Source organism: Phyllobacterium lublinensis (genome assembly GCF_020164435.1).
Classification (GTDB): domain Bacteria; phylum Pseudomonadota; class Alphaproteobacteria; order Rhizobiales; family Rhizobiaceae; genus Phyllobacterium; species Phyllobacterium lublinensis.
On sequence record NZ_JAIUDQ010000002.1, the window covers coordinates 230687 to 288357 of the forward strand.

General features: G+C 58.5%; 47 protein-coding genes (2 of these 47 running past the window's edge). 20 read left to right on the forward strand and 27 right to left on the reverse strand.

The window, feature by feature from the left end; translation table 11 throughout:
* From K9U38_RS04100 to hutI, 17 genes are all read right to left on the reverse strand, one after another.
* Positions 1-8288 carry the 5' portion of a glycoside hydrolase family 94 protein gene (locus K9U38_RS04100; protein WP_224493068.1) on the reverse strand. Its footprint begins 340 nt before the window's first position, so the window shows 8288 of its 8628 coding nt (coding positions 1-8288); its start codon is at positions 8286-8288; its stop codon lies off the left edge, out of view.
* A 292-nt stretch (positions 8289-8580) separates the two neighbouring features.
* The gene (locus K9U38_RS04105) at positions 8581-9618 is read right to left on the reverse strand and encodes a sulfate/molybdate ABC transporter ATP-binding protein (protein WP_224493069.1); all 1038 of its coding nucleotides are present in this window, start codon (positions 9616-9618) and stop codon (positions 8581-8583) included.
* Between the two features lie 15 nt (positions 9619-9633).
* Positions 9634-10515: a sulfate ABC transporter permease subunit CysW gene (cysW, locus tag K9U38_RS04110; protein ID WP_224493070.1), complete on the reverse strand. Its 882-nt coding sequence runs from the start codon at positions 10513-10515 to the stop codon at positions 9634-9636.
* Positions 10505-11365 (reverse strand): sulfate ABC transporter permease subunit CysT, encoded by an 861-nt coding sequence (cysT, locus tag K9U38_RS04115; RefSeq protein WP_224493071.1) that lies wholly within the window; start codon positions 11363-11365, stop codon positions 10505-10507. The genes cysW and cysT overlap by 11 nt, the downstream gene beginning before the upstream one ends.
* 4 nt (positions 11366-11369) lie before the next feature.
* On the reverse strand, positions 11370-12401 hold the full coding sequence (locus K9U38_RS04120) for a sulfate ABC transporter substrate-binding protein (protein WP_224493072.1): 1032 nt from the start codon (positions 12399-12401) through the stop codon (positions 11370-11372).
* Between the two features lie 266 nt (positions 12402-12667).
* Entirely contained in the window at positions 12668-12847 is a 180-nt protein-coding gene (locus K9U38_RS04125; RefSeq protein WP_224493073.1) for a hypothetical protein, read from the reverse strand.
* 14 nt (positions 12848-12861) lie between these two features.
* On the reverse strand, positions 12862-13389 hold the full coding sequence (locus K9U38_RS04130) for a hypothetical protein (RefSeq protein WP_224493074.1): 528 nt from the start codon (positions 13387-13389) through the stop codon (positions 12862-12864).
* The gene (locus K9U38_RS04135; protein WP_224493199.1) at positions 13349-13531 is read right to left on the reverse strand and encodes a hypothetical protein; all 183 of its coding nucleotides are present in this window, start codon (positions 13529-13531) and stop codon (positions 13349-13351) included. The genes K9U38_RS04130 and K9U38_RS04135 overlap by 41 nt, the downstream gene beginning before the upstream one ends.
* Positions 13532-13771: 240 nt before the next feature.
* Positions 13772-14359, reverse strand: coding sequence for an SCO family protein (locus K9U38_RS04140; protein ID WP_224493075.1), 588 nt, complete (start codon positions 14357-14359; stop codon positions 13772-13774).
* Positions 14359-14886: a copper chaperone PCu(A)C gene (locus K9U38_RS04145; protein WP_224493076.1), complete on the reverse strand. Its 528-nt coding sequence runs from the start codon at positions 14884-14886 to the stop codon at positions 14359-14361. The genes K9U38_RS04140 and K9U38_RS04145 overlap by 1 nt, the downstream gene beginning before the upstream one ends.
* A gap of 23 nt (positions 14887-14909) precedes the next feature.
* Positions 14910-16271, reverse strand: a complete 1362-nt coding sequence (locus K9U38_RS04150) for a PepSY-associated TM helix domain-containing protein (RefSeq protein ID WP_224493077.1) — start codon at positions 16269-16271, stop codon at positions 14910-14912.
* A gap of 80 nt (positions 16272-16351) precedes the next feature.
* The gene (locus K9U38_RS04155) at positions 16352-16735 is read right to left on the reverse strand and encodes a hypothetical protein (protein ID WP_224493078.1); all 384 of its coding nucleotides are present in this window, start codon (positions 16733-16735) and stop codon (positions 16352-16354) included.
* 79 nt (positions 16736-16814) lie between these two features.
* Positions 16815-17360 (reverse strand): HutD/Ves family protein, encoded by a 546-nt coding sequence (locus tag K9U38_RS04160; RefSeq protein ID WP_224493079.1) that lies wholly within the window; start codon positions 17358-17360, stop codon positions 16815-16817.
* On the reverse strand, positions 17360-19030 hold the full coding sequence (gene hutU, locus K9U38_RS04165; protein ID WP_224493080.1) for a urocanate hydratase: 1671 nt from the start codon (positions 19028-19030) through the stop codon (positions 17360-17362). The genes K9U38_RS04160 and hutU overlap by 1 nt, the downstream gene beginning before the upstream one ends.
* Positions 19030-19833 carry an N-formylglutamate deformylase gene (gene hutG, locus K9U38_RS04170; protein WP_224493081.1) on the reverse strand — a complete coding sequence of 268 codons (804 nt, stop codon included), beginning with the start codon at positions 19831-19833 and terminating at the stop codon, positions 19030-19032. The genes hutU and hutG overlap by 1 nt, the downstream gene beginning before the upstream one ends.
* Entirely contained in the window at positions 19830-21371 is a 1542-nt protein-coding gene (hutH, locus tag K9U38_RS04175) for a histidine ammonia-lyase (protein WP_224493082.1), read from the reverse strand. The genes hutG and hutH overlap by 4 nt, the downstream gene beginning before the upstream one ends.
* A 3-nt stretch (positions 21372-21374) precedes the next feature.
* Positions 21375-22568, reverse strand: a complete 1194-nt coding sequence (gene hutI / locus K9U38_RS04180; protein ID WP_224493083.1) for an imidazolonepropionase — start codon at positions 22566-22568, stop codon at positions 21375-21377.
* Between the two features lie 84 nt (positions 22569-22652).
* Here hutI and K9U38_RS04185 point away from each other — a divergent pair, with 84 nt between their 5' ends.
* From K9U38_RS04185 to K9U38_RS04200, 4 genes are all read left to right on the forward strand, one after another.
* Positions 22653-24035 carry a formimidoylglutamate deiminase gene (locus K9U38_RS04185; protein WP_224493084.1) on the forward strand — a complete coding sequence of 461 codons (1383 nt, stop codon included), beginning with the start codon at positions 22653-22655 and terminating at the stop codon, positions 24033-24035.
* Complete coding sequence (hutC, locus tag K9U38_RS04190; RefSeq protein WP_224493085.1) at positions 24032-24733, forward strand: histidine utilization transcriptional repressor HutC; 702 nt, start codon at positions 24032-24034, stop codon at positions 24731-24733. The genes K9U38_RS04185 and hutC overlap by 4 nt, the downstream gene beginning before the upstream one ends.
* Before the next feature lie 326 nt (positions 24734-25059).
* Entirely contained in the window at positions 25060-26289 is a 1230-nt protein-coding gene (locus K9U38_RS04195) for an Mrp/NBP35 family ATP-binding protein (RefSeq protein WP_224493086.1), read from the forward strand.
* Positions 26290-26414: 125 nt separating this feature from the next.
* Positions 26415-26906, forward strand: coding sequence for a hypothetical protein (locus K9U38_RS04200; protein ID WP_224493087.1), 492 nt, complete (start codon positions 26415-26417; stop codon positions 26904-26906).
* Positions 26907-26920: 14 nt separating this feature from the next.
* Here K9U38_RS04200 and K9U38_RS04205 read toward each other — a convergent pair whose 3' ends face one another.
* Positions 26921-27562 carry an alpha/beta hydrolase family protein gene (locus K9U38_RS04205; RefSeq protein WP_224493088.1) on the reverse strand — a complete coding sequence of 214 codons (642 nt, stop codon included), beginning with the start codon at positions 27560-27562 and terminating at the stop codon, positions 26921-26923.
* Positions 27563-28218: 656 nt separating this feature from the next.
* On the opposite strand from K9U38_RS04205, the gene K9U38_RS04210 reads away from it, so the two are divergent.
* A complete protein-coding gene (locus tag K9U38_RS04210; protein WP_224493089.1) occupies positions 28219-30174 on the forward strand; it encodes an elongation factor G in 1956 nt (651 codons plus the stop codon).
* A gap of 117 nt (positions 30175-30291) precedes the next feature.
* On the opposite strand, the gene K9U38_RS04215 is transcribed toward K9U38_RS04210, so the two are convergent.
* On the reverse strand, positions 30292-30534 hold the full coding sequence (locus tag K9U38_RS04215) for a hypothetical protein (RefSeq protein ID WP_224493090.1): 243 nt from the start codon (positions 30532-30534) through the stop codon (positions 30292-30294).
* A 63-nt stretch (positions 30535-30597) separates the two neighbouring features.
* On the reverse strand, positions 30598-32226 hold the full coding sequence (locus K9U38_RS04220; RefSeq protein WP_224493091.1) for an alpha-D-glucose phosphate-specific phosphoglucomutase: 1629 nt from the start codon (positions 32224-32226) through the stop codon (positions 30598-30600).
* Between the two features lie 155 nt (positions 32227-32381).
* On the opposite strand from K9U38_RS04220, the gene K9U38_RS04225 reads away from it, so the two are divergent.
* Complete coding sequence (locus K9U38_RS04225) at positions 32382-32636, forward strand: type II toxin-antitoxin system Phd/YefM family antitoxin (protein ID WP_224493092.1); 255 nt, start codon at positions 32382-32384, stop codon at positions 32634-32636.
* A complete protein-coding gene (locus K9U38_RS04230; protein ID WP_224493093.1) occupies positions 32636-33049 on the forward strand; it encodes a type II toxin-antitoxin system VapC family toxin in 414 nt (137 codons plus the stop codon). Before K9U38_RS04225 ends, K9U38_RS04230 begins: the two co-directional genes overlap by 1 nt.
* A 42-nt stretch (positions 33050-33091) precedes the next feature.
* Here the strand turns inward: K9U38_RS04230 and K9U38_RS04235 are convergent, their stop codons facing one another.
* Positions 33092-33709: a L,D-transpeptidase gene (locus K9U38_RS04235; RefSeq protein ID WP_224493094.1), complete on the reverse strand. Its 618-nt coding sequence runs from the start codon at positions 33707-33709 to the stop codon at positions 33092-33094.
* A gap of 177 nt (positions 33710-33886) precedes the next feature.
* Between K9U38_RS04235 and K9U38_RS04240 the strand changes: the two genes are divergently transcribed.
* A complete protein-coding gene (locus K9U38_RS04240; protein ID WP_224493095.1) occupies positions 33887-34381 on the forward strand; it encodes an MmcB family DNA repair protein in 495 nt (164 codons plus the stop codon).
* Positions 34382-34467: 86 nt separating this feature from the next.
* Here K9U38_RS04240 and K9U38_RS04245 read toward each other — a convergent pair whose 3' ends face one another.
* The 3 genes from K9U38_RS04245 to hrpB form a co-directional block, all read right to left on the reverse strand.
* Positions 34468-35031 carry an ActR/PrrA/RegA family redox response regulator transcription factor gene (locus K9U38_RS04245; protein ID WP_224493096.1) on the reverse strand — a complete coding sequence of 188 codons (564 nt, stop codon included), beginning with the start codon at positions 35029-35031 and terminating at the stop codon, positions 34468-34470.
* Between the two features lie 70 nt (positions 35032-35101).
* A complete protein-coding gene (locus K9U38_RS04250) occupies positions 35102-36400 on the reverse strand; it encodes an ActS/PrrB/RegB family redox-sensitive histidine kinase (RefSeq protein ID WP_224493097.1) in 1299 nt (432 codons plus the stop codon).
* Between the two features lie 232 nt (positions 36401-36632).
* Complete coding sequence (hrpB, locus tag K9U38_RS04255; RefSeq protein WP_224493098.1) at positions 36633-39080, reverse strand: ATP-dependent helicase HrpB; 2448 nt, start codon at positions 39078-39080, stop codon at positions 36633-36635.
* A gap of 195 nt (positions 39081-39275) precedes the next feature.
* Between hrpB and K9U38_RS04260 the strand changes: the two genes are divergently transcribed.
* From K9U38_RS04260 to fghA, 5 genes are all read left to right on the forward strand, one after another.
* Entirely contained in the window at positions 39276-41375 is a 2100-nt protein-coding gene (locus K9U38_RS04260) for an NPCBM/NEW2 domain-containing protein (RefSeq protein ID WP_224493099.1), read from the forward strand.
* Between the two features lie 241 nt (positions 41376-41616).
* On the forward strand, positions 41617-42729 hold the full coding sequence (locus tag K9U38_RS04265) for an S-(hydroxymethyl)glutathione dehydrogenase/class III alcohol dehydrogenase (protein ID WP_224493100.1): 1113 nt from the start codon (positions 41617-41619) through the stop codon (positions 42727-42729).
* On the forward strand, positions 42729-43202 hold the full coding sequence (locus K9U38_RS04270) for a GNAT family N-acetyltransferase (protein ID WP_224493101.1): 474 nt from the start codon (positions 42729-42731) through the stop codon (positions 43200-43202). Before K9U38_RS04265 ends, K9U38_RS04270 begins: the two co-directional genes overlap by 1 nt.
* Positions 43203-43208: 6 nt before the next feature.
* Positions 43209-43859 carry a DUF1345 domain-containing protein gene (locus K9U38_RS04275; protein ID WP_224493102.1) on the forward strand — a complete coding sequence of 217 codons (651 nt, stop codon included), beginning with the start codon at positions 43209-43211 and terminating at the stop codon, positions 43857-43859.
* A 26-nt stretch (positions 43860-43885) separates the two neighbouring features.
* Complete coding sequence (gene fghA / locus K9U38_RS04280) at positions 43886-44719, forward strand: S-formylglutathione hydrolase (RefSeq protein WP_224493103.1); 834 nt, start codon at positions 43886-43888, stop codon at positions 44717-44719.
* Positions 44720-44806: 87 nt separating this feature from the next.
* Here the strand turns inward: fghA and K9U38_RS04285 are convergent, their stop codons facing one another.
* The 3 genes from K9U38_RS04285 to K9U38_RS04295 all read right to left on the reverse strand — a co-directional run bounded on the left by K9U38_RS04285 (position 44807) and on the right by K9U38_RS04295 (position 47497).
* Positions 44807-45559, reverse strand: coding sequence for an RES family NAD+ phosphorylase (locus tag K9U38_RS04285; RefSeq protein ID WP_224493104.1), 753 nt, complete (start codon positions 45557-45559; stop codon positions 44807-44809).
* On the reverse strand, positions 45519-45902 hold the full coding sequence (locus K9U38_RS04290; protein WP_224493105.1) for an MbcA/ParS/Xre antitoxin family protein: 384 nt from the start codon (positions 45900-45902) through the stop codon (positions 45519-45521). The genes K9U38_RS04285 and K9U38_RS04290 overlap by 41 nt, the downstream gene beginning before the upstream one ends.
* A gap of 212 nt (positions 45903-46114) precedes the next feature.
* Positions 46115-47497, reverse strand: coding sequence for a cytochrome P450 (locus K9U38_RS04295; protein ID WP_224493106.1), 1383 nt, complete (start codon positions 47495-47497; stop codon positions 46115-46117).
* 467 nt (positions 47498-47964) lie between these two features.
* Between K9U38_RS04295 and K9U38_RS04300 the strand changes: the two genes are divergently transcribed.
* From K9U38_RS04300 to nikC, 7 genes are all read left to right on the forward strand, one after another.
* The gene (locus K9U38_RS04300) at positions 47965-49509 is read left to right on the forward strand and encodes a S10 family serine carboxypeptidase-like protein (RefSeq protein WP_224493107.1); all 1545 of its coding nucleotides are present in this window, start codon (positions 47965-47967) and stop codon (positions 49507-49509) included.
* On the forward strand, positions 49506-49955 hold the full coding sequence (locus tag K9U38_RS04305) for a hypothetical protein (protein ID WP_224493108.1): 450 nt from the start codon (positions 49506-49508) through the stop codon (positions 49953-49955). The genes K9U38_RS04300 and K9U38_RS04305 overlap by 4 nt, the downstream gene beginning before the upstream one ends.
* 267 nt (positions 49956-50222) lie before the next feature.
* Positions 50223-52664 (forward strand): DNA topoisomerase (ATP-hydrolyzing) subunit B, encoded by a 2442-nt coding sequence (gene gyrB, locus K9U38_RS04310; RefSeq protein WP_224493109.1) that lies wholly within the window; start codon positions 50223-50225, stop codon positions 52662-52664.
* A 312-nt stretch (positions 52665-52976) separates the two neighbouring features.
* Complete coding sequence (locus K9U38_RS04315) at positions 52977-54032, forward strand: dipeptidase (protein ID WP_224493110.1); 1056 nt, start codon at positions 52977-52979, stop codon at positions 54030-54032.
* Between the two features lie 27 nt (positions 54033-54059).
* Complete coding sequence (locus K9U38_RS04320; RefSeq protein ID WP_224493111.1) at positions 54060-55664, forward strand: ABC transporter substrate-binding protein; 1605 nt, start codon at positions 54060-54062, stop codon at positions 55662-55664.
* A 27-nt stretch (positions 55665-55691) separates the two neighbouring features.
* Complete coding sequence (locus K9U38_RS04325) at positions 55692-56759, forward strand: ABC transporter permease (protein ID WP_224493112.1); 1068 nt, start codon at positions 55692-55694, stop codon at positions 56757-56759.
* Positions 56756-57671, forward strand: partial view of a nickel transporter permease gene (gene nikC, locus K9U38_RS04330; RefSeq protein ID WP_224493113.1) — the 5' portion only. It continues 17 nt past the right edge of the window; only the first 916 of its 933 coding nucleotides appear in the window; it begins with the start codon at positions 56756-56758; its stop codon lies beyond the right edge, outside the window. The genes K9U38_RS04325 and nikC overlap by 4 nt, the downstream gene beginning before the upstream one ends.

Here is a 57671-nt window from a genome sequence, read left to right on the forward strand (position 1 = left end):
CGGCCGCGCATTGGATCGACCGAATAAACGTCAGCGGCCACGACATAGGGTTCCACGCGGTAGGACTCTGCCTTTTCAGCATCCAGGGAGTGGTTCACCGGATTGAGCTTCCGGAACCAGCGATAGGCTTCATCGGCATCGCCAAGTCTGGCCATGGCGAGCACGGCCCAGGTCGCAGCGTGGGTATATTGCCCGCCATTTTCACGCACGCCAACAGGATAGCTCTTGATATAGCCTGGATCGTGACGCGACTTGTTGAACGGCGGCGTGAACAATTTGAGGATATCGACCTCGTCGTCGACGAGATGCATCGCCACCGAATGCATGGCCTGCTTTGCCCTGTGAGGATCGCCATAGCCAGACAATACGCTCCAGGACTGAGCGATCGAATCGATCTTGCACTCTTCGCTTTTCTTGGAGCCCAGTGGCGAGCCATCGTCAAAATAGCCGCGGCGGTACCATTCGCCATCCCAGCCGTCTTTTTCCAGCGCCGCCTTGAGGCGTTCAATGTGAGCTTCCCAGCGCTGGATCCGGTCGGTATCCTTGAAGCGTTTTGCGATGGGCAGTACGTCGCGCAACGTGCTGATCAGGAACCAGCCGAGCCAGACACTTTCACCCTTGCCCTCTTCACCGACGCGGTTCATGCCGTCGTTCCAGTCACCCGTCAGCATCAGCGGCAGACCGTGTGAGCCAGTGCGTGCGATGGCAAGATCGAGCGCGCGTGCGGCATGCTCGTAGACGCTGACCTTCTCTGCGGAAATTGTCGGCTGGTAGAAGGCATCGTGTTCGCCATCTTCAAGCGCACGCCCTTCGATGAATGCCACTTGCTCGTCAAGGATGCTCATGTCACCGGTAACGGATGTATAATGGGCAATGGCATATCCGAGCCACACCACATCATCGGAAATCTTCGTCCGCACACCTGCCCCCGTGGTCGGCAGCCACCAATGCTGAACATCGCCTTCCTTGAACTGGCGCGCGGAGACATTCAGAATCTGTTTTCGCGCAAGCGAGGGGTCAAGGATCAGCATCGACAATGTGTCCTGCAACTGGTCCCGGAAGCCGAACGCGCCACTCGCCTGATAGAATGCGGAGCGCGCCCAGATGCGGCAGGCAAGGCTTTGGTAGGGCAGCCAACGATTGACCATGACGTCGAATGCGTCGTCGGGGGTAGTAACCTGCAAACCATCCAGGAAGTTGGCCCAGACCGCCTTTGAGGCCGACAGGGTTTCGTCGAACGGGCGCACGCTCTGTTCGGCGATGATGCGGCGCGCCTCATCGGCATTGCCGGCGTCGCCCATGTAGAACAGGACTTCCCTGGTTTCTCCGGCAGGGATGTCGATGTCAATCGCCAAAGCAGCGCATGGATCTCCACCGGCCTCAACAAGGTTCGACAAGGACTTGGCCTGAAGCACTGCCGAAGGCCGATCGACCGTGCCGAGCGTACCAAAGAATTCGCTGCGATCGGCTGTAACCGATTGCGGCTTCAGGCTGCTCGCAAAGAACGCAACATTCGTACGCCTGTCGATACCATAGGGGTTCCGGGCAAAGAGCGCGCCGGTTTCCGCATCGGACGATGGCACTATGAATGGGGCGGTCTTGGCGCGGACATTGCCGAGCAACCACTCCACGAAGCCGTAGACACGCAAGCGCTTGGCCGCGCTGCCGTGGTTGGCGATCCTGAGGCTGGATACGCGCACGGGCAGTTTGGGATCGATCGTGTGGGTCAATTCGAGGCCGACATTGCCATGCCGCGACCCGAAGATGGAGTACCCCTGGCCATGCCGTGTCTCGTATTGCACGGAAGGATCGCGCAACACGGAAGCGGTGGGAGCGAACGCGATATTCTTGTCGAGATCGACCACGTAGAGCGCTTCGCCGGACCGGTTAATGACCGGGTCGTTTGACCATTGCGTCAGCTGGTAGTCACGACTGTTTCCGGACCAGGTGAAGCCAGCACCTTCAGCCGAAACATGGAAGCCAAAGCCCGAATTCGAAATGACGTTGATCCAGGGTTGCGGCGTATGAGTGTACCCGGAAAGACGGGTGACATATTCGCCGGTCTTCATGTCAAAGCCACCGAAGCCGTTCCAGAAGGCTAAATCGTCACCGTAAACCTTCGCGTGACGCTTGCTCATAAGCTGTGTCGGCGCGGGTGCCATACCGCGCAGGTCCTCAACCTCGGGTTCAGCGGCTGCCATTGTCTTGCCCCTCGTTTCCGTAACAGGAACAAGATCCAGGCTAAGGTCTTCCATGCGTTTCAGCTGCTCGGCCAAAGAGCCGTTTTGCGCGTGCATCACGATGCGGGCGGAGGCCAGCAGCGTGTTATAGCTGGCATCACTCATCTGATCCCGGCGAACAGTGAAGATATGAACGCGCGGCCCGAGTTGGGCACCACGAGCCCGGCTGTTTTCGCAGATCGCCTCGAGCCCACGCTGGAAGTCCTGGGCGTAGGAGAACGAGCGCTCGTTGATGACCACGACATCGACCACCAAGCCCTTCGCGCGCCAGTATTCATGTGCTCTCAGGAGATTGCGCAACGTCTCCATGTCGGCTTCGTCATCGATGCGCAGGGCGAGGATTGGGAAGTCGCCCGAGATGGACATGGGCCAAAGCTCGGATTGACTGCCAAGGCCGCTTGCGATGCTTTCGGATGGCATCCGCACAATCTTGTCAGGATAGATCAGGCATGTTGCTACACGCTGGAAGACTTGGGCTTCGTCGGGATTGATCCCGATATGGTGGAGCCGCACCTGCGAACTCGTCCAGGACAACGAGAATTCCCGGGCGAAGCAATCGGGGTGACGGAAGCGTGCGACGACCTCTTCCAGCTCGTGACGGTTCGGCCGTACAAGCGTCCAGAACACCAGTGTGACCTTCTTGTGTGCCGGTACGCGAACGCGGCAGCGTAGCGAAGCGATTGGATCGAGCACGAATCCCTGACTGCCGCTTAGCGAGGCACCTTCGTCGAATGCGGCCGGGTTGCGCAACGAGCGACCACGGCCAATGAACGCGCGCCTGTCGGTTTCGGCCTGGACTTCGCGCATTGCGCCCGAGCTGTCGCTGACCATATGCGCAACATGTATGTCGGGTTCACCGCTGCCGCGTTTGCGGCGCGTGGCGTAAATGGCGTCGCCACGCTGGTCGATCTCGGTCTCGACGAACATCTTGGCAAACGCCGGATGGGCAGTGTCGGTATCATCATTGGTCAACACCAGTTCGGCGTAGGACGTAACCTCGATGATACGATCCTTCGTTCCGGTATTCGTGATGACGATGCGTCGGCCCTCGCCATCGGAATCCGAAGCGACGATGGTTTCGACGGTTGAATGCAGTGTGCCGGTTTCCTTGATGAACTCCGCCTTGTAGTCGGTGAAGATCGTCGTGCTCTTTTCTCCGGGCACCCGTACCGGGTCGCCGGTTGCAGACCACCACTCGCCACTCTCCATGTCCCGGAGGAACAGGAACGTTCCATAGCCGCTTTCCAGAATGTCTGGTTGGAAGCGCGTGATCGCAAGCCCGTTCCAGCGGCTGTAGCCGCCGCCATTGGCGGTGACCATGACGGAATAATGGCCATTCGACATGACCTGCGTCGCACGGGGAGCACTGAGCGGATTCTGGATGATGTGGATCGATGGCGTCTCTTCGCTGCTTTCCACGGCCTTGCGCATCGGATTCTCGGCCTTGGCCTGAAGAACCGGGATCTCGCGCGGGGCCTTCTCCTGGAGCAGCAGTTCGGCAGCTTCGATGACTGGATCCGCATGGAACCGGTCACGCATGCGACCCTCAAACACCACGTTGTTGACCGCAACGATCGACATGCCGTGATGGTGCGCCATGTAATTACGCACTATCGCGTATTCTTCATCTTCCCGGACGCGGGACTTGGTGAAATCAACAGCGTCGTAGAAGCCAAACTTGCCCAGCGCGCCCATGTCACGCAGGCGTCTCAGATTCTTCACGGCCGCGGCCGGCTGATACTGGCTCGCCATGATGCTCGCATAGGGTGCGACAACGTAGTTCTTCGACAGCCCTCGCTTGAGACCAAGTGTAGGGACGCCGAAATTGGTGTACTGATAGTTCATTTCCGGGTCGCGCGCATTGTAAGCGGCCTCGGAAATTCCCCACGGCAGCCCCTTGGATTCACCATATTCGATCTGACGCTGCACAATCAGTTTGTTGGTTTGATCCAGCATGCTGCCGAGCGGTTCGATCATGACCAACGGTGGCATCAGATATTCAAACATCGAACCGGACCAGGAGATCAGCGCGCCGCGCCAGCCAACGGGAACCAGCAGGCGGCCAAGGCGGAACCAGTGATCGACAGGAATATCGCCCTTGGCGATGGCGAAGAGGCTCGCGAGCCGTGCTTCGGAGGCCAGAAGGTCGTAGCAGCTTGCGTCGAGTTCATTGGATTCCACGCGGAAGCCGATTGACAGCAGTCGCCGTTCCTTGCGCTCCAGGAAGGTGAAATCCGTATCGAATGCCAACTGCCGGGCTCGTGTTGCAAGCGTCACCAGTCGCTCGCGCAAGACGTCCGTGCCTTCATGGGAACCAATGGCATCGTCGGTGTGCGCCTGGCATGTTTTGACAAGCAGGAGTGCCCACTCATTGGCCGTTGCACTGAGTGGACTTTCTAGTTCGCTATGTAGTTCCTCGGTCAGGCGCTGAATGTCACCGGCGAAGAGAGAGAGATTGATCGTGCGCAACGAAGCCGTTTCCGGCTCTTCCTTGATCGTTGTTATCGCCCGGCGGAAATTGGAAACGCGCTCGTCGAGCCGGCGGCGCAACGGCCTGAGTACCCGACGGTCGTCAGGAATATCATTGATCGCTTCCTCGAGGATATCGCTGACATCGAGTACGCCGTCGAGATCGCTCTGAAGGTAGACGGATGGGGCTTCGGCCCATTTTTCGAGCGCAGAGGACAGAGCGACGAGATGGCCCGCAAGATTACCGCTGTCCACCGCCGAAACATAGAGCGGCAGCAGGGGACGCAAAGTGGTCGTCTCATACCAGTTGTAGAGATGGCCCCGATATTTCTCCATCTTTTCAAGGGTTTCGAGCGTCTGATCGATGCGGGTCAGCGTTTCGTTAAAGCCGATCCAGCCGAAATCCCGGGCCGCAACGGTCGAAAGCAGGTACATGCCGATATTGGTGGGCGATGTGCGCGTGGCGATGACGGGATGAGGGTCCTCCTGGAAATTGTCAGGCGGAATGAAATTCTGCTCCTTGGTCACGAACGTATCGTAATAGTGCCATGTACGGCGGGCAAACCGGCGGAGTTCGCTTTTGTCGGACGATCGAACGTTCAGGTCGTCGAGAGGTTTGGCCGAGCGGCTGACCAGCCATGCAATCATTGGCGACAGGAACCAGATCAGGGCGAAGGGCACGGCAATAAACCATGCGCGGCTCTGGACGGCGAGCGGCAAACCGATCGCAATCACGGCAACGACGACGGCTGGCCACATCAGTTGTACGTAATAGCTGAGAGTATCGGGGGAACTCGTTTTGGCCTGGGCCGCAGCGCGCCATTCGAGAAGATGCTTGCGTGATATGAACAGGCGATAAAGTGTGCGCGCGATTGCGTCGGCCATCAGGCAGGCCATATTGGCAACGAACGTGACACGCAGCGCAATATCCGCGGCCCCGGAAAACACATCAGTCAGGATTGCCTGAACATGCCCCTTGAGCGAAAGGTTCATGTCGGTCGGGACGAGATTGGTAAACAGGATCATCGTGGGAACGATGAACATGCTGAAGATCAGGAAGCATTGCCACAACGCAGCCAGTCCAGGCGGCAGCAATGTCCAACCGGCTATCGCCGCGATGATCCAGAATATCGGCGCGAGCGAACGGCGAAGATTGTCGACCATCTTCCAGCGGGTGACGGCAGTCACACCGGGCTTGGTGCTGAACAGGTAGGGGAGAAGTTGCCAGTCACCGCGGGTCCAGCGGTGGTGACGGGAAATATCGACATTGTAACCGGTCGGATAGTCCTCAACCACCTCTACGTCGCTGACGAGCGCACTGCGTGCGTAGCCGCCTTCGAGCAGGTCATGGCTGAGCACCGAATTTTCGCCGATCTTGCCTTCAAGCGCAGCTTCGAAGAAGTCGATGTCGTAAAGGCCCTTGCCCGTGAACGTTCCTTCGCCCAGGACGTCCTGGTAAACATCGGACACGGCAAAGACATAGGGGTCGATACCGCGATTGACGGAGAAGACTCGTTGCAGGAACGAGGCGTCATCACCGGTTGTCAGCGACGGAGTTACACGGGGCTGAAGCACAGCGTACCCGCTGACCACGCGGCCCGACTTTGCCCTGTAGATGGGACGATTGAGGGGGTGGACAAGCTTGCCGGCCAGGCGATTTACCGAGTCAGGTGTCAGGCGGGTGTCAGAATCGAGCGTCATTACGAATTTGATGTCGGTCGGAACTTCCTCGTTCGAGGGGAAGTATGTCGTGTCCTTGTCGCCGCGCAGGAGCAGATTGAGCTCGTGGAGCTTGCCGCGCTTGCGCTCCCATCCCATCCAGCAATTCTCCTGCGCATTGTACAGACGCTTGCGATGCAGGAGGAAGAAGCGCGGATTGTTCTGAGTATAATGGTTGTTGAGCGCGGTGATCTTCTCGCGGGCGTAATCGAAGATGTCGAGATCGTTATCGGTCTGTTCGACCTTGCTGTCGGCCCAGTCCGTGAGCAGTGCGAAATAGACTTCCCCGCGAGGATTTGTCAGGTAATGCACTTCGAGATTGCGGATATGCTCATCCACGGAATCGCGCGATGTGATCAGCGTCGGGACAGCGACGAGGGTCTTGGCCTCCTGAGGCAGCCCGTTCTTGTACTCGAAGCCGATCAGCCGCGTTGGCGGCATGAACATGGGTATGATCCAGTTGACGAAGCCATTGGCCGTTTCCATGGCCGGAAAGACAGCCAGAAGCGTAAAGACGAGTGTCAGGTCGGCCGGAAGGCCGGACCGGCGAAGCCAGTAATGGATTAGCAGCAGGATGACGATTGAGAAGAAAGATGCCGGCACCCAAAGCCCGGCCAGGCCGAGTTTCCGATAGAACCGGACCCAGCGTTCAAGGATTGTCGGACTATAGCTGCAGGTGGCCTCGAGATCCAGGCGGCCTTCTCCGGCAAGGTAGTAGCCGACATCGCGTTTCCGCTGCTCCGTCACGCCGCCTTCTTCGCCGGTTTCCTCTGCGCTTTTCTGTGCAAGGCCAAGGGCGGCCTCGGTGATATCCTGTTCGCTTTTACCGGAGCGGCGCGCGATTTTTTCGATGGCAACGCGGTATGCGTTACGCGAATGGAAATCGAGGGCGTCGAAGTTTGAATGCTCACGCAGGACGGCGTCCACGCCGCTGACCGTCTCGAACCAGGTGATCCAGTCGACGTCGTCGATGGATTTCAGGCTGCGGATCAGATTGCCCATCGTCACGCCGCCAGTGGATTGGCGTGTGTGTTCCTGGATGATGGCATCTTCGGCATCACTGCCGTTCTTCTCGAGCTCCTCTTCGAGCCAGGCCACTGCGGCGCCAGAATGGGTTGCGCCGCCGCGCAGGCGATAGAGGAGGTGCGTGGCAAAGGTGCTGTCACGTGCCGCTGTTGCATATTGCGCCAGAAGCTGCGGCAGACCGTCCTTGTCGGCGTTCAGCGTGATCTCGTCGGCGACACTGTTGGCGTAGGCGCGCATGCGGCGGGCCCGTTCGACGCGCAATGAAAGACGGCGTGCGTTTTCGATTAGGATAAAACGGACGGCAGATGGCAACGCCCACAATTCGCCGATATGGAGGGGTTCGACGGTTTGGAAGCCCTCGACGATGGCACTGAGGCTGTTGAGCGAAAACTGGCTGTCGGTATGCGCAACATACAGCCATGCCAGCGCCATGACCCGCGGTATTTCCGGCCTGCTGGTCAGCGACGGCAATTGCCGGAAAAACTTCTTTGGAAGGTCGCGCTCGACCTGCTGGATGTTCTGGTCGACGAGATAATAATTGTCGAGCAACCACTGGGCAGCCGGCGTAATGGTTTCTCCCTTGCGTGCTGCGGCATCGGAAGAACGATAGGAATGCAGGATGAGCCGCGCGTTCTCGACCGTGCGCTGCTCGAAGACCATGGGCTCATAGTCGGGCAGGCGAACATCCTCGCCTTTGGCCACTCGCGCTCCCAGATCCCTCAGGTCATCAATGGATTTGTAATGGGCCCTGATTGGATTGGGCTGGACAGAAAGGATCTGGCCAACAGTTTTCTTCTGGGATGCGAATGCTTGAAAAAAACTCAGTACGGGCATTTACCTACGTTTCGGTTGAGAAGAAAAATCTTCGATTTCAGCACAGGGTTTAAGCGCGGGTCGAGCGCCCGCCAACAAGTGTACGATCTAATCCGGTCACGGCAATTAAGCTATCATCACTTTTATCGTTAGTGATCAGTTTTGATGAAAATGAGTCAGATTTCTATTAGGCTTTATATGTAGTTTTGCATAGACGCGCGAACACTACGGACGGCCAGCAAGGTCCCCCGTCAAAGCAAAAAAAGACCGGAATTTGAAATTCCGGTCTTCAACATGGATGCACGCCCTGCAATCAGCTTCGTGGAAACACGCGCCAATGCTGCGGGCGGAAAGCGATCCCGCTCATTTCCTTTGCCGGATGATCGGCGGAAATACCGATCTCGATGCGTTCGGCGTTACCACCCAACTCGAGCTCAACGCGCCTGGTAGCGCCGACCCGGCGGCTCGCCACGACCGTCCCCGTAATGCACGCGTCAGAGTCTTTGACGAGGGCGACATCGTGAGGTCTGAAGTAGAGCCACGCATTGCCATCAGGCAGGTCGCTCTTCAGGCCGATCCTCCGGTCGGCAAGCCACAATTCGCCATTCTCGACGCGAACGTCGATCTTGCTTGATTCGCCAATGAAGCTGTAGACAAACGGCGAGTTCGGCTTGTCATAAACCTCGTCGGGAGTACCGATTTGTTCGATCCTGCCCTGGCTCATCACGACGACACGGTCGGCGAGTTCCAGTGCCTCGTCCTGGTCATGGGTCACAAAGACGGTCGTATGTTTGGTCTTGTCGTGAATTTCGCGCAACCATCGCCGCAATTCCTTGCGCACTTTTGCATCGAGGGCACCAAAAGGCTCATCCAGCAGCAGGATGCGCGGCTCGATTGCCATTGCGCGTGCCAGTGCGACGCGCTGCCTTTGGCCACCCGAAAGTTGGGCTGGATAGCGTTTTTCCAGACCTGAAAGTTGAACAAAATCAAGAAGTTCAGAGGAGCGCCGGCGGATTTCGTCACTGCTCGGACGGCTGGAATTAGGCCGAACTTTCAGGCCAAAACCGACATTGTCGATCACAGTCATATGCCTGAACAGCGCGTAGTGCTGGAAGACAAAACCAACATTGCGTTCCTGTACTGACTTCAGTGACGCGTCCTCATCCCCGAAGAAAACCTTGCCTTCGGTCGGCGACTCAAGGCCGGCGATCAATCTCAAAAGCGTCGTCTTTCCCGAGCCCGATGGCCCCAGCAGAGCGATCAATTCCCCCGAATTGATTTCGAGCGACACGTCGTGCAACGCCGGAAAGCGATCGAATTCCTTGCGTACACCACTTACGCGAACGTCCATATTTTCTTATCCTTCTCAGTGTCCGCCAGCTGCGCGAAGCTCGGCCCCGTATCTCAGCTCCAGAAGCGTCTTGAGAACGAGCGTCACAAGAGCCAGCAGGGCCAAAAGCGAAGCCACCGCGAAAGCAGCGACAAAATTATACTCATTGTAGAGAATCTCGACATGCAGCGGCATCGTGTTTGTCAGGCCACGAATATGCCCCGAAACGACGGAAACGGCGCCAAATTCCCCCATGGCCCGGGCGTTGCACAAAAGCACGCCATAGAGCAAGCCCCATTTAATATTGGGAAGAGTGACATGCCAGAATGTCTGCCAGCCATTTGCCCCAAGGGACAGTGCGGCTTCCTCGTCTGTCGTACCCTGGTGCTGCATCAGCGGGATCAGTTCACGAGCCACGAAAGGGAAGGTCACAAACATTGTCGCAAGGACGATGCCGGGCACTGCGAACAGCACCTCGATCCCATGAGATTTCAGCCAGGGTCCAAGCACGCTGTGCGAGCTGAACAGCAATACGTAGACAAGGCCGGAAATCACGGGAGAAACCGAAAAGGGCAGGTCGATCAGCGTGGTCAGGAAGGCCTTGCCCTTGAATTCAAACTTGGCGATCGTCCATGCCGCCACGACGCCAAAGATGAGGTTGAGCGGAACGGCAGTGGCTGCCACGAGCAGTGTCAGCCGGATGGCTGCCTTCGCATCGGGTTCGACCAAGGCAGCAAAGAACTCTGCCGGTCCCTTGCGGAAAGCCTCCACGAAGACGGAGACAAGCGGCATGAAGAGAAACAATCCAAGAAATACCAGTGTGATGGCGATCAAGACATAGCGCGCGGTGCGGCTTTCCGTTGTTGCGGGGTTCCAGACGTTCCCTATCGGTTCGGATTGTGACAGGTCATGTGCCATAGCCATACCTCCTGCGGCTCCACGCCTGAATGAGATTGATAATGAAGAGCATGGCGAAGGAGAGCAGAAGCATGATGGCTGCAATCGCTGTAGCGCCGGCGTAGTCGAATTCCTCAAGCCGGATGACGATCAACAGGGGCGCAATCTCTGAAACGTATGGCAGATTGCCTGCGATGAAGATGACAGAGCCATACTCGCCGACCGCTCGCGCGAACGCCAGGGCGAAACCGGTCAGGATGGCTGGCTGCAACCCAGGCAGCAATACGCGGGTAATCGTCTGGAATCGATTGGCGCCCAAAGTTGCCGCTGCTTCCTCGACCTCCTTGCGGATCTCCTCCATCACCGGCTGAACAGTCCGGACAACGAATGGGAGGCCGACAAAGATCAGGGCAATCGTGATGCCGATGGGCGTGAACGCGACCTTGATACCCAATGGTTCCAGAAACTGACCGATCCAGCCATTTTTGGCATAAAGCGACGTCAGAGCGATGCCGGCAACTGCCGTCGGGAGCGCAAACGGCAGATCGACGATGGCGTCGATAATCCGCCGGCCCGGAAAACGATAGCGTACGAGCACCCAGGCGACGATCACGCCGAACACAACATTGATGAGAGCGGCCACCAATGCAGTACCGAAGCTGATCTTCAGGGCATTCACCGTGCGTGGATCAGATGCGATCTGCCAAAATCCGGTGAAACCCAGCGATGCCGAGCGCCATACGAGGCCTGTTAAAGGGATAAGTACAATCAATGCAAGGTAGGCAAGAGTGAAGCCGAGCGTCAGTCCAAAACCTGGAATGACACTCGGCCTCTTAAACCGCCAACCCGCTTTCGCCAGGTTGGAAATCATGCTGTTACTGTTTCGGCTTATAAATCTGATCAAACGTTCCGCCATCTCCGAAGTGGTAGGGCTGTGCTTTCGCCCACCCTCCAAAGATTGGATCATCGATCGTCACCAGTTTCAACTCCGGTATTTTTTTCAGCACATCGGCAGGCACCAATTCGGGTTCAGCCGGGCGATAAAAATGCTTGGCAGCCAAGGTTTGACCTTCTTCAGAATAAAGATACTGGAGATAGGCTTCGGCAGCCTTACGGGTGCCCTTCGCATCTACATTCGCGTCGACCACCGCAACGGGTGGCTCGGCCAGAATTGACTGCGGCGGGACGACAATATCGAACTTGTCTTCACCAAATTCTGCCAGTGAAAGATAGGCCTCGTTTTCCCACGCCAGCAGAACATCGCCAAGTTCGCGCTGGGCAAAGGTTGTCGTAGATCCGCGCGCACCGGTGTCCAGGACCGGAACATGCTGGAAGAGGGTAGCGATGTAATCCTTGATCTTGGCTTCATCGCCGCCGTACTGGCCATAGGCCCATGCCCAAGCTGCCAGATAATTCCAGCGGGCGCCACCAGACGTCTTGGGATTGGGGGTGATGACTTCTACGCCATCCTTGACCAGGTCACCCCAGTCCTTGATCCCCTTGGGATTACCCTTGCGCACCAGAAACACGATCGTCGATGTATAGGGAGCGGAATTGTGCGGGTATTTTGTGCGCCAGTCAGGATTAATTTTGTTGCCCGCTTTCACGATGGCCGAAATGTCGCTTTCGAGCGCAAGCGTTACCACATCGGCGTCCAGCCCGTCGATGACCGCACGGGCCTGCTTGCCCGAACCGCCATGGGATGTCTGGATCGTTACCGTCTCACCGGTGTCCGCCTTCCACTTCGCGGCGAAGGCGGCGTTGAAATCCTTGTAGAACTCGCGTGTCGGGTCATAGGATACGTTCAAAAGTGTCGTGTCCGCTCGTGCTGCAGACATCGGCTGGAAGGCGACAGTTGCCGTTAGCAAAGCCGCCGCCAGAGATAGGGAAAATCGAAAGTGTTTCATGCCTGCCTCCGTGTGATCAGAACTGAAGCGTAGCAGAGGCCCATCAAAGAGGGGCGTTAGAAAGAATTCCTTTTATACGGAAATATTAGAAAATTCTACCAGATGATCATAGTCTACTGAAACAGTCGTCTAATCACACGGGGCATAGGATTTCAAGCTGGCTTCAAGGGGCAGCCGAGACCGCATAAACGGCTGCGCAAGGGGGCGCGTGGATGGGCCGGGCGATACCAAACCCGCGGCCAAATCGGCCGGATGCAGCAGGCAGATTATTCGCGCAACAGAAGCTTTATTGATGCTGCATCAGCCAGTTTCAAATAGCTGGCAGTGGACGTCAGGACCGCATTTGCAGTCTTATGCGGCGTAATCGGCATCACAAAGACTGCAGCCGTCAAAAGTGCAGTTGCTGCAACGGAAAGGCGGCGTTCCAGGCGCGAATTGATGATCATGCTCTGTTCCCTTCTTAATGATATTTGGCCCGAAGCGGGCGAGCGATAATGTCGTCGATCACGGATTTGGGGATTGGCAGAAGCACCTGTTCCATCTCCACCAGCGTTTCCGCAAAGGCGATCGCAGCATTCTCCACATCCTCATAAAAAGAGGGGCATGCCATGGCATTGAGGCATGTTCGTGCCGCAACCATGTCGCAATTCTGTAGGCCGGCGATCAGTCCCAATGTCAGGCATTCTTCCCGGCAAACATGGTGGGATCCGAACGGGAAGGTTTTCAGTGGGCAGAGTGCACAATGCCGCAGAGTGCGAATGAAAAACGACAGTTCGGAAAGGGCGCGATTGCCGTTACGGGTGCCCAGAAGCTCACTGTAAAGGCCAAAAGCCATTTCCCAAGCGACGACAGAACCGGTCTCAAAGCCGGCAGTCCAGCGCCGATATCCCTCGAGTACCAGTTTCTCCGGTGTGCGATTGAAGTAGCAGCCGTTGCCATTGCCTGTTTCAGATGCGTGTGGATACATCGCCACTCCCATCCTGTTCATTGTTGCTGATAAAGGCGAACGGTCCGCTCCGGAACGAATGGTCACGAAGCTGCGTCAGCCTGTTCCGGCCGGAAGTAGCGGACGTTGGCTGCGGATGCAGCACCGAAACCACGCGCAAGCGTGGGAGAAAAAGACCTATCATAGGGTCCTCCAATCGAAAGGGTTCAAGGCCCAGACATCAAAGGGATGTGCTCGTACTTCCGCATAAAGCCGGGGGAAAATTGCAATGTCAAATACTAAATCTTTAAAAGCTGTAAAAATATCAATAGGTTAGAATAATTCTAGAAAACATGAGTTTTTTAGTATACAATTCTCCAAAATGACGCCGATTGCGGCATTCGAACCCTGGCTTTTGCCGGGGGTGAAGTGGGTTTCCCTGAAGTCAGCCTGCAACAAGCAGTCTTAGCTTCTTCAGCGCAATATCCGGACTTTCCTTGTAGTCGATCGTGCTCTTGAGCCTGGCATTTCGATCCAGCAGCATGACCGAAGCCGTATGGTCCATGGTATAATCGCCATTTTCCGTCGGCACCTTCTTGGCGTATATCCTCCATCCCTTGATAAGTTTTTCCATCTCCACAGGGTTTCCTGTAATGCCGGTAATACGGTCGGTGAATGCCGACGTGTAGCCCTTCATGACCTCCGGCGTGTCGCGTTCCGGATCGACCGATATGAAGAACACCCGCAGGTCCTTTCCCTCATCGCCAAGGTCGTTGAGCCAGCCGGCCATTTCGAACAATGTCGTCGGGCAGACTTCCGGGCAGTGGGTGAAGCCAAAGAACAATGCGGTCGGGTGCCCCTTGAATGCGGCTTCCGTGATGGTTGCGCCATTCTGATCGACCAGCGTGAACGGCGCACCAAGCTGGACCGCAGCTTTGTCGCCAAAGCGGGTATTGGCGTAGGTGAATACGAGGAAGAGCGACAGAGCGGCGATAACCGCCCAGACGGCGATGCGAAGGACGCGGTAATTCATCAGTGATGTTCCATGCTGGTTGCGTTTGCTCGCCCAACCATGAATTGGACCTCGACCTTGCCGGCTTTGGCGAATTCAAGTGTCACCGGGATGCTCTCGCCCTGCTTGAGCGGCTTGGCAATGTCCATGAGCATGATATGCGTTCCGCCGGGGGCGAGTTGGGCGTTACCACCTGCCGGAATTTCGAGCCCGTCTTTCAACTGGCGCATCTGCATCACATTGCCGTCCATCTTCATCTCATGCACCTCGACACGGGCGGCAGCGGGGCTTGAACCGCCGATCAGACGGTCCGGTTCGTTCGATTGATTGGCAATGGTAATGTAGCCACCGCCAACCTTGGCTCCGGGCAGCGTGGCGCGTGTAAACGCACCGCTCAACACAAGGTCACCCAGCTTGACGGATTGGGCCATGCCTTCACTTATGGCGGCGTCCCCCTTGCCCATGGCGGAGTGATCGTGGGCATGTGCGACAAGCGATGCGGGAATGGTCAGCAGTGCGAGCGCAGCAACCAAGGTAAAAAATCTCATTGGAAATCTCCAGTTCCGATTGTTCAAGAGAAGACACGCTTCAGGGGCGACGGGATACGCAGGATCAACTGGTCGATGACGAGCATCGTGAGTATCGCAAATCCGGTCAGCGGAAAGAGGACGCCGAAGCCGAGAATGACGAGGGTGAGAATGGCGAATACGCTCCTCTGCGACGGCATGGGCGGTACACCAAACCGGCCCGATGGACGCCGTTTCCACCACATGACAATAGCCGAGACCGACGTCAACATGATGGCGACGCACGTCATCAGCATGACGATCTGGTTGGCAAGGCCCAGGTACTCGCCTTGATGCACGCCGATACCGAGCTCTATTGCCTTGGCGCCAGTGCCGTAATCGGCAAACTTGATGTCCACAAGCGGCTTGCCGGTGTACTGGTCGAAATGGATCGTCCGTTGCTTGGCGATGTCTTCCGGGAATACGGCAGCCGTGTAGACACCATCCATCCCTGACGGCAACGACACTTCGAAACCTGGAACCATGCCAGCCGCAGCCGCTGAAGCAACGATCTGGTCAATTCCAGCCGGTGCAGACCCATTTGATACCGATATTGGCAAGGGGGCGTTTTCGACAGTCCAGCCCGCATTCGTCAGTACCTCGCCGGTCGGAATCTTGGAAACTGGAACATCGTCCCAGAGCTGCGACGGGTAGCCAAGGCCGGCATTTGTCAATGTCGTGTTGACTTGGCTCCCCCAATAGCCTGACCAGGGCATGCCGGTTATGGCAAGAAAGAAGATCAGCGCTCCGGCGACTGCTCCTGTCACCGCATGGACATCGCGCCAGAACACACGCTTGTCCGGCGTACCGCGCACACTCATGACGCCACCGGTCTGCTTTCGTGGCCACCAAAGATAAAAGCCGGTGACGACCAGGATCAGTGCGAGCCCGCCCACGGCTTCAACGATACGATTGAAGGCAGATCCGAAAAAGTCGAGGCTGTGGATCTTTTTGACGACCCAATTAAACTCTTCCTTCTCACCCACCTTGCTGAGCACCGAGCCGCCGTACGGATCGACGTAAACCAGGACGTTGCCGTGACCTGTGCCGACCGTGACACGCACCGATTGCACTGGCGTGGCAGATGCACGATAGCGAATGGCTTTCGATCCAGGCTCTGCAGCCTCGGCATTGGCAACCAGCAGTGACGGCGCCATCGCCTCGCCGCGTGCTTGCACGACATTTCGGTAAGCGAACACGGTATTGTCGATTTCGTCCTTGAAAAGATAAAGGCTGCCCGTGACCGCAAGGTTGAGCATGAAAGGAATGACCAGGAGGCCAGCGAAAAAATGCCAGCGCCAAATGGCGCGGTAAAGCGAAAGACTAATGTCGTTGGGCTTCTCGGAAGCCACGCTTGAGACGGTCATATTTATTCCAATCGTCTGACAGCAAAGGAATCGGACTGCAGGCGCAGTTGCGCGGCACGCCGTAAAAGGCGCGATTTGTGTCAGGCGAGAGGTGGCGCTTGGGGCAGGGCTGATGGCGGATAGAGGCTGCGAGTAACGAAAATGGTTTCGCGTTGAACGGCGAGCGACTGCGCCGGATTAACCGTTGGCCCGGATGAGACGGGCGGGACCGGCAGAATGAACGATGCAGAGAGACGGCAAGCCTCGCAACCCGTGCCATGCCAGGCAGTCTTGTGCTGCTCTTGGTCGCCGCTGCCGGGGAGGCAGAGTACGGGAACAGTTCCGTCAGGCAATGTATAGGCCGCAAGATCGATTTGATCGGCAGATCCAGCCGTGACGGGATTATGAGCGAAGGCAACGAATACGAGTGCCACTGCGCAGAGCATGCGCATGGCCAATCGCCAATCGTTCCAGATCTTTCGCATCCAAACCCCAATATTCCGACAGAGCATTCAAATACATGGACCGCGTGCCGAAATCCATGCGGCAAAGCGACAAAGCCTGTCAGATTACTTTTATCTCGATGAGCCAGGCATCTTGTGGCCCGCTCCCGAAAGCCAACCGTTCGAAACGCGAAAGGTGAATAACGTCATCAACGGCAAGCACTTCTCCGGTCGCAGTCTCTGCTTTCGAGCGAAAGAGCACGAACGTTTCATCGGCATTGGCCACGATGTCCCCTTGATCAACGCGGTTGATCTCAGCGCTGAAAATGCCTCGCCTTGTCATCACGTTCAGATCGGTAACTGCGCAGAACACCTCGGCACGTGTTGGTGTATCTCCGGGGAAGGTGATGGCCTCGTAGGTTGGCCCCATCAACACCGCGCGGTCATCGCCGATTGTCAACAGCATCTCGCCGTCAAGTACGGCCAGCACCCGATCGATATCGGCAAAGGCAGAAAACAGGCCGGAATCCTGCACTCTTGCCATGCTGATGCGCCAGTCAAAATTGCTGACTGTCGCATCAGGGGGCGAGATCGCAACCTCCGTCGTAACCCCGCCACCATTCTTCCATGGCATCTGCCGGTGGCTGCCGGCGCGCAGGATGCGCATCAGCCGAGAATACCTGGCAGGTTGAGGCCCTTCTCCCTGGCGCATTCAATGGCGATTTCGTATCCGGCGTCGGCATGACGCATGACCCCGGTGGCCGGGTCATTCCAGAGCACGCGCCCAACCCTCTCGGCGGCATCTTCGGTGCCATCGCAGCAGATGACCATGCCCGAATGCTGCGAATAGCCCATCCCTACGCCGCCACCATGATGCAGCGATACCCAGGTTGCCCCTGAAGCAGTATTGAGCAAGGCATTAAGGAGCGGCCAATCGGACACGGCATCCGATCCGTCCTTCATTGCCTCCGTCTCGCGATTGGGCGAGGCGACCGATCCAGAGTCGAGATGATCGCGGCCAATCACGATCGGCGCTTTCAACTCGCCATTCTTCACCATCTCATTGAAGGCGAGGCCGAGCCGATGACGGTCGCCGAGCCCCACCCAGCAGATACGGGCTGGCAATCCCTGGAACGCGATACGTTCACGCGCCATATCGAGCCAGTTGTGCAGATGAGTGTTGCCGGGCGTCAGCTCTTTCACCTTGGCGTCTGTCTTGTAAATGTCTTCCGGATCGCCGGAAAGTGCTGCCCAGCGGAAGGGCCCAATGCCGCGGCAGAACAGCGGGCGGATATAGGCGGGAACGAAACCGGGGAAGGCAAAGGCGTTCTCGAGGCCCTCGTCCTTGGCGACCTGGCGTATGTTGTTGCCATAATCGAGCGTCGGGATGCCGCGATCCCAGAATGCGATCATGGCTTCCACGTGTTCGCGCATTGAGGCGCGCGCCGCTTTCTCCACGGCCTTGGGATCGCTCTCGCGCTTTTCGCGCCATTCCGCCATGGTCCAGCCTTTTGGCAGATAACCATTGATCGGATCATGTGCGGATGTCTGGTCAGTGACGATGTCTGGCCGTACGCCGCGGCGCACCAGTTCCGGCAGCACTTCGGCGGCATTGCCAAGCAGGCCGACCGATTTGGCTTCGCCGGCCTGGGTCCAGCGATTGATCATGTCCAGCGCTTCATCCAGCGTCCCGGCCTTGGCGTCGACATAACGTGTGCGCAGGCGGAAGTCGATGGAGTCAGGATTGCATTCAACCGCAAGGCAGCAGGCGCCGGCCATGACGGCGGCCAGCGGCTGGGCACCACCCATGCCGCCAAGACCGCCCGTCAGGATCCATTTACCCTTGAGGTTCCCACCATAATGCTGGCGGCCAGCCTCGACAAAGGTCTCGTAGGTGCCCTGCACGATTCCCTGCGTGCCGATGTAGATCCAGGAGCCGGCAGTCATCTGGCCGTACATGGCCAGACCTTTCTTGTCGAGTTCGTTGAAATGGTCCCAGGTCGCCCAGTGCGGCACGAGATTCGAATTGGCGATCAGGACACGCGGTGCGTTTGCGTGCGTCTTGAAGACACCGACCGGTTTGCCGGACTGGACGAGCAGGGTCTCGTCCTCATTCAGTGTCTTGAGAGTCGAAACGATCTTGTCGAAATCATCCCATGTGCGTGCGGCGCGGCCAATACCGCCATAGACCACAAGTTCATTGGGATTTTCGGCGACATCGGGGTCGAGATTGTTCATCAGCATCCGCAGCGGTGCTTCGGTCATCCAGGATTTGGTGTTGAGCTGATTGCCGCGCGGAGCGCGAATTTCCCGGATGTTGTGCCTTGGATTGTTCATTACCTGCTCCCCAGTTTGATGGCGGTCTGTTCGATGATTTCGAGAATGTCCTTGAGATGCCTGCGCAACTTTTCCGCCTTGCCTTCGTCGAGTGCGAAAGGCGGTGCCTCCGTGGCCAGATGCGATGACTGTGTCAATTCCATCTGGATCGCATGGATGCCGGATGATGGCTTTCCGTAGTGACGCGTCGTCCAGCCGCCCTTGAAGCGGCCATTGATCACCGCGTCGTAGCCGCGCGCCGCGAAAACGATGCGACCAACTGCAGAGGCGATTTCCGGTGAACAACTGGCACCCTCATTGGTCCCGATGTTGAAATCCGGCAGCTTGTCTTCGAACAGGAAAGGGATGCGCGAACGGATGGAGTGACAATCGTAGAGAACGACAAGCCCGTGTTCCTTCCTTACCCTCTTGATCTCCTCATAGAGCGTGTCGTGGTAGGGACGATGGAACTGCTCAAGGCGAAGCTTTGTGTCGGCAGGCGTTGGTTTCTCGCCATCGCGCCAGATCGGCTTGCCGTCGAAATCCGTCTCAGGGATGAGTCCAGTGGTGTTTTGTCCTGGATAGAGGCTGACACCTTGCGGATCGCGGTTGGCGTCGATCACGTAGCGATGAAAAGTCGCCCGCACGGTTGTGACATTCGGCAACAACCCGTCGTAAAGCTGATCGATATGCCAGTCCGTGTCCGCAAGGCGCTGGCCGTTTTCATCAAGCCGGTTCCAGACATCGGCAGGAACGTCGGTTCCCGTATGCGGAAAACCGAGGATGATCGGGGATGACCCCTGTTTGACTTCGACCACAGTCATAGGCGCGTTTCCAGCATGGGAAGAATGCCAGCGGAGATCGCCGCGTTGAGTGCACCTGATGCGATGAGGTCTGCGATGGCCTTCAGGTCCGGTGCCATGTAACGGTCGTCATCAAGCGTCGGCACTGTCTCACGAATAACGCCATGCGCACTGGTGAGTTCCGGACTGGTTTGAAGAGGCGCTCGCAGGTCGATGCCCTGTGCAGCGGTCAGGGCCTCGATGCCGATGATCGAGAAGAGGTTGTCGGTCATCTGCAGCAGGCGGCGCGCGCCATGGCAGGCCATTGACACGTGATCTTCCTGATTGGCGGATGTGGGTGTTGAATCGACAGAGGCCGGGTGCGACATCTGCTTGTTTTCGGACATCAGCGCCGCAGAGGTGACTTCTGCAATCATGAGGCCTGAGTTGAGCCCCGGTTTTCTCGCAAGGAACGCCGGCAGGCCATAGCTCAGAGCCGGGTCAACCAGCAATGCAATGCGACGTTGCGCGATCGAGCCAATCTCACAGATCGCGAGGGCAATCTGGTCCGCCGCAAAGGCCACAGGCTCGGCGTGGAAATTGCCACCGGAGACGACCGAACCATCGCCGAGCACCAGCGGATTGTCTGTCACCGCATTGGCCTCGATCTCCAGTGTCCGGGCAGCCATGCGCAAAAGGTCCAGGCAGGCACCATCCACCTGCGGTTGGCACCGGATGCAGTAGGGATCCTGCACGCGCTCATCGCCTTCAATATGACTCATGCGGATAGGGGAATTTTCGAGTAGCTGACGCAGCGCCGAGCCCGTGTCAATCTGGCCGCGATGGCCGCGCAGGCTATGAATATCGGGATGGAATGGTGCTGATGATCCCATTGCCGCATCGGTGGACATTGCGCCAGTGACAAGCGCTGCCTGGCCCGCGCGATGGGCCCGGAACAGACCTGCCAGGGCCAGTGCGGTTGAGACCTGGGTTCCGTTGATGAGCGCAAGGCCTTCCTTTGCGGCAAGCACGACGGGCAGCAATCCAGCTTCGCGAAGGCCCGCCGCGGCTGGCATCTGCTTGTCATTGAAGACGACGTCGCCTTCGCCGATCATGGCGGCCGCCATATGTGCGAGCGGTGCCAGGTCACCCGAGGCACCCACGGAACCTTTTTCGGGAATGATCGGGATGACACCCTTCTCGAGCATGGCCTCCAGCAGGTCGATCAAGTCAAGGCGTACGCCGGAAGCCCCGCGCCCGAGCGAGATCAGCTTCAGCGCCATGATCAGGCGCACGATGTTTTCGGGCAAAGGTTGGCCGACCCCGCAACAATGCGACAGGATGAGATTACGCTGCAAGGTGCCCACATCCGCGGCATTGATCTTGATTGAAGCAAGCTTGCCGAAACCGGTATTGATGCCATAGACCGGTACGTTACCGCCGGCGATTTCCGCAATGCGCCTTGCAGCCGATTTGATGCCTGCCCGAAAGGACGGATCAAGCTTCACGGCTGTACCTTGCCAATAGATTGTTTCCAAAGTGGAAATTGGCACGGAGCCGGGATTGAGAACAACGGTCATGGGCTATGCTTTCAAGATGAGCTGATGGAGCGGATTGAAGCCGATTCGATAGCAGAGCTCCGCTGGTTGCTCTGCATTCCAGATCGCGATTTCGGCGCGTTTGCCAGGCGAGATCGTGCCAATTTCCTTAGACAGGCCAAGCGCATGCGCGGCCTCCCGCGTCGCGCCCGCAAGCGCTTCTTCCACGGTCAGACGGAACAGCGTGCAAGCCATGTTCATAGTCAGAAGCAGCGAGGTGAGAGGCGACGTACCCGGGTTGCAATCCGTGGCGACCGCCATGCGCACGCCTGCGTCGCGCAAGATCCTGACTGGAGGTGCTCGCTCTTCTCGCAATGCGTAGAAGGCCCCTGGCAAGAGCACGGCGACAGTCCCGGCCGCGGCCATGGCTCTCGCTCCATCTTCATCCAGATATTCCAGATGATCGGCGGACAACGCGCCGAACGATGCAGCAAGCTTGGCACCCCCGAGGTTCGACAATTGCTCGGCATGAAGCTTCACCGGCAGACCAAGCGCCCTGGCCTTCTCGAAGACGCGCGTGATCTGCGCAGGCGAGAAGGCAATGCCCTCGCAAAATCCGTCAACGGCATCGACGAGATTTGCCGCATGTGCCGCTTCGAGGCCGGGCAGTACCACTTGCGAAATGTAGTCGTCGGCGCGGCCGCGATACTCGGGTGGCACCGCATGGGCACCGAGATAGCTTGTCAGTATCCGTACCGGCCGAAGTGCTGCGAGGCGGCGCGCAACGCGCAGCATCTTGAGCTCCGCTTCAATGTTCAGGCCATAGCCGGATTTGATTTCAATCGTCGAAATTCCTTCGGCCAGCAGCGTATCCAGCCGGGGCAAGCTCTGCGCGACAAGTTCGTCCTCACTCAACCCGTTGGTTGCCTTGACGGATGAGACGATACCGCCGCCGGCCCGCGCGATCTCCTCATAGCTTGCACCCTCCAGCCGCATCTCAAATTCACGGGCACGATTTCCGCCAAAGACAAGATGCGTATGGCAGTCGATCAGCGCCGGGGTGGCCAGCCGGCCGCCGAAGTCGAGGGATTCAACACCCCTCCAGTCGTTCGGGATATCCTGCGCGATCCAGGCAATGCGCTCGCCATCGATGCCGATCGAGCCATTCTTGACCAGACCATAGGGCGTATCGGTCTCCTCGAACGTAGCAATCCTCAATCCGGACAGAATTTTCCTCATCGGCCTTGGAAGCCTCCCATTATGCTCTTGCTCATATCATTATTATGTATATACATATTATGTCAATCGGGTGAGGGAGAAGAAATGAGCGGAGCCTCGAAATCTGTTTTTGCGCGCAAGGCGCTCGTTGGTGACGGCTGGGAGGACAATGTGCGCATCACCATCGATGGCGCCGGCCGGATCAGCTCTGTCGAACCGCAAACCGCAGCAGATTCAAATGCATACACCGTCGACGTATTGCTCCCGGCGCAATCGAACCTGCACAGCCATACATTCCAGCGCGCCATGGCTGGGCTTTCCGAAGCGCGTAGTCCTGCGGGACGCGACAGCTTCTGGACCTGGCGGGAGATCATGTACCGCTTTCTTGATATTCTGGATCCCGATGACATCGAGGCGATCGCCGCCTTTGCTTTCGTCGAGATGCTGGAATCCGGCTATGGTAGCGTCGCCGAGTTTCACTACGTGCATCATCAGCCCGGGGGGCAGCCCTATGCCAATCTTGCGGAGCTTTCGGAGCGCATTGCCGCTGCGGCGAACGCCACTGGCATAGGGCTGACGCTCTTGCCCGTCGCCTATGCGCAGGGCGGTGTAGACGGGAGGGCTCTTGCAGGTGGCCAACTGCGCTTCGGAAATGATCTGGAGCGCTATGTGCGGTTGGCGCAACTTGCTGAAAAATCTGCAAGAAAAGTAAGCCAGGATGCAGGTTTTGGCGTCGCCCCGCACTCGATCAGGGCCGTGAATGAACGGGATCTCAAGACCTTGGAGCAGCGGTTCCAGGCCATGCCTTTCCACATCCATATTGCCGAGCAGATTCCGGAGATCGAGGAAGTCCAGGCCGCTTATGGCCAGCGTTCGATGAGCTGGCTGCTTGATCACCTGCCGGTCAATCAGAGGTGGTGTCTGATCCACTCCACGCATATGACGGCCGAAGAAACGAACCGGGTTGCAGCAAGTGGTGCGGTCGCCGGGCTTTGCCCGGTCACCGAAGCCAACCTTGGCGACGGGATTTTTAATGGAGTCAACTATTTGAACGCCGGTGGACGCTTCGGGACCGGCTCGGATTCAAATATCCGCATTTCACCATCGGAAGAACTGCGCCAGCTCGAATACAGTCAGCGGTTGCGAGATGTGTCGCGCGTTACCCTCTCGGCAACGGGCAAGTCCTGCGGGCGTACGCTCTACGATGCTTCGCTCGCGGGCGGTGCGCAGGCACTCGGGCGTGAATCGGGAAGCCTGGCGCCTGGGCAATGGGCCGACATGATTGCTCTTGATGTTGAAAATGCTGCACTTTTTGGCCTTGAATATGACAGACTGCTTGACGGATGGATTTTTGCGGGCGACAGACAGGCGGTCAGCGATGTCTGGTCGGCCGGACGCCACGTGGTGCACGAAGGCCGTCATCGCGACAGAAATGCAATATTTGCAACCTATAAGACGCGACTGGCGTCGATCTTGGAGAAAGTGTGACAGCGGCTGCGCGCAAATCGTTTCATGCCATCAAGGCCGAGATGGCGCGCCGCATCGCCGAGCGCGTCTGGGCGCCAGGCGGGCTGATCCCCAACGAGGAAGTGCTGGCCATCGAGTTCGGATGTGCGCGCGCCACAGTCAACCGTGCCCTGCAGGAACTGGCGCGCGGCGGTGTGCTCGTCCGCAAGCGCAAGGCGGGCACGCGCGTGGCGCTGCACCCCATGCGCGAGGCGCGCTTCGTTATCCCAATCGTTCGCCAGGAGATTGAAAACAAAGGGGGAATTTACCAGTTCCGGCTATTGTCCAATCAGGTGGAACGGGCGCCCCAAACGGTTTACGAGCGCCTCGGCCTCGCCAAGAGCAAGGAGATGCTGCATGTCCGCAGCCTGCATCTTTCCGACAGCAAGCCGTATCAATATGAAGATCGCTGGGTCAATCTGGACGCTGTTCCTTCGATCCGCCACGAAACCTTCGATTCGATCAGCCCCAATGAATGGCTGGTGACCCATTCGCCTTTCTCGCAGGCCGAGATCGTCTTTCATGCCGGTTTGGCGGACCGGGAGGAAGCCGCGATTCTTGATGTCGGCGAGAAGGATTCGGTGTTCATCATCGAACGCCTGACCTACCTGCCGCAGAAGCCGATCACCTATGTCCGGATGATCCATCCCGGCTCGCATCGGATGGTCACGCAACTCTAGACAACCAAATCGCACCCCAGAGTTACAAAAATGGGTCAGGATTCGCGGATTCCTGCACCAGATTCGGGGTTAACAGGTCTGATTTCCCCAAAGTGTGAGCCAAGACCTGGCATTTGGCGCCTGGATGACCGCAGACCGGAGGGGCGACATGGTCAGTCAAACAGCTGGCGCACCTGTTCATCGTCAATCCGTGGAGAAATGACCATTGGCGTTTCGTTGCAACTGCATTATTTGAAAGCATCTTCGTGTTACGCAATTCCGGTCGGGAAAACCGCTTCGCAATTTTCCTGGAATTGCTCCAAGGAAATGACAGGATTGGAATTGCAATGGCAGGCGTGACGAAAGACCAGGTTCTGGAACAGTTGAAGACCGTGACGGGTCCCGACTTCAACAGCAATATTGTCGAACTCGGTCTCGTTTCTGATATTTTCATCGCTGACAGCAAGGTCTTCTTCTCGATCACGGTACCGGTGGACAGGGCACAGGAGCTTGAGCCTCTGCGGGCGGCAGCCGAACGGGTGGTAAGGGCCATGCCGGGCGTTGCCGGCGCTGTCGTTGCACTGACTGCCGAGAAGAGGGGCGGGCCTACCAGCGATGATGCGCCACGCAGGGCTGCCCCCGCCCCGCGCCCGACGCCTCGCCCCGCGCCGGCGGGCGCAGTTCCACCGCAGCGTGTCCCGACGCAAGGTGCGCCAGCCCAGGGTGCATCCGCACAGGCGCCGCATGGACATAGCCATGGGGCACCGGTCAAGGCTGGTGTCCCCGGCGTCGGAGCCATCATCGCAGTCGCTTCCGGAAAGGGCGGTGTCGGCAAGTCGACTACCGCCGTCAACCTCGCTTTGGGATTGCATGCCAATGGCCACAAGGTCGGCATTCTCGATGCGGACATCTATGGCCCCTCCATGCCGCGGCTGCTCGGTATTCACGGCAAGCCGGAAGTCGTGTCGGGCCGCATCCTCAAGCCCATGGAAGGCTATGGCCTCAAAGTGATGTCGATCGGCTTCCTGGTCGAAGAGGAGACACCGATGATCTGGCGCGGACCGATGGTCATGTCGGCGCTGACGCAAATGCTGCGCGAGGTGCAGTGGGGCGATCTGGACGTCCTCGTCGTCGATATGCCGCCTGGAACCGGCGATGCGCAATTGACCATGGCTCAGCAAGTCCCGCTCGCCGGTGCCGTCATCGTTTCGACTCCGCAGGACCTCGCACTGATCGATGCCCGCAAGGGCCTCAACATGTTCAAGAAGGTCGATGTGCCACTGCTCGGCATCGTCGAAAACATGAGCTATTTCATCGCGCCCGATACCGGCGCACGCTACGACATTTTCGGCCATGGCGGAGCGCGCAAGGAAGCGGAGCGCCTGGAAGTGCCCTTCCTTGGCGAAGTGCCGCTGGTCATGGAAATCCGCGAGACATCGGACTCGGGCAAGCCCGTCGTCGTCAGCAATCCCGATGGCCCGCAGGCGAAGGCCTATCGCGACATCGCGGCAAAGGTCTGGGACCAGCTCGCGGCTGCAAAGGGCGGCAGGGCGGCCCCGGCGATCGTTTTCGAATGAGGACCTGACCCACATCGCATGGATGTGCCGCCTCAAAATGACAGCGAGGGCAGGGTGGCAGTGGAACCATTCGCGGTCGTGCCCAATAGTGCTACCATCGGCAAACCGTGCTTGAGGGAAATCCTATGAGCAAGCTTTGCCAAGCGGCCGCCCTGACCATGCTGCTCGCAGATCACGTGATCCCGGTACACGCGCAGCAATCCGATCCACCGCCCATGCCTGTCGCGGGCTGCAGCTACGCCATGAGCCGGCTCGCTCCCGCAATCGATGACTATCGCAGGACAAAGTTCGCATTGGATCGGGCGGTTCAGCTTCTCGCTTCGGCGCGCTATTCCAGCAGGGTTGGCAGGATGGATATCGATCTTGCCGGCCCGGAAGCCGAAGCCGACGGCGCGATAGCCGCCTATGCCCGATCGATCGGCCCTGCCTTTGGCGCCATTGCGCTGGTCAACGCCAGTTGCAGGGACGGCGCGGCCAAGCTGGCTGGCAACCGGTTTGGGGCAAAGCTCGACCGCGATGTGGCGACCCTGTTGTCCGGCAGCGCAGACAGGTTGGTGGACGACCAGGTGAAGGACATCGAGAATGTGTTCAGCCGCATGAAAGTGCAGCAGAAGTAGAAAGCCGGTGGCGGTCAGCCCTGCAACTGGCTCGCCCAGGCCTTTACCGCCTCAGCCATGGTTCTGATGTGATCAGCCGCACTGAAGCCGGAGATGCTCTTGCGTGGCTTGAGATCATGGTCGCCGTCTTCCAGCCACAGGATCTGGATGTTCTCTGAAAGCGCGTAGCCAACGACGTCCTCGCGCGTGCCAAACTGGTCGCGCGTTCCTTGGCAGATCAAGGCGGGGGTCACCAGTCCGGCAAGGTGCCTGGTACGCAATTGCGCCGGCTTGCCGGGCGGATGAAACGGATAGCCAAGGCAGACAAGGCCTGCAACCTTTCCGGCGGAGTGAAGCTCATCGGCAACCATGCTCGCGACCCGCCCGCCCATCGACTTGCCGCCAATGATCAGGGGACCGTTTGCGCCGAGCTCGGCAACAGCCATCCGATACTCCGGGATGAGCGTTTCCGCACGCGGTGGCGGTTTCCGCTCGCCTGATGTGCGCCGGGTTGCCATGTAGCCGAATTCAAATCGGGCTACACGAAATCCCTGCGCTGCAAGCGCCGCGGCGCTGGCCGTCATGGCAGGCGAGTCCATTGGCGCTCCCGCCCCGTGAGCAAGCAGGATCGTGACTTTGGCATCATGCGGTCCGTCGAACAGAAATCTTTCCAGCATTGGCTCCTCGCATGCCCCGTTTGCGCCTAATCCGAATTGACTATGCGATAAAGTGAAAAAAATCTTAAAAGCTCGAGTTGAGTCACGCTTGCGTAACGCCCCGTAACATAATTTCATTAAGTGGTCGTAAGTTCAGCACTGAAATACAACAATAACAAGCATGCAAGCGGGTGATGAACGAACGAGCAGCGGTGGGGACTAAGCCGCAAATTCTATAGGCAGTTGAGTTGGAATGATGGCTTAGCACTGTGGATACTTCAACAGCGACAGGTGAAAGCCCATTACTAGACGCGTCCTTCGGGGCGCGTTTTTCTTTTGTGCAGGGGCGTGATGAAAAGCGCGCCGGACCCCTCACTCCAATATCCGATGAACACCGTTTCGGACTGAATCGGCCTCTGTCCGTACCTCTTCTTGTTGGGAGCAGTTCAGTTTCCCGGATGGTCGACGGACCGGAAACCGGCAAGACCGGGTAATTCCGCCCAAACCATTGTGCGTTACCGTCATCCGAAGCGTAAACATCGGCTGCGGCAATCCCCTTGACCTTGAACCAGATTCCCGCCTGCAGAAGGCTTCCACCTCGGCCTGAAAGGCTCTGGTGTATCGCGCCAGTTCGATGCAGACTGTGAACGGAGAACTTGGCTGAGGGAGGATGGCCGATGCGTTGCTTTACAGTACTTGGACCCTCGCAGACCGGAAAATCCACGCTGGTGGAGAAGCTGGCCTCGCTGGAAGGTGCGCCCAAAAAATCCGTTTCTCCATATGGATTGAGCCTGACTGAATTCACTTTTGGCCATGAAGCCTGGTGCGGTGTCGACACGTCGGGGTCAGGCGAAGCCATCACTCATGCCCAGGACGCGCTGGTCGCAAGCGATGCCTGTATCCTGTGCGTCTCCCCCGTCCCTGAAGAGGCCGTTCTCGCAGCGCCTTACCTTCGCGTGATCGAAGCGTCAGGGACCCCTTGCATCCTCTTTGTCAACAGGATGGACGAACCGAGAGGACGCTTGCGCGATGTCATCGCTTCACTGCAGGACTACGCCGGTCACACCTTGCTGCTCCGGCAGATTCCGATCAGGGAAGGCGACAAGATCGTCGGCAGCTGCGATCTGATTTCCGAGCGTGCCTGGCGTTATCGGGAGGGCCAGACCTCATCGTTGATCGAGATCCCGGCGAGCGAAGTGGAGCGCGAACACGAGGCGCGCGCCGAACTTCTGGAGCATCTTTCCGAATTCGACGACTGGCTGCTGGAAGAACTCATCGAAGATCGCGAACCGCCGAGCGACGCCATTTATGCGATTTCCTCGCGGGTGCTGCGTGAAAACAAGGTCATTCCGGTTCTAGTCGGTGCCGCCAGCCACACCAATGGCATGATGCGGCTGATGAAGGCCTTGCGGCACGAGGCTCCGCCAGTCGAATCGCTGCGCCAGCGTCTGGCTGCCGCGGGCAACATCAAGGAAAACGCGCTAGTCGCAGCGGCCTTTCATGCATATTACCGCCAGAATGTAGGCAAGACTGTCTTTGTGCGCGCACTCGCCGAAGGGCTCAAGCAGGGCGCCGTGCTGGGCGGTGCGCGATTGGGGCCGGTGCAGGATCCCGGTACCGGACGGCCGATTGCAGCGGAAGCACCGGTACCGGGCTATGTCTTCGCCACGGTCAAGTCCGACCACCTGCCTGTGCCCTCCTTGCTGACGGCCGATGCTGCAGTGGCCGCGCCGGCATGGACGACGCCGCCAACGCCAATGCTGGAAAGAATACTGGTACCGGCCAGCGAACGCGACGAGACGAAGCTCTCGGAGACGCTCGCCAAGCTTTCCGAAACGGACCGGGGGCTGAAGGTCATGCAGGAGGAAGGAACCGGCGCGCAATTGATCTGTGCGCAGGGGCCTGTGCATTTGCGCGATGTATGCAAGACATTGGCCGAGGTCTTTCACGTCGAGGTGACGGACAAGATGCCGAGCCCGGTTTATCGGGAGACAATCTCGAAGTCGTCGGATGTTCACTATCGTCACCGCAAGCAGACGGGGGGCGCTGGCCAGTTTGCCGATGTCAAGCTCAGCGTCCATCCCAACGGGCGAGGCGATGGTTTCACCTTTGCCGAGACCGTGAAGGGCGGCGCCGTTCCCCGCAACTTCATACCGGCGGTGGAGGCGGGCGCCCGCGAGGCGATGGAAAAGGGTCCGCTGGGCCTGCGCGTCATCGATGTCGGCGTGACGCTTACGGACGGCCAGCACCATTCGGTCGACAGTTCGGAATTTGCGTTCCGGGCGGCGGGCAAGATGGGGGTGCGAGACGCGCTTGCCCTGGCCTCCGCGGTTCTGATGCAACCGATATTCCGCGTCGAGATTCATATACCCTCTGTCTATTCGGGCAGCCTGGTACCGATTGTCTCCGCCTTCAAAGGACAGGTTCTCGGTTTTGACCGGGACGAGGGCGCCAAGGGATGGGACAATTTCCGCGCGCTCATACCCGGAAGCGCACTGGACGAACTGGCCCGCTCGCTGCGCTCGGCAACCCAGGGCATAGGAACCTTCTCAAAGGCCTTCGATCATTTCGAGGAGTTGTATGGCAAGGAGGCAGACGCCATCATCACGGCGCATGCATCGCACGCGAACTAGTATAGGTTTGTCCGTTGGCGACTCCTTTGCAGGATGGTCAGTGCAAACAGCTCTAGAGGCGTTACATCCCCCTCGTTCGGCCGCCGGATGGGGGGCGTTGAACAGGTCAGGGTTGCCCTAGTTCGGTGTGAGGATGATTTCGAGCCGGCGTTCGATCCGATCAAGCCGGTCGTCAGTTCGATCCGACCTGCCCGCCAGACTGGCGAAGTGATTCATTTCAGAAGAAGCGAAGCCTGCTACAGCGATCTCAAGTGCGGTCATCCGCGACGTCATCTCCTTTGAATCAGATTTGATCGAGGCAACGTCGGCACGGATTGCACAAAGATGGTCCAGCACCAAATTGTAAGTTGTGTTCGTCATTGGAAATCCCGAGCTGAAATTATGCCCGAATTCTGCCAGATCGGATTACAACGTCCAGAGCGATCACGTGATCACGCTTGGCTTGTCGCGGCCCGTATGCGCCTTGATGCCAGCCAGATCCTCGGCGGCACGGATGAGGTCCGCGAGCGCACCCTGGGTTTCAAGATCATGGCGCTTCGGATCTGGTTCGTAACGTTCGACATAGACGCGAATGGTTGCACCCGTGGTGCCCGTTCCCGAAAGGCGGAAGACCACGCGCGAGCCGCCCTCGAACAGCACGCGGATGCCCTGGTGTTCGCTGACCGATTTGTCGACCGGATCATGATAGGCAAAATCATCGGCAGTCGCGATTGTCAGGCCCTGAACGGAGGTGCCGGGCAGTGAAGGCAACCTGCGACGCAGGTCGTCGATCAGAGTGTTGGCGGGAGCGGTGTCGACGCCTTCATAGTCATGCCTGGAATAGTAATTGCGGCCATAGGTCGCCCAATGTTCCTTTGCGATCTCCTGCACGCTCATGCGGCGCACCGCGAGGATGTTGAGCCAGAGCAGGACGGCCCAAAGCCCATCCTTTTCCCGCACGTGATTGGAACCTGTACCGGCGCTTTCCTCGCCGCAGATCGTCGCCATGTCGGCATCGAGCAGGTTGCCGAAGAATTTCCAGCCGGTCGGGGTTTCATACATGCCGATTCCGAGCTTCTCAGCCACACGGTCGGCAGCGCCGCTGGTCGGCATGGAGCGGGCGATGCCCTTGAGGCCCGCCTTGTACCCCGGGGCGAGATGGGCGTTGGCGGCGAGCATGGCCAGGGAGTCCGATGGGGTGATGAAAATGCCCTTGCCGATGATGAGATTGCGATCGCCGTCGCCGTCGGAAGCAGCGCCGAAATCCGGACCATCGGCCGACATCAGCAGATCATAGAGGTCCTTCGCGTAGACGAGATTCGGATCGGGATGATGGCCGCCGAAATCCGGCAGCGGCACGAAATTCACGCAGGTGCCCTGCGGCGCACCGAGGCGGCGTTCGAGGATTTCCTTGCCATAGGGGCCAGTGACGGCATGCATGGAATCGAAGCGGAAGGTGAAACCTGACTTGATCAGCGCGCGAATTGCGTCGAAATCGAAGAGCTCTTCCATCAGCGCCGCATAGTCGGCAACCGGGTCGATGATTTCGACGTCCATGCCGCCAAGTTTCTGCGTGCCTATGGTGTCGATGTCGACGTCGGCTGCCTCGGCTATCAGGTATTGCGTGATTGTCTTGGAGCGGGCGAAGATGGCTTCGGTGATCTTTTCGGGGGCAGGCCCGCCATTGCCGATATTGTACTTGATGCCGAAATCTTCCGTGGGGCCGCCGGGATTGTGGCTCGCCGACAGCACGAGGCCCCCAAAAGCCTTGTTCTTGCGGATCACGTTGGAAGCGGCGGGTGTCGAGAGAATACCGCCCTTGCCGACAAGAACGCATCCAAAGCCGTTGGCCGCTGCCATCTTTATGGCGATCTGGACCACTTCGCGATTGTAGTAGCGACCGTCGCCGCCGATGACCAGGGTCTTGCCTTTGAAGCCTTCAAGCGAATCAAACACCGACTGGATGAAATTTTCGGCGTAGTTCGGCTGCTGGAAAACCGGAACTTTCTTGCGGAGGCCAGATGTACCGGGCTTCTGGTCATCGAATGGCGTGGTGGCAACGGTTTTGAACATTTGGGTTTTCCAGTCTCTGCTATGCGTCTGCGACAATCTATGAGCCCCCCGCGTATCAGGTCAACACGACAGATTTTCGAAGGCGAGGAATAACAAGCGCAACTTGAGTGTCGCATGGCAATGTAGTAACGTAGTTACAATCGAAAGGAGGCGTCATGGGCATCACCACAATCTCCAGTAGACAGTTCAACCAGCACGCCAGTGAGGCAAAAAAGGCGGCGAATGATGGGCCTGTATTCATCACAGACCGTGGCCGGCCAGCGCATGTGCTGTTGAGCATTGAAGAGTATCAAAAGCTTACGGGCAAAGGCAAAAGCCTCGCCGATGTGTTAGCCATGCAAGAGGGTGGGGATTTCGACGTCGAGTTTCCCCGTCTTAATATCCGGCTTAAACCGGCTGATCTTGACTGATGTTCATCTTGGATACCAATTTTCTGTCCGAAATGCGCCGGCAGGACAGGGCTGACGCCAGAGCCATGAAGTGGGCTTCCACCATTCCATTTGCTGAGTTTTTTCTCTCGTCCATTACGATACTGGAGATACGGCAAGGCCAGCTTCGTGTGGAACGCAGAGACAAAAACCAGGGAGCAGTCTTGAGTTCCTGGCTTAATGATTGGGTTTTGCGCAATTTCGAAGGAAGGATTCTCGCCGTCGATACTGCGGTGGCACTTCGTTGCGCCGATCTGCATGTGCCCGACCCGCGGGCCGAGCGGGACGCGATGATTGCTGCAACAGCGCTTGTCCATGGCATGACTGTCGTTACGCGCAATGTAGCGGATTTCGAATCGACCGGCGTCCGGGTCTTCAATCCCTGGAATGCATAAAGGCCGCTCGAAGGCGGCCTCCAGCGTGAATGAAAATCAGCTTCAGCGGACGATTACCTTGGCGCCGACCTGCGCGCGATTGTAGAGGTCGATGATGTCCTGGTTCATCAGGCGGATGCAACCGGAGGACATGGCCTTGCCGATCGACCACCATTCCGGTGTTCCGTGGAGGCGATAGCCGGTGTCGCCGCCCTTGTTGAAGAGGTAGAGCGCGCGGGCGCCTAGCGGATTGGTGATGCCCGGATCCATGCCATCGCGGAACTTCGCGAGCACGGGCTGGCGCTGGATCATCTCACGCGGAGGCGTCCATGTTGGCCATTCGCGCTTCATCGCGACACGGGCAGTGCCCGCCCATTCAAAGCCTTCCTTGCCGACGCCGATGCCGTAGCGCATCGCCTTGCCGCCGCCGAGGACGTAGTAAAGATACTTTGCCTTGGTATCGACGATGATCGTACCCGCCGCTTCGCCGCCGTCATAATTGACTTCCTGGCGCAGATACTGAGGCGGAACCTTCATGCGCGGTACGGCGGGTATGACATAGCCGGCATCGACGACGGAGTTATAGGAAGCGGTCGAGTAGCTCAGTCCGATCGTCGAACAGCCAGTCAGAGCAGTTGCACCCATCAGTCCAACCGCCAGGACAATAGTCTTCAATTGCATGGTCACCCCGTTGAATATTTTGCGAATCCCGAAATGGCATTGTTGTCTGTTTCTCTACTGCCACTATTGTTAATGTCTGATTAACCGTAAAGCGTCGTTTCCTGTTAACCATGTTTTCTGCAACCTGATAGCGCATTTTTCCGCGCATGGTTGCAGATTTGCCGATATTGTTTCGCCATGCCCCTTGTGATTCCAGGTCAGACAAACCCGCTCCTCGACGGACGGCAGTCGGAAAACGCCATGCTGGTGCGCCGCGGCGTGCAGCGACTGTTTCTCGAGCTTGGCCTTGCCGTGATGCCGGAACTGCCGTTGGCTTCGGGCCGGCGCGCCGATCTCGTGGCCCTGACGCGCAGCGGAGAAATCTGGATTGTCGAGATAAAATCGTCGATCGAGGACTGGCGGGTGGACCGCAAATGGCCGATCTACCGGGCGCATTGCGACCGGCTGTTCTTCGCCACCCATCCCGGCGTTCCAGCCGATATTTTCCCGCAGGATTGCGGGTTCATTCTTTCGGATGGCTACGGTGCCGAGATCATTCGCGACGCGCCTGAGCACAAGCTGGCTGGAAGCACCCGCAGGGCCATGACCTTGCGCTTCGCCCGTGTCAGTGCGGCACGCATGACGCTGGCCGAACTGTCGGGGATACATTTGCCGGAGACGGATCTGGAGTAGGCTCTCAAGGGAGCCTGTCGAACCACGCACAGCTCATTCAGCCCGATATGAACCCTAACCCGCGCTATCCACCGGAAACGGGGTATCTAGCGCGGTGCGCGCTTGGCCAATATGCGCTGCAGCGTGCGACGATGCATGTTGAGGCGGCGGGCCGTCTCGGAGACGTTGCGGTCGCACATTTCATAGACGCGCTGGATATGTTCCCAGCGAACGCGGTCCGCGGACATCGGATTCTCGGGCGGGGCGATCTTCTCGCCTGTGCGCCGGGTCAGCGCCGCAAATACTTCATCGGCATCAGCGGGTTTCGACAGGTAATCGATTGCGCCGAGCTTGACCGCATTGACCGCTGTCGCAATGTTGCCGTAGCCGGTCAGAACGATTGCACGCGTGTCTTCGCGTCGCGCGCGGATGGCTTCGATGATGTCGAGACCATTGCCGTCGCCGAGGCGCATGTCGACAACCGCATAGGCGGGCGCCTGTACCTTGACGCTGGCCAGCCCTGCCTCGACCGAGTCGGCGATGGCAACCGTGAAACCGCGTGTTTCCATGGCGCGCGCAAGGCGCTGCAAGAAGGGCTTGTCGTCATCAACAAGGAGTAGCGTGCGATCACCGCCGATGGCCGCAATATCGTCCTGATCCGTGTTTTCCATCAGGTTTTCCTGCTCATTCATACAAATATATGCCGTTAATGCTTCGCAACGAGCGAAAAGTCAAAGATTATCAATCTGCGGTCAATTGATTGCGCGGCCATGATACGACAACTTCCGCACCCTGGCCGGGATCATTGCGATTGCGGAAGGTGATCGAGGCCCCCGAGCGCTCCAGCAGCGTCTTGGCAATGAACAGGCCAAGTCCAAGACCGCCGCCATGTTCGTTGATTTCGCGGTCGCGCCCGGTCGTGTACGGCTCGCCGATACGGTCGAGAATATCCGGTGCGAACCCCTTGCCGTCATCGCTGATGATGATCTCCATCACCTTGTCGGTCCAGCCCCAGCTGACCTCGATGGTTTCGCGCGCAAAATCGACCGCATTCTCGACGAGATTGCCAAGCCCGTAGATGATGCCGGGATTGCGGCGGATGACCGGCTCGATGCCTTCGCCGCGCAGTTTCGTCACCTTGATGTTGATGCCGAAATTGCGGTTCGGCTCGATGACTTCCTCGATGAGCGAGGAAATCTTGAGCCGCGACATATGTTCCTCGCTGGTCGAGGAAAGGCTCGTCAGCCGCTTGAGGATTTCGCGGCAGCGCTCGGTCTGCGAGCGCAACAGTTCGATATCCTCGGCGTAACGCTCATCCTGCTTCAGGCTGCGCTCCATTTCCTTGGCCACGAGAGCGATGGTGGCGAGCGGCGTACCAAGTTCATGTGCCGCCGCAGCTGCAAGGCCATCGAGTGCCGAAAGATGCTGCTCGCGCTGCAGGATCAGTTCTGTTGCAGTCAGGGCATCGGCGAGCTGGCGTGCCTCTTCGGCGACGCGATAGGCATAGACGGCGGTGAAGGCGAGGGCGGAGACGACGGAGCACCAGACACCGGCAATCAGCACGAAGGGAAGCTGCATGGTTTCGCCAGGGTACCAGGGCAGCGGGAGATAGATATTGGCAAGAAGCGTGGCGCAGATGGTGACAAGCAGGCCGAGCGCGATGGTCGCATAGGCCGGCAGCGAAGTTGCGGAAATGATGACCGGGACGATCATCAATACGGCAAACGGATTCTGCAATCCGCCGGTCATGTAGAGTAGTCCGGCCACCTGTAATATGTCGAAGGCGAGGACTGAAATCGCGGCGCGCGGCTCGAGCCGGTGGTTGATCGGATACCGGAATGACATCAGGAGGTTGAGCCATGCCGAGCAGGCGATCAATGCAAAGCAGATGCTGACGGGAAACGGAAATTTCAGATACAGCGCCACGAACAGCACCGCTATGCTCTGGCCCGCCACGGCGAGCCAGCGCAGCCGGATAAGTGTTGTCAGCCGCAACCGGCGCGACAGATAAGACGAGCGTATGCCAAAATCCTGAACCATGCCGGAGCTTTAGAACAAACGTGGTGGAAATGGAATTGGAGAGTTGCCACCTCCGGGCCCTGGGTCCTCGGGTCAAGCCCGAGGATGACGGAGGAGGAGTGCACGATGGGGTTCAGAGTAAGGAGCCCCTTGGCTTTGCCTTGCAGTCAATCCTGAACTCCCCTCATGGTGAGCTTCATCATAGCGAGCCTGTCGGGCTGCGAACCACGCACAGCGCTACAGCGAGATGGACTCACGTGCCCCTTGGCTTTGCCCGGGCCGTGGGTGTTGCGGAAGCCGGGTCCTCCGGCCAGACATGCTTGGGATAGCGGCCGCGCATGTCGCTGCGCACATCGGCCCAGGAGCCGCGCCAGAAGCCGGGCAGGTCGCGCGTGATCTGGATCGGGCGATGGGCGGGCGACAGCAACTCGAGCAATAGCGGGATCGTTCCATCCGCTATCGCGGGGTGCACCGCCAGGCCGAACAGTTCCTGCACGCGCACGGCAAGCACAGGCTCTTCGGCATCATAGCGGATAGGAATGTTGGAACCGGTCGGCACTTCGAAATGCGTCGGTGCCAGCGTGTCGATCTTGCGCTGGAGATCATAGGGGACCAGCGATCGCAGCCCTTCGGTCAACACGTGAGTCGGGATCTGGCCAAGCTGCGAAGAGCCCTTGAGGAAGGGCAGCAACCACTCATCCAGCGTCGCAAGCAGGTGTTCGTCATCCATTGCCGGCCACGGGCTTCCAAGACCCTGATGCAGCCAGGCGAGACGGCGGCGCAGGATCGATGCTTCCTTCGACCAGGGCAGGATGTCGAGACCATGGGAGCGGACGGCAGCGACGACGCCAAGGTTCGCTTCTTCGCTGCCCGGTGCCGGCAAATTCTTCTCCGAAAGGGCAATGGCCCCGATGCGGGTGGCGTCACGCGCCTGCAGCGCGTTGCGCGCCGCATCGTAGGTGACTTGCCGCCCGCTGACGATACGCCCCTCGAGCGCTTCGCGTATCTCGGCTTCCGTAACCTCGGCAGCAGCGAGAATGCGCGCGCGGCCGGCGCGCCCGGCAAGATCGGCGACCACAAGCCAGGGCGCCCTGGCCAGCGACGCGGTTGGATCGACTTCGCCGCCCCGCCCATTTGCGAGCGTGAACTGGCCATTGCCGCGCGCCTTGGCGACCCGGTCAGGATATGCGCCAATGAGCAGGCGGCCGACGCTGTCAAGCTCGGCTGTCGAAGCGGCTTGTCCGGCAAGCCGCTTTGCGAGGCCGCGGGCGCGCGTGGCACGATCGCCGCGCTCACGCTGGAAACGCAAAAGCCGCACATCGAGATCGATATCGTTGCCGCCGAGCCCGCGCTCGGTAAGGAGGACGGCAAGCTCCGCGGCGCGGTAAGCCTGCCCGCGGCCGCGTGCGATCAGAACCATGTGTGCCAGCCGGGCTGGAAGGGCAAGGGCACGCAGGTCATTGCCCATGGGGGTGATGCGCTGGTCTTGGTCCAGCGCGCCGAGATTTTCCAGCAGGGCCTTTGCTTCCTTGATGGCTGGGGCAGGTGGCCGATCGAGGAAGGCAAGGTTTGCCGGATCGGCAACGCCCCAGGCCGCGGAATCGAGCACGAGGCCAGTGAGGTCCGCCTCGAGAATTTCCGGTGGGGCGAAAGCGTCCAGCGCCGCCGTCTGTTCGGCCCGCCACAGGCGCAGGGCAATGCCGGGTTCCGTTCGCCCGGCGCGGCCGGCACGCTGGTCGACCGCCGCACGCGCAGCGCGAACGGTCTCAAGCCGGGTCAGGCCGGTGGCGGGTTCAAACTTCGGCAACCTTGCAAGGCCGCTGTCGATGACGACGCGCACGCCATCGATGGTGATGGAGGTTTCGGCAATGGAGGTGGCAAGCACGACCTTGCGCGTGCCCGGTGGTGCGGGCCTGATCGCCGCGTCCTGATCTCGGCCTTCCAACGCGCCATAAAGCGGCACGATGAGCGTGTCGGCCGGGACGCGCCCCTGCAACGCCTCGGCGGTGCGTTCGATTTCGCGCTGGCCGGGAAGGAAGGCGAGAATGCTGCCGGTCTCATCAGCCAAGGTGTCTCTGATTGCCTTTGCCATGGCATCTTCGATCCGCTCGTCGGGATTGCGGGGCCGGTAGCGTATATCGATGGGAAAGGAGCGGCCCTTGCTTTCAATAACGGGCGCATCGTCCAGCAGACGCGCCACGCGCGCGCCATCGAGCGTTGCGGACATGACCAGCAGCTTCAGGTCCGGCCGCAGCGCGCCCCTCACGTCGAGCGCCAGCGCCAGACCGAAATCGGCATCGAGGCTGCGTTCGTGGAACTCGTCGAAGAGCACGGCGGCAATGTCCGTAAGGTCGGGATCGTCGAGAATCATGCGGGCAAAGACGCCCTCGGTGACGACGAGGATGCGGGTCCTTGCCGAGACCTTGCTTTCAAGCCGCATGCGATAACCGACGGTTGCGCCCACCTCCTCGCCGAGGAGGCTTGCCATGCGGCTGGCGGCGGCGCGGGCTGCAAGACGGCGCGGCTCCAGCAGGACAATGGTGCGGTCACCGCGCCACGGCGCGGTAAGGAGATGCAGCGGCACGAGCGTGGTCTTCCCGGCACCCGGCGGCGCCACCAGCACCGCCGCGCCCGCCGCGCCAAGTGCGCGATCAAGGGAGCTGAGAATCTCGCTAACGGGCAGGGTGGGCAGGGTCTTCACATGGCGATCCGGTGCTTGCTGAAGCGTGCTTTTGACAAGGATTTGACGCGAAAGTCCATAGCGCTGAGACAGTCTGGTGTCCCAGAGACGATCCAGAGTGGATTGCGATCAAACTTTAGACCAATTGACAGGTAGCGACGTTTGTAAAAGTCATACTTTTCGTAAAAGTCATATTTTTCAAGGGAGGTTACTTTAATGAATTTCAGACTTTTGTCTCTTGCGGGCATGGCTTTTCTGGCCGCCTGCAATGGCTCGGAGAGTTCCAGGGATGGCCAACTGGAGAGTACTTTTGCTGCGGAGCAAGCGGAGGCCAGAAAAGCTGCCGAGGACGAGATCGCGGCATTCAAGAAAGGAGGCATCAATCAAGCCACAACCGAAATAGACCTCATCAAGCAAGACATGAAAACAGCCAAGGCTGAACTGGACCGGCTCAAGGCTGCGGGCAACGCAAAAGCGAAAGAACTTGAGCAGGCTGAAGAGAGGTACAAAGAAGTAGCAAGGAAATACGCTGGGATACTGCAGGAGCTGGGGCGGACTCCGGAAGCGGTTGAGGTTCTCAAGAACGCAGGCCTGACCCAGGAAGCATCGAATTTGATGTCACAGATCGTAATCAAACCTCAGGTTCCCTATGAGCCGTTCCCCACGCTTTACAAGGTTACTTTTGACGATGGTGCGAAGGGCCTGCCAGCGCCCAAAAGCGCGCCCATGGGATGGAACGCCTGGAACACGTTTAGGTGCGATGTCACCGAGGCAACGATCCTTGAGATAGCCGACACACTCATAGAAAGCGGGATGGCAAAAGCTGGATATACCTCGGTTAACCTAGACGATTGCTGGTCTGAAGGGCGTGCAGAAGGTGGCGGCTTGGGCAGGGATGGAGACAACAAGTTGCGCGCGAACTCAAGATTCCCGAGCGGAATAAAAGCGTTGGCTGAAAAAATCCATGCAAAGGGGTTGAAGCTTGGCATTTACAGCGGAGGAAACAACGGAACTTGTCAGGGGTATCCGGGAAGCCTTGGCTTTGAAGCGATAGATGCCCGGACGTTTGCCGAGTGGAAGGTTGACTACGTAAAGTACGATGATTGCGGCGGGCCCGACAACCGGTTAACCTTTGTGCGTATGCGCGACGCTCTCGCAAAGTCAGGCAGAGAGATATTCTACAGTGGCAATTTCAACAATTTCGCCAATGGTTTCAACAGCAACGCCCGGACTTTTGATCTTCCTCCCGCGATCAATATGGATGTCACCACGGTTGCCCACACTGCGCGAGTTGGCGATGACATCCAACCCAATTTCGATTCCATCAAAGCCTTGATCAGGGCGGCAGGAGAACGGGAAGCCTATTCCACTCCCGGTTTCTGGAATGATCCCGATATGCTTCAGGTAGGAAGATTGCCGACGTTGGAAGAAAACAAGACTCATTTTGCGATGTGGGCCATGTTGGCGGGCCCGTTGCTAGCCGGAAACGATATCCGCACCCAAAGCGACGATACTTTGAAGATACTAAGCAATGCCGACATTATTGCAGTCAACCAGGACCGACTGAACATTCAGGCCAGCGTGGTGCGGGAAGATGTGATTGACCGCCAAGTGTGGAGCAAGCCGCTTGAGGAAACGGGCGCGCGAGCTGTTGCATTGTTGAATATGACCGACACAGCGGGAACGATCAGCGTTCAGTGGACGGATGTTGCGCTTGCAGACGCACCGGCCAAAGTGCGCAACCTTTCGACCGGCACGGATGTCGGCGATGCCGAAATGGGATACAGCACGGTAGTCCCGGCCCACGGTGTTGTTGTCTTGAAGGTTACCGGCAAGGAAATCGGCTTGCCATCCGGTAGAAGCATTCTGAGCGACCAGCAGCCGATCTATCAGGTTAACGGTTGGGGGCCAGTCGAGAAGGACCAATCGAACGGCGAAGCAATGAGGAATGATGGTACGCCGCTCCAAATTGGCGATGAAGGATTTGAGAAAGGTCTTGGCGTTGCCGCCCGTTCGCAAGTCATTTACAGAACGGACGGCAGGTGCAGCGACCTTTCTGTCCATGGCGGTGTCGACCGCTTCTACGCGACCAAATCCGTGCCGGAAAAGAGAGACCATGGCAATGTTTCGTTTGAAATATGGGGTGACGGGAACCTTCTCGCAGCGAGTGGCGTAATGACACCCGCTGACGGCGCCAAGCGCCTCACGGCTGATCTAACGCATGCTTCAATAGTAAGACTTATTGTAAAGCCGGGCGGCGATTACGTGAACTACGACTACGCCGATTGGGCCAATCCTGAAATTACCTGCCACTAAGTACGAGTGGCGGCGTTTCATTTCGAAAGGCCGCCATTTTTGTTGACGATTCCATATGCGATTCTGATAGTACAGGTGCAAATCACCAGGTGTTGACGTTCAGGCGATTGTCTTGAGGTTTTTTCTGCGATCGGGTGCTCATGAGCGCAGAAGTTTGCCGCACGATGGTTTCCGAAGTCAGCTTTTTAGGTTGGCCCGGCCTAAATCGTAAGACACCTTCCAAAGCATCAGGGAGACAATCATGAAATCACGTGCCGCCGTTGCCTGGGAAGCCAAGAAGCCGCTGACCATCGAGACCATCGAGATCGGCGGTCCCAAGCCCGGCGAGGTGCTGGTGGAGGTCATGGCCACCGGGGTCTGCCATACCGACGCCTATACGCTCTCCGGCCTTGATTCAGAAGGCAAGTTTCCCGCCATCCTTGGCCATGAGGGCGCCGGCATCGTGCGTGAACTCGGTGCCGGTGTCACCTCGCTAAAGGTCGGCGATCACGTCATCCCGCTCTACACGCCGGAATGCCGCCAGTGCAAAACCTGCCTGTCGCAGCGCTCGAACCTGTGCACGTCGATCCGCGCCACGCAAGGGCAGGGCGTCATGCCCGACGGGACCAGCCGCTTCTCCTGCGACGGCGGCGAGGTGTTCCATTACATGGGTTGCTCGACCTTCTCGAATTTCACTGTCCTGCCGGAGATCGCCCTGGCGAAAGTGCGGGAAGACGCGCCTTTCGACAAGATCTGCTATATCGGCTGCGGCGTCACCACGGGCATCGGCGCGGTCATCTATACGGGCAAGGTCTGGCCGGGTGCCAATGTGGTGGTGTTCGGCCTTGGCGGGATTGGCCTCAATGTGATCCAGGGTGCGCGCATGGTCGGTGCCGACAAGATCATCGGCGTCGATCTCAATCCCGGCAAGGTGGCGATGGCGGAGAAATTCGGCATGACCCACTTCGTCAACCCCAACGATGTAGGGAACGACAAGGTGGTCCAGGCGATCCAGGACCTAACCGATGGCGGCGCCGATTTTTCCTTCGATGCCACCGGCAACACCAATGTCATGCGCCAGGCGCTCGAATGCTGCCATCGCGGCTGGGGCACCAGCATCGTCATCGGCGTCGCCGAGGCCGGCAAGGAAATCTCGACGCGTCCGTTCCAGCTCGTCACCGGGCGCAACTGGCGCGGCACCGCCTTTGGCGGCGCGCGTGGCCGCACGGATGTGCCGAAAATTGTCGACTGGTACATGGAAGGCAAGATAGACATCGATTCGCTCATCACCCACACGATGCCCCTCGAAGAGATCAATACGGCTTTCGACCTGATGCATGAGGGCAAGTCTATCCGCAGCGTCGTGAGATTTTGATGAGTTCCGGCACCTACAAGGTCATACTGAGCGGCCTCGACGAACTCTCGCCGCGCGATCTCTACACCATGCTCAAATTGCGGGTCGATGTCTTTGTGGTCGAGCAGAAATGCCCTTATCCCGAGCTTGACGGCAAGGATGGCGAGGCGCTGCACCTGCGCCTGCTTGCCGGCAAGGAGCTGGTTGCCAGTGCGCGCATCAGGAAACCGGCGAAGACGGATCCCGCCGCGCGTATCGGCCGCGTCGTCGTTGCGCCGGAACACAGGGGCAAGAAGCTCGGCGACCGGCTGATGGTGGAGTCGATCGCCCAATGCGAACGGCTCTATCCGCAAAGCCCGATCAAGCTGTCGGCGCAAAGCCATCTGCAGCGCTTCTATGGGTCGTTCGGGTTCGTACCCGCTTCAGAGGAATATCTCGAGGACGGTATCCCGCATGTCGACATGCAGCGGCCGGCTGCGATTGCGTCGGAATAAGCGCCCATGTGGAAGCGGCACAATCCGTTCTATCTTGCTGCCGCTGCCGGACTGGTCGCCCTCGCTCTCGCGCTGATTTTCGTGCCGGGCATTGCCTATGTCAGCGCGGCCAACGTGTTCTTCGCGATCTATCTTGTGCTTTCCATTGCCAAGATCCGAAGATTGACGCCGGACTATCTGCGCCGCAATGCGGCCAAATCCGATGAGCCGGTATGGATCATCTTCGTGGTGACTTTCGGCACGGTTGTCGTCGCCGTCAGTTCGCTATTCGTGCTGATCAATTCCGGGGAGGATCCGCATCCGCTTGACCTTACCCTGGCGCTGGCCGCGGTGCCCCTCGGCTGGCTGACCGTGCACATGATGGCGGCCATCCACTATGCCCACGTCTATTGGCAGCCGGACGAGACGGCAGAGGGCGCAAGGCAGGCGCCGCGCAAACATGTTGGCGGGCTGGAATTCCCGGGCGACAATGAACCCGGAGGCTACGATTTTCTCTATTTTTCCTATGTCATCGGCATGACTGCCCAGACGTCGGATACCGCCATCACCAGTACCGAAATGCGCAAGGTCAATCTCGTCCACGCCATCGTTTCATTCGTCTTCAACACGGTGCTCGTTGCCGCAGCGGTCAACGTCATCGTCTCGCTCGGCCAGTAGGGTTCAGGAACAAATCAGGGGATTTCATGGAAACGCTATCCATCGCCAAGAGTTTCGAGGGAATGCAAGGCATCTATCGTCATCGCAGCGATGCCTGCCAGTGTGACATGACGTTTGCCGTGTTCCTGCCACCGCAGGCGAAGGACGGGCCGGTGCCCCTGCTCTGGTACCTTTCTGGCTTGACCTGCACCCACCAGAACGTCATGGACAAGGGTGAATATCGCCGGGCAGCGGCCGAACTTGGCGTTGCGATCATCTGCCCGGACACCAGCCCGCGCGGCGACCATGTGCCGGACGAGAAGGACAATTGGCAGTTCGGAAGCGGCGCCGGCTTTTATCTGGATGCAACGGAACAACCCTGGTCGGCAAATTACAACATGGCGACCTATGTCGCCGCGGAACTTCCGGAGTTCGTTGCCGCCAATTTTCCGGTCGATATGCAGCGCCAGAGCATTTTTGGCCATTCCATGGGCGGGCACGGTGCGATCACGCTGGCGCTGAAGCATCCTGGCCGGTTCAAATCAGTGTCCGCTTTTGCCCCGATCGCCCGGCCCATTGTCGCGGGCTGGTCGCGGCCGGCCTTCCAGAAATATCTCGGCGACAACGAGAAGGCCTGGCGCGCCTATGACAGTGTGGCGCTGATCGAGGACGGCCACCGCGTGGCGGAACTGCTGGTTGACCAGGGCAAGGCTGACGGCTTTCTGGACGATGGCTTGCGGCCGTGGCTGCTCGAGGAGGCCTGTGCCAAGGCCGGCATTCCGCTGCAGCTCAACATGCGCGATGGCTACGATCATTCCTATTTCTTTATTTCCACCTTCATGACGGATCACATCGCCTGGCATGCTCAGCGGCTGGGGTGAGCCGCCCTGCAGCAGTGACAGGCGAGTGCCTGCCCGCAAAGCATCCTTGCCATCCGGGGTGCTGAAATTTTGACCGTAGACTAGCGCCTAGCGCCCCGACACCCTCGGGTCGCCAGCAAAGGTTGACCGGCTGAATCCAAGCCGCTGCTCGGGGTAATCGCAGATTGCATTGACGCCGTAGCCGGAAAAATGCAGGCGCCAGGTCGTCATGCGTACTGGACGCGGCATGGCAAAGACACCGCAGGCAAGCAATGCGAAATTGGCACCGCCACCCGGATCACGGACTGAGCGGTAGCGGATCAGCTCGATGCCAGCCTCTTGCGCCGCGTCGGCAAGGTCGAGGCAGGCGGAATAGTCGGTAGGGTGCATCCAGCGCTCCGCCTGATCGGCGAAGGGGGCGGCGGTCAGGTCTATTGAATGCGTCGTGGCAAAGCGGGCTTCGAAAGCGGTGAATTCGAGGGCGTTGCGCGGCCATGGGGTGCCGGGGCTCTCGATGAAGAAAAGCAGCCTGTAAAAGGCAGTTTCGGCGACGGCCGTCTCCACCATCTCGCTGGCATAGAAGACGCCGGGCGAATAGCCCTCACGCCGGAACCGTGAATTGCCGGGATAGCGGCCATAGCGGAACGGCGTGGCCAGCAGGTAGTCCAGATGGGCGCAGGCAGGCGGCAGCGGCGGCTTGGTGGCCTCTAGTTCATCTTCCAGCAGGGCTTGCTCGTCCAGCGTATCGACAAGCTTCATGGTAGAGACGCGGTGCTGCGCCTCGACGAGGCGCCAGCACGCGCCGTGGCTATTTTTGGCTTCAGATCGGAGCGCGTCGCGCGTCCAGATAGGCGAGGACATGGGCGAGACCGTCAATGGTTTTGATCCGGTTGAGCGGCTTGCCGCCGAGCATGGTGTTGTCAGTTCGTATCCATTGCCGCGCCACGGTGTCGTCGCCGCCGACAATCGCATCCAGCGAACGGTAGAGGCGGATGAACAGCAGCGCGAGTTCGTAGCTCTTGCCGGTCAGCGGTCCGCCGCTCTCGCTGCGCTTGAGCCGGGATATGCTGGGTTCGGAGAGCCCGACGATGGTGGACAGCTCCTTGGCGGTCAGCCCCAGCAATTCGGACGAACGCAGCAGCGCCTTGGAAACCACGGCGGTTTTGCTAGGCAGGGTGGTCGCGGGGCGAGCCGAGGTTGGCATGGAGTATCCTTTCATGAGAAAGAAATGTATGTCAAATTTCGTGAGAAATCAAGATGTGCTTCCGCAGTGCGTGGTTCGAAGCTCGACAGGCTCACTATGATGAAGCTCACCATGAGGAGAGTCGGTTGTTTGCAGTCTGTTAAAGCCGGCGATGATCATGCAGTCCGCACCCTCATGGTGAGCTTGTCGAACACGCATGGCGTTACTGCACATCACAGTCGCGGTGTCACCGTCATCGGCAGGCCCTTGTCGGGTTGCGTCGTCAGTTTCTGCACTGGCCATGGCCTGTAATCGCCGGCGGACTCGAACCGGAAGCGATGGAGCAGGATCGCCAGGGCAATGATCGCCTCCTGCAGGGCGAAGCTCGCGCCGATACAGACACGCGGTCCCGCACCGAAGGGTAGATACTGGAAGCGATCGATCCGGTCACGATTTTGCGGGTGAAAGCGCGAGGGCATGAACGCTTCCGGGTTTTCCCAGTAGAGCCTGTGCCGGTGGACAGTCCATGGCATGACGAGGACAGCGGAGCCCTTCGGCAGGTGGAGATCTTTGTAGTGGTCGTCTTCAATCGGTTCGCGATTGATGGACGGCGCCGGCGGGTAGAGTCGCATCGCTTCCTCGAAGGCCGCGCGCGTGAGCGGCAGGGCATCGAGCCATTCATGTGGCGGTGGTACATCAGCCTGATCCATGAAGGCATCAATCTCTGCTTCGACCAGGTCGCGCTCCCATGACGCCTTTGCAAGAAGGTAGAGGGTCCAGCCAAGCGCCCTGGCCGTCGTTTCATGGCCAGCGCCGATGAAGGTGATGATATTGTCTTCGATCTCGGCGCGCGACAGACCATCCGGCCCCTCAGCGCGCAGCAGAAGGGTCAGAAAATCATTGGGGACCTTCCCGCCTTCCTGGTCCATGCTAACCTTGCGCATCTCGATCGTGTTGGCGACGATCTGCCGGAAGAAGGCGAGGGCGCGGCGGCCGCGAATTTGGGTAAAGCGCGGCAGCCAGCTCGGCGCGCCAAGGAGATCAAGCGGATCTACCCGGCCCATCGTCTCGAACAGCCGGTCGACTTCGTGGGAGAACTGGTCCGGATCGCCGGCGATTTCGCCGGAGAACAGCGTCTCGGCCAGAATGTCGTAGGTCAGCATGGTCATGTCACGGGACACATCGGTGGTACCCGTTAGCCCCTCATAACGATCGGCGAAACGGTCCGTCGTGCGCTTCATCACATTGGCGAAGCCATGAATATGGCGCGGCGTGAACACCGGCGCCATGGCCTTGCGCGAGCGGCGCCAGACCTCGCCCTCTGCGGTCAGCAGGCCGTCCCGGAGAATGGGGCGCAGGATGCGCTGGCGCACCGCCGCCATCCTGTAGTTCCTGGCATTGTCGACGAGCACGTGGCGGATGAGGCCGGGGTCGTTGGCAATGATGGTATGGGCGAACGACCAGTCGATGGAAACCCAGGGCTCGTTGTAGGAGGGCTCACCCCACAATTCGAGCGGGTTGCGATAAATGGTGCGGATCAACCGCAACGTGCCGACCGGACCGGTGCGAGGGATCGGTGCCGGGGGGACAAAAGCGGTTTGCGTGGTGGGTTCCATTGAGCGCCTCCGCTGGGGCATGTGGGTATGAACGGCGGCAAAATCCACTCATCGGTCATGAAATGGCTCATGACCGCGATCGGCCCCTTACGACTAATTGCTGCCTTGACGCGGCAATCCCGACGGATACTTTTCGGGCTCATTACACCCGGCAACCCGATTTCAGAATTATCAGGCCCTTTTTCTTAGGACATACCGGCAACATTTTGGATTGATAATATAAGGATTTTCAGCAAATGAATTTGCGCCTGTGCTGGCTATTGCTGGCCGTACTTCTTGCGTGATGTAGTGGCGAGTCGGATTCGGAGGAAACCTATAGCGGGACGTTTCAACCGGCAATTGACAAACCCCAGCTACAAATACCCTACGCTGACAGCAGTACCCGTACACCGCTCTCCAGCGATCCCGACTATGGACCTGAGGGCAGGTTTTACGCTCGCGAATTTGATGAAACGCCGAGGAGCAAATTGCAGACGATCTATCTGAATGGCAGTGCGCTGCAGTTCACGGTAGCGGCAGGACATATCAAGGCGAAAAGTTCCAGCCACGCCTTAGCAAGCAGGTTCGGGCAGGCTGCCATTTTCTATACGGCCTATACGCTTGCGAACCAGCCCAAGGGCACACGGCCGGTAACTTTCATTTTCAACGGCGGGCCTGGCGGCGCTTCGGCTGTGATGGACGTTGGTTTCCTTGGACCGAAGCGCTACGACTGGGATGCCCCAAGCTTCGCGCTGAAAGATAACCCCAATACCTTGCTCGACAAAACGGATCTCGTCTTCGTGGATCCAGTCGGAACCGGATATTCCAAGGCGATCTTTCCCAATCGAAACATTGATTTCTGGAGTGTCGATGAGGACGCAAGCGTGCTCACCGATTTCATCATTCGTTATATCAACGCCAATCAACGCCAGGATTCGCCCAAATATCTTTACGGCGTTTCGTACGGTGGTATTCGGGTTCCCATTATCGGACGGATGCTGCTTGAGGGCGGCACCACACAATATACTGAAAGGAAGGATTCAAAGAATGTCCTTACCGGTCTGATCCTGAACTCGCCCATACTCGACTATGAAGCGGATTGCACAGTCAGTGATGCATCCTGTGGCGGTTCGCTTCCGACGTATGCGGCAGTTGCGGCCGACTGGGGAAGGTCCATCGAACGCCCCGGCAAGTCTGCCGATACAATTGTGGACGACATTGCGCCGTTCATCTCGACATATAACCAACTTTACGTTTCGACATTCAGTGGTGTCGACCGTCGCATGGCCCCCGATAATTCAGAATGGCGAGCCTTCCTCAAGCAATCTGCGGCACAGCCCTTCCTGGATCGACTGTATCGCCTGACCGGCATCGGCAAGCTTTATGAGCCTGGAGACAGTGCCGCCAACAACCCGTGGATCGCCGATCCGAATATGGACAGTATTGAATTTATAAAGGCTTTCGATGCAGGCAAAGATGATCGGGGCAGGGTGAGAAAGCTGTTGCTCGGCGACGGGCGCGCGACCATCGCACTTGACGATACCGATTTCGCGATGGACAGAAGATCGGATTTTGATCCGCTTGCCAAACTCTATCAGGAGGAATTTATCGGGTACAATTCCGATTTGAATTATATGGCGAGTAATGGCGAAATCATCGACAAATGGGATTTCTGGTCGCATCATCCCGATGATCCGGTCGATCCCTCAAGATTGGTATCAAGCGTTCCCGATCTCTCCCAGAGCTTTACCCTCAAACCTGATTTGAAGGTTCTGGTCCAGCACGGCTATTATGATCTGAACACGCCCTTCTATCAGTCCAAACTTGTCCTTGACGCATTGCCGGAACCGGCGAAAGTACCGGTCAAGCTATATGAGGCCGGACACGGTATTGGTCCTGAAAGTGGCCCAAAAGAAAAACTTCCCCTCTATGGTCTCGTGCTGAACGATCTCAAAATATTTTATGATCAGCCACTGCCCGCTATGGTGTTTACCGCCATGCGTTCGCCTCTTTCTGAAAGGGTACAGCCATGAAAGTTCGTTTGACCGCGGGAATGACAGCGCTGCTGCTTCTTGGGCAATGGCATGCGGTGCCAGCGATTGCTGCGGAATCCATGGCACGGTTCAAGTCTGAGCGGCAGTTGCAGGGGCTGTCATTGCGCGCTCTTGTTCCTCCATCCACACGCTCGAAACAAGGCGCGGTTCCCCTTACCCGGGAAAAGGTCGGTTCAGCTGTCGACGCCCGTATTCGCGCGATGTATGACAGGGCAATTGACCCGGCAACAAGGCGGGTAACGGTGGCATCTGCCGAAAGAGCGGGCGTGGGTTACTTCGTCGGTCGGTTCGATGCGATGGATGATGATCGTGACGGCACCCTGACCTTTGGCGAATTCGAGGCTTACCTCGACGCTCAATCGCCAATTGGGAGGCCGGCCGGTACGGCACACCCCGAGACCAGGGACATCCAGATCATCCAATAGGTTCTGCATATTGTTAAGGGCCGTGCCCGATTTAGGAGCGCTCAACGCGGACGTCCTACATCCCGGCCCGCATGAAAGCCGCCAAGGTCACAGATTATCCATAGTGCCGGTGCAATATCGCCATCATCCGTGGACAGCCACGGGGTACGAATTGGAAAAACCCGCATAAATCACTATATCTCATGCAGAAACCGGGCATGATTCGCGCTGGGTATGCTATTAGGAAAGACGCACCGGTTCCGGTCGCCTAGAAAAGATTGAATTTACATGAGTGAAACACCCGAGATGACAGTCGAAACCTCGCTGGAATACGGCGCGGAATCCATCAAGGTCCTCAAGGGGCTGGATGCTGTTCGCAAACGCCCTGGCATGTATATCGGCGATACGGATGATGGATCCGGTCTGCACCATATGGTCTACGAAGTCGTGGACAATGCCATCGACGAGGCGCTTGCAGGGCATGCGACGCGCGTGACAGTCACGTTGAACCCCGACGGTTCCTGTACCGTGACGGACAATGGCCGCGGGATTCCCACCGATATGCATTCGGAAGGTGTTTCGGCGGCGGAAGTCATCATGACGCAGCTGCATGCCGGCGGTAAGTTCGACCAGAACTCCTACAAGGTCTCCGGCGGTCTGCACGGCGTGGGCGTTTCGGTCGTCAATGCACTCTCTGTCTGGTTGAAACTGAAGATCCGCCGCCAGGGCAAGATCCATGAAATGAGCTTCACGCACGGTGTTGCCGATGCGCCGCTCATAATCACGGGTGATGCCGGCGAGGAAACAGGAACGGAAGTGTCGTTCCTGCCCTCGACCGACACGTTCTCCATGGTCGAATTCGACTTCAAGACGCTCGAACACCGCCTGCGCGAACTGGCATTCCTCAATTCCGGCGTGCGCATCCTGCTCGCCGATCGCAGGCATGCCGATCCGGTTGAGCTCGAACTGTTCTACGAGGGCGGTCTGACGGCCTATGTGCGCTATCTAGACCGTGCCAAGAAGGAACTGATTGGCGAGCCGATCTATATTCGCGGTGAGAAGGACGATACCACGGTGGAAGTCGCCATGTGGTGGAACGACAGCTACCACGAGAATGTCCTGTGCTTCACCAACAACATTCCCCAGCGGGATGGCGGCACGCATCTTGCCGGCTTCCGCGGTGCGCTGACCCGCCAGATGACTGGCTATGCCGATGCCTCCGGCCAAACCAAGAAATCGAAGGTCACCCTGACGGGCGACGATTGCCGCGAGGGCTTGACCGCGGTGCTTTCAGTGAAAGTTCCAGACCCGAAATTCTCCTCGCAGACCAAGGACAAGCTCGTTTCATCCGAAGTGCGCCCTGTGGTTGAAAGCCTGGTCAATGAAGCTCTCTCCAACTGGCTCGAAGAGCACCCTGCAGAAAGCAAGGTGCTGGTCGAAAAGGTGATCCAGGCGGCATCCGCGCGCGAGGCTGCGCGCAAGGCACGCGACATCACCCGCAAGAATTCGCTGAGCATCAGCTCACTGCCCGGCAAACTTGCCGACTGCCAGGAGCGCGATCCGGCGAAATCAGAAATTTTCATCGTCGAGGGTGACAGCGCGGGCGGTTCAGCCAAGGGCGGACGCTCGCGTCAGAACCAGGCGATCCTGCCGCTGCGCGGCAAGATCCTCAATGTCGAACGCGTCAAACTGGACCGCATGCTCTCCTCCGACCAGATCGGCACGCTGATCCTCGCGCTCGGTACGAGTATCGGCAAGGACGAATTCAATCCGGACAAGCTGCGCTACCACAAGATCATCATCATGACCGACGCCGACGTCGATGGTGCACATATTCGAACGCTGCTGCTGACGTTCTTCTTCCGCCAGATGCCGGAACTGATCGAACGCGGGCATGTCTATATTGCGCAGCCGCCGCTCTATAAGGTGTCGCGCGGCAAGTCCTCGCAATATATCAAGAACGAGACCGCTTTCGAGGAGTTCCTGATCGATTCGGGACTTGAGGAAGCATCGCTGGAACTGGGCACGGGCGAAGTCCGCGCCGGTGTCGATTTGCGCTCTGTCATCAATGACGCGCTCGCTGTACGCCATCTCTTGCAAGGGCTCAATACACGCTATGATCGTGCCGTTGTCGAGCAGGCCACGATTGCCGGCGCGCTCAACCCGGAAGCCATTTCCGATACGCCTCGGGCGCAGGCGCTGGTGACCGAAGTCGCCGGTCGCCTCGATATCATTGCGGAGGAAACCGAAAAGGGCTGGACCGGTCGGCTGGCAACGCCAGAGGACGGCGTAGACGGCTATGTCTTCGAGCGGTCACTGCGCGGCGTCAAGGAAACGGTCACCCTTGACATGGCGCTGCTAGGTTCCGCCGATGCACGTCAGCTCGATCGCTATTCCGCCCGTCTGCACGATATTTACGCCAAGCCGCCAGTGCTGCGCCGCAAGGAGAAGTCGGATTCAGTGGCTGGGCCGATTGCGTTGCTGGAAGCTGTATTCGCCGCCGGGCGCAAGGGGCTTTCGCTGCAGCGCTACAAGGGTCTGGGTGAGATGAACGCCGACCAGCTATGGGAAACCACACTTGATCCCAATGCACGTTCGCTACTGCAGGTGAAGGTGAACGATGCTACGGACGCCGACAGCCTGTTCTCCAGGCTGATGGGCGATGATGTGGAACCGCGCCGCGAATTCATTCAGGACAATGCGCTCAGCGTCGCCAATCTGGACGTCTGATTAGGCGGCACCTTTCTGAGCAGGTGCTACCTGGAGGCGGGTGCTTCAAGCAGCCGCCACAACTTGCACGAGATACATAAAAGGGAGCGCAGAAACGCGCCTATCCGTCCGTTGACTAGTGCTCCGCCCAATCAACCTCATGGCGATCCAAGGCGCGTTTAAGCCTAATCAATCATCGCCGTGGCTTTTTATACTTTTGTACAGCAACTCTCTTGCCTGTTCGCTGGCGTCGTGGTCTTTTGTTGCAAAAGTGCGAGCGACAACCCGGCAACTGCGCCTGCCTTTTTTGAGTCAATATGATTGGGAATTGAAATGCAGCCTGTCTTCGATGGTCACAACGATGTGCTTTACCGGTTGTGGAAACATTCAAGAGACGGCGCCGACCCGGTCACCGAATTCATCGAAGGCACCAGCAGCGGTCACATCGACAAGATCAGGGCACATAAAGGCGGCCTGATTGGTGGATTGTGCGCCATTTACGTTCCCTCCGGCGATCTTGCATTCAAGGCACCCGACGCCAACGGGCATTATTCCACGCCGCTCGCGGCGCCGCTGGAACGCGCGCCATCCCTGGATATCGCGCTTGAGATGGCCTCCATCGCGCTGAGACTGCAGCGGGCCGGAGGCTGGAAGCTCTGCCGGTCCACCGCCGAGATCGCCGAATGCATGGACCGCGGCGTTTTTGCTGCCGTCCTTCACATGGAAGGCTGTGAGGCCATTGGCGCGGATCTGGCCGCGCTCGACGTCTTCTATGCGGCCGGGCTGCGGTCGCTCGGTCCGGTCTGGAGCCGCAACAATATTTTCGCGCATGGCGTTCCCTTTGCCTATCCAATGGATCCGGATACCGGTCCCGGACTGACGCGGGAAGGCGAGGAACTTGTGGCGGCCTGTAATCGCCTCGGCATCCTCATCGACCTTGCACACATTACGGAGAAGGGCTTCTGGGACGTCGCCCGCATCAGCGAACAGCCGCTTGTCGCCAGCCACTCCAATGTCCACGCACTGACGCCGGTTGCCCGCAACCTGACGGACAGGCAGCTCGATGCCATACGCGAGCGCAAGGGCCTGGTCGGGCTCAATTATGCGGTCGCCATGCTCCGCCCCGATGCGCGCGAGAATGCCGAAACGCCATTGTCGGACATGATTCGCCATATAGACTATATGGTGAACCGCATGGGCATCGACTGCGTTGCGCTAGGCTCCGACTTCGACGGTGCAAAAATTCCCGGTGAGATCGGCGATGCCAGCGGCAACCAGAATCTGGTCGCTGCATTGCGGGATGCCGGGTACCTGGGGGATGATCTGGCAAAAATCTGCCGCGAGAACTGGCTGCGCGTGTTGCGCTCGGCCTGGCACGAAGAAAACTAAAATTGCTCTAAAACAGGGAACAGAACGATGAACCATATCAATGCGAAATTCCGGCTCCTTCTTGGCGGCGCGGCACTTTCCGCGATCCTGCTTGCCGGTTTGCCGGCTTGGGCGGAAACGCCGGCTGATACGCTCGTCGAAGCCTTTGCGATCGACGATGTCATTACGCTCGATCCTGCCGAGGCATTCGAGCTCACCATGGGCGAAATCAACGGCAATACCTACGACAAGCTCGTACGGCTTGATATCAACGATCCTTCGAAGATCGTGGCTGATATCGCCGAGAGCTGGACCGTTTCCGATGATGGCCTGACCTATACGTTCAAGCTGAAGCCGGATCTGAAATTCGCTTCCGGAAACCCGATCACCGCGGAAGATGTCGCCTATTCGTTCGAGCGCGCCATCAAGCTCGACAAGAGCCCGGCCTTCATACTCACCCAGTTCGGCCTGAAGGCGGACAATGTCACCGAGAAAGCCAAGGCGGCCGATGCCTCGACCTTCGTCTTCACGGTAGACCAGCCCTATGCGCCGAGCTTCGTCTTGAACTGCCTGACTGCGACAGTCGCCTCGGTCGTCGACAAAAAACTGATTTCCGAGCATGTGGTTGGCGACGACTATGGCAATGCGTGGATGAAGACCGGCTATGCCGGTTCCGGCCCCATGAAGATCCGCGACTGGCGCGCCAACGAGATCATCGTCCTCGAGCGCAACGACAATTATTATGGCACGAAGGCCCCGCTCAACCGGGTCATCTATCGCCATGTCAAGGAAAGCGCGGCCCAGCGGCTCCTGCTTGAGAAGGGCGATATCGATGTTGCCCGTAACCTTGAGCCAAACGACCTCGAACAGGTTGTGAAGAACCAGGACATCACGACGACGAGCGCCGCGAAAGGCACGATCTACTATTTCAGCCTCAACCAGAAAAACCCGAACCTGGCCAAACCGGAAGTGCGCGAAGCGCTGAAGTATCTGGTCGACTATGACGCGATCGGCGAAAAGCTGATCAAGGGCATTGGCGAGATCCACCAGACGTTCCTGCCAAAGGGCATTCTCGGCGAACTCGATGAGAACCCCTACAAGCTCGATGTCGAGAAGGCGAAGGGACTACTCGAAAAGGCCGGGCTCAAGGACGGCTTCTCCTTCACGATGGATGTTCGCAACAACCAGCCTGTTACCGGCATCGCTGAATCCGTGCAGCAGACCATGGCGCAGGCTGGCGTGAAGATGGAAATCATCCCTGGCGATGGTAAGCAGACGCTAACCAAATACCGGGCGCGTACACATGATTCCTATATTGGCCAGTGGGGCGTCGATTATTGGGATCCGAATTCCAATGCTGAAACCTTCACGTCCAATCCCGACAATTCCGATGCCGGCACCAACAAGACATTGGCCTGGCGCAACGCATGGGATGTGCCGGATCTGACCAAGGAAACCAAGGCAGCCCTGCTCGAGCGCGATGGCGCCAAGCGCGCCCAGATGTATCAGGACCTGCAGAAGAAGGTGCTGGAAAGCAGCCCGTTCGTGTTGATCTTCCAGCAGACGGAAGTGGCTGGCCTGCGCTCGAATCTGAAGGGCTTCAAGCTTGGACCTTCGTTCGACACGAATTACGTTTTCACCGTGTCGAAGTAAGCGGGACCTTTGCCCAAGGCTGATAGTATGAGCAGTACCGAACAACAGTTGGAGTCCAGGCGTTCCGGCGCCTGGGCTTCCAGCTTTCTTTGGGCCACCGGCAGGTTCATCCTGATCGGAGCCGTGACATTCCTCGGACTGCTTGCGGTCACGTTCTTCATTGGGAGGGTCATTCCGATTGATCCGGCCCTCGCCATTGTCGGCGACCGCGCGCCCGCTCATGTCGTGGAGCGTGTGCGGGAGGAGTATGGCCTCAACTTGCCGATCTACCAGCAGTTCCTGATCTATATAAAAGACGCATTGCAAGGCAATTTCGGCAATTCGGTACTGACCACCAACCCCGTCATGACGGATATCAGACGGGTATTTCCGGCAACCATGGAACTGGCCACGTTTGGTACGCTGCTAGGGGCTTTGTTCGGCGTGCCGCTCGGCGTGCTGGCCGCGGTGAAGCGTGGCAGCATCATTGACCAGATTGTGCGAATAATTGGGCTCGTCGGTTACTCGGTGCCGATCTTTTGGCTGGGCCTGCTGGCTCTCCTCGTCTTCTATGCCAAGCTGGGCTGGACTTCCGGTCCAGGACGGATCGACGTGGTCTACGAATACACGTTTACCCCGATTACCGGCTTTTATCTCCTTGATGCAATTTTGCAGGGCAACTGGGAGGCGTTTCGCAACATATTCAGTTTCATCATCCTGCCGGCATCGCTGCTGGGCTATTTCTCGCTTGCCTATATCAGCCGCATGACACGCTCTTTCATGCTCAATGAGCTCGAACAGGAATACATCGTTGCTGCCCGGGCGAAGGGTCTATCGGAAACCCGTATCATCTGGGGGCATGCGCTGCGCAATGCAGCAGTGCCGCTTGTCACGGTCATCGCGCTTTCCTATGCCGGATTGCTCGAAGGCTCGGTGCTTACGGAAACCGTGTTCTCCTGGCCTGGACTTGGGCTCTACATCACCAATTCGTTGCAGAATGCAGACATGAATGCGGTGCTGGGAGGGACCATCATCATCGGTACGGTGTTCGTCGCCATCAATCTCCTGTCCGATGTTTTGTACAGGGCACTCGACCCACGGACTCGCCCACGATGACAGAAGCCATTTCAAAAGAACGCCCCGTTTCACGCCGCGAATGGCTGATGAGCGACCGGCCGCAATCACGCATGCAGGCGAGGCTCGGCCGCGCCTATCTGGTGTGGAGCCGTTTTGCAAGCAACCGCCTTGCGGTCGTCGGTCTCTGCATCATCATCGCGCTTCTGCTTGTGGCAATCTTTGCCGGCGTGCTTGCGCCACATTCCCCGGTGGCCGGTGACCTTCGCAATGCGCGCCTCTTGCCGCCGAGCAGCGAATACCTGCTTGGAACCGACGATCAGGGCCGTGATATCCTGTCGCGTCTGATCTACGGCTCGCGCCTGACGCTTTATGTCGTCATCCTCGTCGCCATTATTGCTGCGCCGATCGGACTGCTTGTCGGTACGATCTCCGGCTATGCCGGTGGCTGGGTCGATTCGGTTCTCATGCGCATTACCGACATCTTCCTTGCGTTTCCCAAGCTTATTCTGGCGCTCGCCTTCGTCGCGGCGCTCGGGCCCGGAATTGAGAATGCAGTCATAGCCATCGCGATCACCTCATGGCCGCCCTATGCGCGCATTGCCCGTGCCGAAACCCTGACGGTGCGCAATTCGGATTACATTGCTGCGGTACGCCTGATGGGCGCCTCTCCCACGCGCATCGTGCTGCGCCATATCATGCCACTGTGCCTGTCATCATTGATCGTGCGGGTAACGCTCGACATGGCGGGGATTATCCTGACCGCGGCAGGGCTGGGTTTCCTCGGCCTCGGTGCACAACCGCCACTGCCCGAATGGGGTGCAATGATCGCTTCGGGACGCCGCTTCATCATGGACCAGTGGTGGGTGGCTGCTGCACCCGGTTTCGCCATCCTGATCGTCAGCCTCGGGTTCAATCTCCTTGGTGACGGCCTGCGCGACGCCCTCGATCCGC

Bases quoted from the DNA above. Each gene is read 5' to 3' on its own strand.
- K9U38_RS04105 (WP_224493069.1), bottom strand. From the start codon at position 9,618: ATGGACGTTCGCGTAAGTGGTGTACGCAAGGAATTCGATCGCTTTCCG.
- cysW (WP_224493070.1), bottom strand. From the start codon at position 10,515: ATGGCACATGACCTGTCACAATCCGAACCGATAGGGAACGTCTGGAAC.
- cysT (WP_224493071.1), bottom strand. From the start codon at position 11,365: ATGATTTCCAACCTGGCGAAAGCGGGTTGGCGGTTTAAGAGGCCGAGT.
- K9U38_RS04120 (WP_224493072.1), bottom strand. From the start codon at position 12,401: ATGAAACACTTTCGATTTTCCCTATCTCTGGCGGCGGCTTTGCTAACG.
- K9U38_RS04125 (WP_224493073.1), bottom strand. From the start codon at position 12,847: ATGATCATCAATTCGCGCCTGGAACGCCGCCTTTCCGTTGCAGCAACT.
- K9U38_RS04130 (WP_224493074.1), bottom strand. From the start codon at position 13,389: ATGAACAGGATGGGAGTGGCGATGTATCCACACGCATCTGAAACAGGC.
- K9U38_RS04135 (WP_224493199.1), bottom strand. From the start codon at position 13,531: ATGATAGGTCTTTTTCTCCCACGCTTGCGCGTGGTTTCGGTGCTGCAT.
- K9U38_RS04140 (WP_224493075.1), bottom strand. From the start codon at position 14,359: ATGAATTACCGCGTCCTTCGCATCGCCGTCTGGGCGGTTATCGCCGCT.
- K9U38_RS04145 (WP_224493076.1), bottom strand. From the start codon at position 14,886: ATGAGATTTTTTACCTTGGTTGCTGCGCTCGCACTGCTGACCATTCCC.
- K9U38_RS04150 (WP_224493077.1), bottom strand. From the start codon at position 16,271: ATGACCGTCTCAAGCGTGGCTTCCGAGAAGCCCAACGACATTAGTCTT.
- K9U38_RS04155 (WP_224493078.1), bottom strand. From the start codon at position 16,735: ATGCGAAAGATCTGGAACGATTGGCGATTGGCCATGCGCATGCTCTGC.
- K9U38_RS04160 (WP_224493079.1), bottom strand. From the start codon at position 17,360: ATGCGCATCCTGCGCGCCGGCAGCCACCGGCAGATGCCATGGAAGAAT.
- hutU (WP_224493080.1), bottom strand. From the start codon at position 19,030: ATGAACAATCCAAGGCACAACATCCGGGAAATTCGCGCTCCGCGCGGC.
- hutG (WP_224493081.1), bottom strand. From the start codon at position 19,833: ATGACTGTGGTCGAAGTCAAACAGGGGTCATCCCCGATCATCCTCGGT.
- hutH (WP_224493082.1), bottom strand. From the start codon at position 21,371: ATGACCGTTGTTCTCAATCCCGGCTCCGTGCCAATTTCCACTTTGGAA.
- hutI (WP_224493083.1), bottom strand. From the start codon at position 22,568: ATGAGGAAAATTCTGTCCGGATTGAGGATTGCTACGTTCGAGGAGACC.
- K9U38_RS04185 (WP_224493084.1), top strand. From the start codon at position 22,653: ATGAGCGGAGCCTCGAAATCTGTTTTTGCGCGCAAGGCGCTCGTTGGT.
- K9U38_RS04195 (WP_224493086.1), top strand. From the start codon at position 25,060: ATGGCAGGCGTGACGAAAGACCAGGTTCTGGAACAGTTGAAGACCGTG.
- K9U38_RS04200 (WP_224493087.1), top strand. From the start codon at position 26,415: ATGAGCAAGCTTTGCCAAGCGGCCGCCCTGACCATGCTGCTCGCAGAT.
- K9U38_RS04205 (WP_224493088.1), bottom strand. From the start codon at position 27,562: ATGCTGGAAAGATTTCTGTTCGACGGACCGCATGATGCCAAAGTCACG.
- K9U38_RS04210 (WP_224493089.1), top strand. From the start codon at position 28,219: ATGCGTTGCTTTACAGTACTTGGACCCTCGCAGACCGGAAAATCCACG.
- K9U38_RS04215 (WP_224493090.1), bottom strand. From the start codon at position 30,534: ATGACGAACACAACTTACAATTTGGTGCTGGACCATCTTTGTGCAATC.
- K9U38_RS04220 (WP_224493091.1), bottom strand. From the start codon at position 32,226: ATGTTCAAAACCGTTGCCACCACGCCATTCGATGACCAGAAGCCCGGT.
- K9U38_RS04225 (WP_224493092.1), top strand. From the start codon at position 32,382: ATGGGCATCACCACAATCTCCAGTAGACAGTTCAACCAGCACGCCAGT.
- K9U38_RS04230 (WP_224493093.1), top strand. From the start codon at position 32,636: ATGTTCATCTTGGATACCAATTTTCTGTCCGAAATGCGCCGGCAGGAC.
- K9U38_RS04235 (WP_224493094.1), bottom strand. From the start codon at position 33,709: ATGCAATTGAAGACTATTGTCCTGGCGGTTGGACTGATGGGTGCAACT.
- K9U38_RS04240 (WP_224493095.1), top strand. From the start codon at position 33,887: ATGCCCCTTGTGATTCCAGGTCAGACAAACCCGCTCCTCGACGGACGG.
- K9U38_RS04245 (WP_224493096.1), bottom strand. From the start codon at position 35,031: ATGGAAAACACGGATCAGGACGATATTGCGGCCATCGGCGGTGATCGC.
- K9U38_RS04250 (WP_224493097.1), bottom strand. From the start codon at position 36,400: ATGGTTCAGGATTTTGGCATACGCTCGTCTTATCTGTCGCGCCGGTTG.
- K9U38_RS04260 (WP_224493099.1), top strand. From the start codon at position 39,276: ATGAATTTCAGACTTTTGTCTCTTGCGGGCATGGCTTTTCTGGCCGCC.
- K9U38_RS04265 (WP_224493100.1), top strand. From the start codon at position 41,617: ATGAAATCACGTGCCGCCGTTGCCTGGGAAGCCAAGAAGCCGCTGACC.
- K9U38_RS04270 (WP_224493101.1), top strand. From the start codon at position 42,729: ATGAGTTCCGGCACCTACAAGGTCATACTGAGCGGCCTCGACGAACTC.
- K9U38_RS04275 (WP_224493102.1), top strand. From the start codon at position 43,209: ATGTGGAAGCGGCACAATCCGTTCTATCTTGCTGCCGCTGCCGGACTG.
- fghA (WP_224493103.1), top strand. From the start codon at position 43,886: ATGGAAACGCTATCCATCGCCAAGAGTTTCGAGGGAATGCAAGGCATC.
- K9U38_RS04285 (WP_224493104.1), bottom strand. From the start codon at position 45,559: ATGTCCTCGCCTATCTGGACGCGCGACGCGCTCCGATCTGAAGCCAAA.
- K9U38_RS04290 (WP_224493105.1), bottom strand. From the start codon at position 45,902: ATGCCAACCTCGGCTCGCCCCGCGACCACCCTGCCTAGCAAAACCGCC.
- K9U38_RS04295 (WP_224493106.1), bottom strand. From the start codon at position 47,497: ATGGAACCCACCACGCAAACCGCTTTTGTCCCCCCGGCACCGATCCCT.
- K9U38_RS04305 (WP_224493108.1), top strand. From the start codon at position 49,506: ATGAAAGTTCGTTTGACCGCGGGAATGACAGCGCTGCTGCTTCTTGGG.
- gyrB (WP_224493109.1), top strand. From the start codon at position 50,223: ATGAGTGAAACACCCGAGATGACAGTCGAAACCTCGCTGGAATACGGC.
- K9U38_RS04315 (WP_224493110.1), top strand. From the start codon at position 52,977: ATGCAGCCTGTCTTCGATGGTCACAACGATGTGCTTTACCGGTTGTGG.
- K9U38_RS04320 (WP_224493111.1), top strand. From the start codon at position 54,060: ATGAACCATATCAATGCGAAATTCCGGCTCCTTCTTGGCGGCGCGGCA.
- K9U38_RS04325 (WP_224493112.1), top strand. From the start codon at position 55,692: ATGAGCAGTACCGAACAACAGTTGGAGTCCAGGCGTTCCGGCGCCTGG.